This window comes from Methylovorus sp. SPW-M1, assembly GCF_053848825.1.
Map to the genome: position 1 here is coordinate 2071985 of NZ_CM132626.1, position 57671 is coordinate 2129655.

55 protein-coding genes (2 of these 55 running past the window's edge) are annotated in these 57671 nt (G+C 55.6%); 33 read left to right on the forward strand and 22 right to left on the reverse strand.

The genetic code is table 11. The annotated features are described in order from the left end of the window. From dksA to ACWWD9_RS09745, 4 genes are all read left to right on the forward strand, one after another. Positions 1–315: the 3' portion of an RNA polymerase-binding protein DksA gene (gene dksA / locus ACWWD9_RS09730; protein WP_455866917.1), read on the forward strand. It extends 99 nt beyond the left edge of the window; the window shows 315 of its 414 coding nt (coding positions 100–414); its start codon lies beyond the left edge, outside the window; its stop codon occupies positions 313–315. A 42-nt stretch (positions 316–357) separates the two neighbouring features. Continuing rightward, the gene (zigA, locus tag ACWWD9_RS09735) at positions 358–1575 is read left to right on the forward strand and encodes a zinc metallochaperone GTPase ZigA (protein WP_455866918.1); all 1218 of its coding nucleotides are present in this window, start codon (positions 358–360) and stop codon (positions 1573–1575) included. A gap of 149 nt (positions 1576–1724) precedes the next feature. After that, positions 1725–2747, forward strand: coding sequence for a CobW family GTP-binding protein (locus ACWWD9_RS09740; protein ID WP_455866919.1), 1023 nt, complete (start codon positions 1725–1727; stop codon positions 2745–2747). Between the two features lie 304 nt (positions 2748–3051). Next, a complete protein-coding gene (locus ACWWD9_RS09745) occupies positions 3052–5292 on the forward strand; it encodes an arginine/lysine/ornithine decarboxylase (protein WP_013441716.1) in 2241 nt (746 codons plus the stop codon). A gap of 52 nt (positions 5293–5344) precedes the next feature. Here the strand turns inward: ACWWD9_RS09745 and ACWWD9_RS09750 are convergent, their stop codons facing one another. Together ACWWD9_RS09750 and ACWWD9_RS09755 are read right to left on the reverse strand one after the other, a co-directional pair. Then, positions 5345–6748 carry a tetratricopeptide repeat-containing glycosyltransferase family protein gene (locus tag ACWWD9_RS09750; RefSeq protein ID WP_455866920.1) on the reverse strand — a complete coding sequence of 468 codons (1404 nt, stop codon included), beginning with the start codon at positions 6746–6748 and terminating at the stop codon, positions 5345–5347. A gap of 32 nt (positions 6749–6780) precedes the next feature. After that, a complete protein-coding gene (locus tag ACWWD9_RS09755; protein WP_013441714.1) occupies positions 6781–7269 on the reverse strand; it encodes a dihydrofolate reductase in 489 nt (162 codons plus the stop codon). A gap of 204 nt (positions 7270–7473) precedes the next feature. Here ACWWD9_RS09755 and ACWWD9_RS09760 point away from each other — a divergent pair, with 204 nt between their 5' ends. From ACWWD9_RS09760 to ACWWD9_RS09785, 6 genes are all read left to right on the forward strand, one after another. Further along, on the forward strand, positions 7474–8856 hold the full coding sequence (locus ACWWD9_RS09760) for a sensor histidine kinase (protein ID WP_455866921.1): 1383 nt from the start codon (positions 7474–7476) through the stop codon (positions 8854–8856). Between the two features lie 110 nt (positions 8857–8966). After that, positions 8967–9566, forward strand: a complete 600-nt coding sequence (locus ACWWD9_RS09765) for a hypothetical protein (RefSeq protein ID WP_455866922.1) — start codon at positions 8967–8969, stop codon at positions 9564–9566. After that, positions 9563–10957, forward strand: a complete 1395-nt coding sequence (locus tag ACWWD9_RS09770) for a sigma 54-interacting transcriptional regulator (protein WP_013441711.1) — start codon at positions 9563–9565, stop codon at positions 10955–10957. Before ACWWD9_RS09765 ends, ACWWD9_RS09770 begins: the two co-directional genes overlap by 4 nt. Before the next feature lie 190 nt (positions 10958–11147). Continuing rightward, positions 11148–11666 carry a BON domain-containing protein gene (locus ACWWD9_RS09775; protein ID WP_455866923.1) on the forward strand — a complete coding sequence of 173 codons (519 nt, stop codon included), beginning with the start codon at positions 11148–11150 and terminating at the stop codon, positions 11664–11666. A 5-nt stretch (positions 11667–11671) separates the two neighbouring features. After that, positions 11672–12103 (forward strand): glycine zipper domain-containing protein, encoded by a 432-nt coding sequence (locus ACWWD9_RS09780; RefSeq protein WP_455866924.1) that lies wholly within the window; start codon positions 11672–11674, stop codon positions 12101–12103. A 14-nt stretch (positions 12104–12117) separates the two neighbouring features. Next, complete coding sequence (locus ACWWD9_RS09785) at positions 12118–12573, forward strand: hypothetical protein (RefSeq protein WP_013441708.1); 456 nt, start codon at positions 12118–12120, stop codon at positions 12571–12573. Positions 12574–12903: 330 nt separating this feature from the next. Here the strand turns inward: ACWWD9_RS09785 and ACWWD9_RS09790 are convergent, their stop codons facing one another. From ACWWD9_RS09790 to ACWWD9_RS09820, 7 genes are all read right to left on the reverse strand, one after another. After that, complete coding sequence (locus ACWWD9_RS09790; protein WP_455866925.1) at positions 12904–13422, reverse strand: hypothetical protein; 519 nt, start codon at positions 13420–13422, stop codon at positions 12904–12906. A 42-nt stretch (positions 13423–13464) separates the two neighbouring features. After that, positions 13465–14070: an energy transducer TonB gene (locus ACWWD9_RS09795; RefSeq protein ID WP_455866926.1), complete on the reverse strand. Its 606-nt coding sequence runs from the start codon at positions 14068–14070 to the stop codon at positions 13465–13467. A 550-nt stretch (positions 14071–14620) separates the two neighbouring features. Then, positions 14621–15148 carry a PepSY domain-containing protein gene (locus ACWWD9_RS09800; RefSeq protein ID WP_013441707.1) on the reverse strand — a complete coding sequence of 176 codons (528 nt, stop codon included), beginning with the start codon at positions 15146–15148 and terminating at the stop codon, positions 14621–14623. A gap of 150 nt (positions 15149–15298) precedes the next feature. Further along, positions 15299–16093 (reverse strand): thymidylate synthase, encoded by a 795-nt coding sequence (locus ACWWD9_RS09805; RefSeq protein WP_013441706.1) that lies wholly within the window; start codon positions 16091–16093, stop codon positions 15299–15301. 29 nt (positions 16094–16122) lie between these two features. Further along, positions 16123–17556 (reverse strand): threonine synthase, encoded by a 1434-nt coding sequence (gene thrC / locus ACWWD9_RS09810; protein ID WP_455866927.1) that lies wholly within the window; start codon positions 17554–17556, stop codon positions 16123–16125. Beyond that, a complete protein-coding gene (locus ACWWD9_RS09815; RefSeq protein ID WP_015829678.1) occupies positions 17556–18869 on the reverse strand; it encodes a homoserine dehydrogenase in 1314 nt (437 codons plus the stop codon). The genes thrC and ACWWD9_RS09815 overlap by 1 nt, the downstream gene beginning before the upstream one ends. Positions 18870–18941: 72 nt before the next feature. Further along, complete coding sequence (locus ACWWD9_RS09820) at positions 18942–20183, reverse strand: pyridoxal phosphate-dependent aminotransferase (RefSeq protein ID WP_013441703.1); 1242 nt, start codon at positions 20181–20183, stop codon at positions 18942–18944. Positions 20184–20265: 82 nt separating this feature from the next. Here ACWWD9_RS09820 and ACWWD9_RS09825 point away from each other — a divergent pair, with 82 nt between their 5' ends. Next, on the forward strand, positions 20266–20649 hold the full coding sequence (locus ACWWD9_RS09825) for an Mth938-like domain-containing protein (RefSeq protein ID WP_455866928.1): 384 nt from the start codon (positions 20266–20268) through the stop codon (positions 20647–20649). Between the two features lie 108 nt (positions 20650–20757). Here the strand turns inward: ACWWD9_RS09825 and fabB are convergent, their stop codons facing one another. Next, positions 20758–21978, reverse strand: a complete 1221-nt coding sequence (fabB, locus tag ACWWD9_RS09830) for a beta-ketoacyl-ACP synthase I (RefSeq protein WP_013441701.1) — start codon at positions 21976–21978, stop codon at positions 20758–20760. A 165-nt stretch (positions 21979–22143) separates the two neighbouring features. Then, positions 22144–22659, reverse strand: coding sequence for a 3-hydroxyacyl-[acyl-carrier-protein] dehydratase FabA (gene fabA / locus ACWWD9_RS09835; protein ID WP_013441700.1), 516 nt, complete (start codon positions 22657–22659; stop codon positions 22144–22146). A 192-nt stretch (positions 22660–22851) separates the two neighbouring features. On the opposite strand from fabA, the gene ACWWD9_RS09840 reads away from it, so the two are divergent. From ACWWD9_RS09840 to ACWWD9_RS09865, 6 genes are all read left to right on the forward strand, one after another. Continuing rightward, entirely contained in the window at positions 22852–23868 is a 1017-nt protein-coding gene (locus tag ACWWD9_RS09840) for an AAA family ATPase (protein ID WP_455866929.1), read from the forward strand. Positions 23869–23970: 102 nt separating this feature from the next. Beyond that, positions 23971–24834 carry a DUF58 domain-containing protein gene (locus tag ACWWD9_RS09845; protein WP_015829673.1) on the forward strand — a complete coding sequence of 288 codons (864 nt, stop codon included), beginning with the start codon at positions 23971–23973 and terminating at the stop codon, positions 24832–24834. Beyond that, on the forward strand, positions 24834–25778 hold the full coding sequence (locus ACWWD9_RS09850; RefSeq protein WP_455866930.1) for a hypothetical protein: 945 nt from the start codon (positions 24834–24836) through the stop codon (positions 25776–25778). Before ACWWD9_RS09845 ends, ACWWD9_RS09850 begins: the two co-directional genes overlap by 1 nt. Further along, entirely contained in the window at positions 25775–26755 is a 981-nt protein-coding gene (locus tag ACWWD9_RS09855) for a vWA domain-containing protein (protein WP_041362038.1), read from the forward strand. Before ACWWD9_RS09850 ends, ACWWD9_RS09855 begins: the two co-directional genes overlap by 4 nt. Then, positions 26746–27282, forward strand: coding sequence for a hypothetical protein (locus tag ACWWD9_RS09860; protein ID WP_230345499.1), 537 nt, complete (start codon positions 26746–26748; stop codon positions 27280–27282). The genes ACWWD9_RS09855 and ACWWD9_RS09860 overlap by 10 nt, the downstream gene beginning before the upstream one ends. A 2-nt stretch (positions 27283–27284) precedes the next feature. Further along, complete coding sequence (locus tag ACWWD9_RS09865) at positions 27285–28310, forward strand: VWA domain-containing protein (RefSeq protein ID WP_455866931.1); 1026 nt, start codon at positions 27285–27287, stop codon at positions 28308–28310. Here the strand turns inward: ACWWD9_RS09865 and ACWWD9_RS09870 are convergent. Next, the gene (locus ACWWD9_RS09870) at positions 28274–28726 is read right to left on the reverse strand and encodes a protein YgfX (protein ID WP_455866932.1); all 453 of its coding nucleotides are present in this window, start codon (positions 28724–28726) and stop codon (positions 28274–28276) included. The genes ACWWD9_RS09865 and ACWWD9_RS09870 overlap by 37 nt on opposite strands. Positions 28727–28764: 38 nt before the next feature. On the opposite strand from ACWWD9_RS09870, the gene ygfZ reads away from it, so the two are divergent. Next, on the forward strand, positions 28765–29799 hold the full coding sequence (ygfZ, locus tag ACWWD9_RS09875) for a CAF17-like 4Fe-4S cluster assembly/insertion protein YgfZ (RefSeq protein WP_455866933.1): 1035 nt from the start codon (positions 28765–28767) through the stop codon (positions 29797–29799). A gap of 74 nt (positions 29800–29873) precedes the next feature. Here the strand turns inward: ygfZ and ACWWD9_RS09880 are convergent, their stop codons facing one another. From ACWWD9_RS09880 to mtnA, 8 genes are all read right to left on the reverse strand, one after another. Beyond that, complete coding sequence (locus ACWWD9_RS09880; RefSeq protein ID WP_455866934.1) at positions 29874–31322, reverse strand: sensor domain-containing diguanylate cyclase; 1449 nt, start codon at positions 31320–31322, stop codon at positions 29874–29876. Positions 31323–31349: 27 nt separating this feature from the next. Next, on the reverse strand, positions 31350–31664 hold the full coding sequence (gene ftsB, locus ACWWD9_RS09885) for a cell division protein FtsB (RefSeq protein WP_455866935.1): 315 nt from the start codon (positions 31662–31664) through the stop codon (positions 31350–31352). A 70-nt stretch (positions 31665–31734) separates the two neighbouring features. After that, entirely contained in the window at positions 31735–33021 is a 1287-nt protein-coding gene (gene eno / locus ACWWD9_RS09890) for a phosphopyruvate hydratase (RefSeq protein WP_013441689.1), read from the reverse strand. Positions 33022–33172: 151 nt separating this feature from the next. After that, on the reverse strand, positions 33173–34012 hold the full coding sequence (gene kdsA, locus ACWWD9_RS09895) for a 3-deoxy-8-phosphooctulonate synthase (RefSeq protein ID WP_013441688.1): 840 nt from the start codon (positions 34010–34012) through the stop codon (positions 33173–33175). A gap of 103 nt (positions 34013–34115) precedes the next feature. Continuing rightward, positions 34116–35744, reverse strand: coding sequence for a CTP synthase (locus tag ACWWD9_RS09900; protein WP_455866936.1), 1629 nt, complete (start codon positions 35742–35744; stop codon positions 34116–34118). 106 nt (positions 35745–35850) lie between these two features. Beyond that, complete coding sequence (locus ACWWD9_RS09905) at positions 35851–37311, reverse strand: NAD(P)H-hydrate dehydratase (protein WP_455866937.1); 1461 nt, start codon at positions 37309–37311, stop codon at positions 35851–35853. 45 nt (positions 37312–37356) lie between these two features. Then, positions 37357–38013 carry a class II aldolase/adducin family protein gene (locus tag ACWWD9_RS09910; protein WP_013441685.1) on the reverse strand — a complete coding sequence of 219 codons (657 nt, stop codon included), beginning with the start codon at positions 38011–38013 and terminating at the stop codon, positions 37357–37359. Between the two features lie 86 nt (positions 38014–38099). Next, the gene (mtnA, locus tag ACWWD9_RS09915) at positions 38100–39197 is read right to left on the reverse strand and encodes an S-methyl-5-thioribose-1-phosphate isomerase (protein ID WP_455866938.1); all 1098 of its coding nucleotides are present in this window, start codon (positions 39195–39197) and stop codon (positions 38100–38102) included. Positions 39198–39871: 674 nt separating this feature from the next. On the opposite strand from mtnA, the gene ACWWD9_RS09920 reads away from it, so the two are divergent. From ACWWD9_RS09920 to ACWWD9_RS09990, 15 genes are all read left to right on the forward strand, one after another. Beyond that, the gene (locus ACWWD9_RS09920; RefSeq protein ID WP_013441682.1) at positions 39872–43627 is read left to right on the forward strand and encodes a TonB-dependent receptor domain-containing protein; all 3756 of its coding nucleotides are present in this window, start codon (positions 39872–39874) and stop codon (positions 43625–43627) included. A 161-nt stretch (positions 43628–43788) separates the two neighbouring features. Further along, entirely contained in the window at positions 43789–44739 is a 951-nt protein-coding gene (locus tag ACWWD9_RS09925) for a hypothetical protein (RefSeq protein WP_013441681.1), read from the forward strand. Positions 44740–44820: 81 nt separating this feature from the next. After that, complete coding sequence (locus tag ACWWD9_RS09930) at positions 44821–45777, forward strand: hypothetical protein (RefSeq protein WP_013441680.1); 957 nt, start codon at positions 44821–44823, stop codon at positions 45775–45777. Positions 45778–46008: 231 nt separating this feature from the next. Beyond that, positions 46009–46722, forward strand: a complete 714-nt coding sequence (locus tag ACWWD9_RS09935) for a hypothetical protein (protein ID WP_455866939.1) — start codon at positions 46009–46011, stop codon at positions 46720–46722. A gap of 15 nt (positions 46723–46737) precedes the next feature. After that, the gene (gene gspG, locus ACWWD9_RS09940) at positions 46738–47163 is read left to right on the forward strand and encodes a type II secretion system major pseudopilin GspG (protein WP_013441678.1); all 426 of its coding nucleotides are present in this window, start codon (positions 46738–46740) and stop codon (positions 47161–47163) included. 137 nt (positions 47164–47300) lie between these two features. Then, the gene (locus ACWWD9_RS09945; RefSeq protein WP_013441677.1) at positions 47301–48488 is read left to right on the forward strand and encodes a type II secretion system F family protein; all 1188 of its coding nucleotides are present in this window, start codon (positions 47301–47303) and stop codon (positions 48486–48488) included. After that, a complete protein-coding gene (locus ACWWD9_RS09950; RefSeq protein ID WP_013441676.1) occupies positions 48485–50236 on the forward strand; it encodes a GspE/PulE family protein in 1752 nt (583 codons plus the stop codon). Before ACWWD9_RS09945 ends, ACWWD9_RS09950 begins: the two co-directional genes overlap by 4 nt. Next, positions 50217–51161, forward strand: a complete 945-nt coding sequence (locus ACWWD9_RS09955) for a hypothetical protein (RefSeq protein WP_013441675.1) — start codon at positions 50217–50219, stop codon at positions 51159–51161. Before ACWWD9_RS09950 ends, ACWWD9_RS09955 begins: the two co-directional genes overlap by 20 nt. Beyond that, on the forward strand, positions 51158–51682 hold the full coding sequence (locus ACWWD9_RS09960; protein ID WP_013441674.1) for a hypothetical protein: 525 nt from the start codon (positions 51158–51160) through the stop codon (positions 51680–51682). The genes ACWWD9_RS09955 and ACWWD9_RS09960 overlap by 4 nt, the downstream gene beginning before the upstream one ends. Beyond that, positions 51670–52233 (forward strand): type 4a pilus biogenesis protein PilO, encoded by a 564-nt coding sequence (gene pilO, locus ACWWD9_RS09965; RefSeq protein ID WP_013441673.1) that lies wholly within the window; start codon positions 51670–51672, stop codon positions 52231–52233. The genes ACWWD9_RS09960 and pilO overlap by 13 nt, the downstream gene beginning before the upstream one ends. After that, positions 52230–52778, forward strand: a complete 549-nt coding sequence (locus ACWWD9_RS09970; protein WP_013441672.1) for a hypothetical protein — start codon at positions 52230–52232, stop codon at positions 52776–52778. Before pilO ends, ACWWD9_RS09970 begins: the two co-directional genes overlap by 4 nt. 38 nt (positions 52779–52816) lie before the next feature. After that, a complete protein-coding gene (locus ACWWD9_RS09975) occupies positions 52817–54712 on the forward strand; it encodes a secretin N-terminal domain-containing protein (RefSeq protein WP_455868153.1) in 1896 nt (631 codons plus the stop codon). Between the two features lie 8 nt (positions 54713–54720). After that, the gene (locus ACWWD9_RS09980) at positions 54721–55194 is read left to right on the forward strand and encodes a prepilin-type N-terminal cleavage/methylation domain-containing protein (RefSeq protein WP_041362580.1); all 474 of its coding nucleotides are present in this window, start codon (positions 54721–54723) and stop codon (positions 55192–55194) included. Next, complete coding sequence (locus tag ACWWD9_RS09985) at positions 55194–55571, forward strand: type II secretion system protein (protein WP_013441669.1); 378 nt, start codon at positions 55194–55196, stop codon at positions 55569–55571. Before ACWWD9_RS09980 ends, ACWWD9_RS09985 begins: the two co-directional genes overlap by 1 nt. Beyond that, positions 55546–56040, forward strand: a complete 495-nt coding sequence (locus ACWWD9_RS09990) for a hypothetical protein (protein ID WP_013441668.1) — start codon at positions 55546–55548, stop codon at positions 56038–56040. The genes ACWWD9_RS09985 and ACWWD9_RS09990 overlap by 26 nt, the downstream gene beginning before the upstream one ends. 225 nt (positions 56041–56265) lie before the next feature. On the opposite strand, the gene ACWWD9_RS09995 is transcribed toward ACWWD9_RS09990, so the two are convergent. Together ACWWD9_RS09995 and ribD are read right to left on the reverse strand one after the other, a co-directional pair. Further along, entirely contained in the window at positions 56266–57033 is a 768-nt protein-coding gene (locus ACWWD9_RS09995; RefSeq protein WP_455866940.1) for a TatD family hydrolase, read from the reverse strand. Between the two features lie 48 nt (positions 57034–57081). After that, a protein-coding gene (ribD, locus tag ACWWD9_RS10000; protein WP_455866941.1) for a bifunctional diaminohydroxyphosphoribosylaminopyrimidine deaminase/5-amino-6-(5-phosphoribosylamino)uracil reductase RibD crosses the window boundary here: on the reverse strand, positions 57082–57671 show its 3' portion. It continues 517 nt past the right edge of the window; the window shows 590 of its 1107 coding nt (coding positions 518–1107); its start codon lies off the right edge, out of view — the gene reads right to left on this strand; it ends in the stop codon at positions 57082–57084.

Below are 57671 nucleotides of genomic sequence, written 5' to 3' on the forward strand. Positions count from 1 at the left end.
CTCAGGGCCGAAATCAGCAATAACGCTGCGCATACCGGCGAGCATCTGCGCGAAACCGAAGATGCGGCTGATCCGGCCGACCGGGCGACGCAGGAAGAAGTCCGCACGCTGGAGCTGCGGGCGCGGGATCGCGAGCGCAAATTACTGAAGAAGGTCAATGCCGTCCTGCGCCGGATTGAAGACGGCAGCTATGGCTACTGCGAAGAAACCGGCGAAGCCATCGGCCTGGCACGCCTGCTGGCACGCCCCACCGCCACGCTGTGCGTGGAAGCCCAGGAAAGACACGAGCGTCGCGAGCGCCAGTTCGGGCATTGACCGCCACCGACACCAGCCACATTCCCTAGCGAAGGACATCCCATGAAAAAACTCCCTGTCACCGTGCTCTCCGGCTTTCTCGGCGCCGGCAAAACCACGCTGCTCAACCATATTCTCAATAATCGCGAAGGTCGCCGCGTCGCAGTGATCGTCAACGACATGTCCGAGGTCAACATTGATGCCCGCCTGGTACGTGAAGGCGGCGCGGCACTATCGCGCGCCGAAGAAAAGCTGGTGGAGATGAGCAATGGCTGCATCTGCTGCACCCTGCGCGAAGACCTGCTGGTAGAAATCCGCCGCCTGGCCGCCGAGGGCCGCTTTGATTACCTGCTGATCGAATCCACCGGCATCTCGGAACCATTGCCAGTGGCGGAGACCTTTACCTTCCGCGACGAAAACGATGTCAGCCTGTCGGATGTCTCGCACCTGGACACCATGGTCACCGTGGTCGATGGCTACCATTTCCTGCGCGACTACAGCTCGCGTGACTTTCTGGCAGATCGCGGCGAAACCATGGGGGAAGAAGACACGCGCACCGTGGTCGACCTTCTGGTCGAGCAGGTGGAATTCTGTGATGTAATCGTCCTCAATAAAACCGATCTCATGACGCCTTCCGAGGTCGGCCAGCTGGAAGGCATACTCAAGACACTGAATCCGCGTGCCGACATCGTACACAGCAGTTTCGGCAAGGTGCCGCTGGACCGCTTGCTGAATACCGGCCGCTTTGACTTTGAAGCGGCGCAGGACGCCCCTGGCTGGCTGAAAGAGCTGCGCGGCGAACACGTGCCAGAAACCGAAGAGTACGGCATCAGCAGCTTTGTCTACCGGGCGCGCAAGCCTTTCCACCCGGAGCGCCTGTGGGCATGGCTGGGGCAGGAATGGCCAGGCGTGGTCAGGTCCAAAGGCCATTTCTGGCTGGCCAGCCGTCCTGATTTCTGCGCCAACTGGTCACAAGCGGGGGCCATCTCGCGCAATGAGCTGGCGGGCATGTGGTGGGCGGCTACCCCCTCTGACTACTGGCCGCAGGACGAAGAGTCCCTCGCCATGATCAAGCAACGCTGGCTGGAACCCTGGGGCGACCGCCAGCAGGAACTGGTACTGATAGGCATGAACATGGACGAATCCGCGATACGGGCAGGCTTCGATGCCTGCCTGCTAAGCGATGAGGAAATGGCCAGCGGCGTATCCGGCTGGCGCAAACTGCCCGACCCCTTCCCGGCGTGGCATGCGGCGCATGAAGAGGAACAAGACGCGGCATGAGCGGTTTTCCAAGCTGAAGATTCTGCGGCTACAATAGAACTTGAGCGATGTAGCCGGGTCAGGCAAGAGTCTGGTCTGGCGCATTCCTGGCAACGACACATCACCAACCTTTTAAACTCTGCCTTTTGGCCCCAAGCAACAGGTTATCCATGAGCCACGATCCCCGCATTCCCGTCACCCTGCTCACCGGCTTTCTCGGTAGCGGCAAAACCACGCTGCTGAACAAGCTGCTCAACAACCCCGGCATGAAAGATACGGCGGTGGTGATCAACGAGCTGGGTGAGGCCGGGCTGGACCATATACTGGCCCGCACCGTAGAAAGCGAGCATGTCGCTGACAACACCGTGTTACTTAGCTCGGGCTGCCTGTGCTGCACGCTGACCAATGAGCTGGCGGATACCCTGCGCGATCTGTTCTTCAAGCGCGCTTTATCGGCGATTCCCGAATTCAAGCGCCTGGTGATCGAAACCACCGGCATGGCCGATCCCGGCCCCATCCTCGCCAACCTGATGAATGAACCGGTAATCAGCTCAACTTACAGACTCGATGCCGTGGTAGTCACTATCGACAGTCAATATGGCATTCAGCAGATCGAAAAACACGGCGAAGCACGCAAGCAGGCCGCCGTGGCCGATGTGCTGCTGCTGACCAAGTCCGACCTGGCCACGCCCGAACAGCAGGAAGCGCTGGCAGCGACGCTCACTGAGCTCAACCCCGGCGCCACGCAACACATGATCCGCCATGGCGAGATTGAGCCCGAACACCTGATTGATGTGGGCCTGTTCAGTCAGGATGGCAAGCAGGCGCAACCACAACGCTGGTTGCGCGCCCCCACCCGCTCCAAGGCGGGCCGCGGCATGTTGCCCAAGGCCGTGCACGATGACGAGATTGTCAGCTTCACCGTCACCCTGCCCAAACCGCTGACCTGGGATCAACTGGAGCCGGTGCTGAAATGGCTATGCGCGACCTTTGGCGAGCAATTGCTGCGGCTCAAGGGCATTATTCACGCCGAAGACCAGCCTGCGCCGATTGCCGTGCATGCCGTGCAACATACCCTCTACCCCCCCACCCTGCTGGAAGGCTGGGATGAAGACGAGCCGCTGACCCGCATTGTCTTTATTGGCAAAGGCGTCGACGAGGTGCGCGTGCGCGATGCGCTGATGCAGCTCTAGGAGCGCTGCGCAGAAAATATGCCGGAAAATATGGTTGCCCAGGCGTTGATTTCGTCTGGGCTGCTTCAGGTATAACCAGACCGCCAGAAATACAGGTACGAAACCTCGCGATTTTGCCCCCGGCAGCCCCCAGAAAATGCATGCGCCAATATGACATTTTTATGAACGTTCGGCCGCCAAGCCGCTCCAATCCGCATATTCGATTCCACACGGACAAAGCTTTACTGCTCAAAGGCTTGTCACGTCACGAAAACGTGCTATATTCCGCTCCTTTCGCCATTTCGGGCAGCCTTCGGAGGCCTATATGAAGTTCAGATTTCCTGTCGTCATCATTGATGAAGACTTTCGCTCGGAGAACTCCTCCGGTCTCGGCATACGCGTGCTGGCCAAAGCCATCGAAGAAGAAGGCTTTGAAGTGCTGGGCGTGACCAGTTATGGTGACCTGACCTCCTTTGCACAGCAGCAAAGTCGCGCCTCGGCCTTCATCCTGTCGATTGACGATGAAGAGTTCGTCGAAGAGAAGCCGGAAGCGCTGGATAACCTGCGCAAATTCGTTGACGAAATCCGCTACCGCAATGAGGAAATCCCGATTTTCCTGCATGGTGAAACCCGCACCAGCCGCCATATCCCGAATGAGATCCTGCGCGAACTGAACGGCTTCATCCACATGTTTGAAGATACGCCGGAATTCGTGGCCCGCTACATCGTGCGTGAAGCGCGTACCTATCTGGACAGCCTGCCGCCACCATTCTTCCGCGCGCTGACCCATTACGCAGCCGATGGCTCCTATTCCTGGCACTGCCCCGGCCACTCAGGTGGCGTGGCCTTCCTGAAATCCCCCGTTGGCCAGATGTTCCACCAGTTTTTTGGTGAAAACATGCTGCGCGCCGACGTCTGCAACGCCGTAGACGAACTGGGCCAGCTGCTGGACCATACCGGCCCGGTGGCTGCTTCCGAGCGCAATGCAGCACGCATTTTCAACTGCGACCATTTGTATTTCGTGACCAATGGCACCTCGACCTCGAACAAGATCGTGTGGAATTCCACCGTCGCCCCGGGCGATATCGTGGTAGTGGACCGCAATTGCCACAAGTCGGTGCTGCACTCCATCATCATGACCGGCGCCGTGCCGGTGTTCCTGATGCCAACGCGCAATCACTTCGGCATTATCGGGCCGATTCCCAAAGAAGAATTCGCCTGGGAAAACATCCAGAAGAAGATTGAAGCCAATCCGTTTGCCACCGACAAAAATGCCAAGCCACGGGTACTGACGATTACGCAGTCTACCTACGACGGCGTGCTCTACAACGTGGAAGAAATCAAGGAAATGCTGGATGGCAAGATCGACACCCTGCATTTTGATGAAGCCTGGCTGCCACACGCCACCTTCCATGACTTTTACGGTGACTACCACGCCATTGGCGCTGACCGCCCACGCTGCAAGGACTCCATGGTGTTCTCCACCCAGTCCACGCACAAGCTGCTGGCCGGCCTGAGCCAGGCATCGCAGATTCTGGTGCAGGATGCAGAAGACAACCGCCTGGACCGCGATGTATTCAATGAAGCCTATCTGATGCACACCTCCACCAGCCCGCAATATTCGATTATTGCCAGCTGCGATGTAGCTGCCGCCATGATGGAAGCCCCGGGCGGCAAAGCCCTGGTGGAAGAATCCATCATGGAAGCCCTGGATTTCCGCCGCGCCATGCGCAAGGTGGATGAAGAATGGGGCAGCGACTGGTGGTTCAAAGTCTGGGGCCCGGACGATTTGTCCGAAGAAGGCATTGAAGAACGCGAAGCCTGGATGCTGAAAGCCGGCGAACGCTGGCACGGTTTCGGCAATCTGGCCGAAGGCTTCAACATGCTGGACCCGATCAAGGCCACCATCATCACGCCTGGGCTGGATGTGGATGGCTCGTTCTCGGACGAGTTTGGCATCCCCGCCGCCATCGTCACCAAGTATTTGGCCGAGCACGGCGTTATCGTGGAAAAGACCGGTCTTTATTCGTTCTTCATCATGTTCACCATCGGCATTACCAAGGGCCGTTGGAACACCATGGTCGCCGCCTTGCAGCAGTTCAAGGATGATTACGACAAGAACCAGCCGCTGTGGAAAGTATTACCGGAGTTTGTCGCCAAGCAGCCACGCTATGAGCGCATTGGCCTCAAGGATTTGTGTACACAGATTCACGAAGTGTATCGCGCCAACGATGTGGCACGCCTGACCACCGAAATGTATCTGTCCAACATGATTCCGGCCATGAAGCCGACCGATGCATTTGCGCGCATGGCGCACCGCAAGATTGACCGCGTGCAGATCGACGAACTGGAAGGTCGTATCACTGCCGTGCTGCTGACGCCTTACCCGCCTGGCATTCCATTGCTGATTCCGGGTGAGCAGTTCAATGCGATCATCGTGAATTACCTGCGCTTTGCCCGCGATTTCAATGAGCGCTTCCCTGGCTTTGAAACCGATGTGCACGGCCTGGTAAAACAAGTGGTGGATGGCAAGGCGTATTACTATGTGGATTGCGTGGCGGCCTGATTAATCGCGTGCGCTGGCCCTGAGGGTCGGCGCATTTCACCGCGGGCAAGCGCTATTCGTGCAAGGAGAACATACCACCGACGGCGGTGGCGGCTTGCAAGGTGTGAGCCATGTCATTCATCACGTCAAGCCACATCCCTCGTTCCGTTTGACGGAACAAGCGCATGCTAGGGTACCAGGGGCTGTCGTCGCGCACGGTCATCCAGCGCCAGTCTGTCATGTACGTCGGCAGCATGAGCCAGCAAGGCTTGTCCATCGCACCCGCCAGATGAGCGGCGGCCGTATCCACCGATATCACCAGGTCCAACCCCGAGATCACAGCGGCCATATCTGCAAAGTCCACCATGGCTTCAGGTAAATCGTGCAAGCCCACGGCAGCGGCACCAACCTCACTTGCCGGCTCCTGCTGCAGCCGGATCAGATTAACTCCGGGGATATTTCTTAGCAGCATGAAGCAGCCGGCGCTAGGCAGCGAACGGTCGACATCATTCTCGAATTTAGGATTGCCCTTCCACACCAGCCCCACATTCACGCCCTCGGCAGGCAGCAGGGCCTGCCATTCCTGCTGGTGCTCGGAAGAGACGCTCAAATAGGGAGTTTGTGCCGGGATATTGTCGATGCGGGTCTCCATAAGCCCGGGCAGGCTTAGGAGCGGGCACCAGTAATCACACTGAGCTTGCCCCGCATTGGTCAATATCTCATCAAACATGGGCTGCATGGAAAACAGCCGCTGCAAGGCCAAGGGGCATACGATCTGCAGGCGCACAGACCACTGTTGTTGCAGCATCAATGCATAGCGACAGAATTGGATCGCATCGCCATGGCCACCTTCACAAATGATGAGCAGGGTTTTCCCGCTGAGAGGCTCGCCATTCCAGCGAGGGGCATTCACAATAGAGGCATGTGGCGTAAGAGTTCGCGCTTCCAGGCAGCGCCATCCTTCTTCGAAACGCCCCTGCCGCAGGAGCAGGTAACTAAGGTTGAACCGCGCCTTTCGATAGTCCGGTGCCATGTTCAGCGCATGGCGGTGAGCGCGCTCCGCCTCGTGTTCCCGCTGCAGCGCCGTGTAAAGAATGCCAAGGTTGGTCCACAAGGCAGGTTGTTCAGAATGATGACGCATGGCCTGCTGATAGATGCTCTCCGCCTCATCAAACCTGCTCATGCGTTGCAGCAGCACGCCAAGATTAAGTGCAGCATTGAGCAAGGCAGGCGCCTGCTGGAAGGAGCTGCGATAGGCATTTTCTGCCGCATCCCAATGGCCGCACTGCTCAAGCACGTAACCAAGATTGCAATGGGCTTCCGCATAATCCGGCGCCAGCTGCAGCGCTTGCCGCAGTGCCTTTTCAGCTTCTGCCCATTGTTCAATTCGCATATAGGCCAGCGCCTGCGAGAACCACGCCTCGGGTTCGACCTCAGGCTTTATATCAGTCGATGTCTGGTCGTTTGAATCGATCATAGTGCGAACCCCTGCCTTGATAATGCTGCTTGTTAGGCTGCGTTGCGTCTGTAAGTCAGATAGCGGAATGGCAAGCCTTGTTCACTGACATGGCGCTCCTCTTCGATGAGCTGCCATTGCCCCCTATCCATCTGCGGAAAAAAAGCATCGCCTTCAAAGTGGGCATCAATTTCCGTAATGTAGAGCTGATCCGCTTTGGCAAGACCTTCACGGTAAAGTTCTGCACCACCGATGAGGAACACCTCATCATCGCCTGCCGACTGTGCAAGGGCATCTTCCAGCGAGCTGGACACCAGTGCGCCTTCAACCCGATAGTCCGCATTGCGCGTGACAATGACGGTGGTGCGGCCCGGCAACAGGCGGTTCAGTGACTCATAGGTTTTTCGGCCCATGATGATATGATGGCCCATGGTCAAGGCGCGAAAGCGCTTGAGGTCTTCGGGCAAATGCCAAGGCAGGGTATTATTGACCCCGATAACGCCATCATGCGCGATGGCTACGATAAGAGAGAGTTTGGGCATGGCGGTATTATACTGCCCGGCCCCTGAATCCCGAATGGCAACGGACACGCCGGGTCACATTCGCCCATTCATGAAAAATCGCCGGTCCATATGGCGGCAAGCTCAGGCAAGCCAGGCATGGCCTGAACATTGGAGATTGATTAGTTGCGCATTGCTTATCCTCGATCATTTTTAAAGCTATTGCTGTTTGGTTTTGCACTCACCATGCTCCCATTGCTATTTGCCTTCGGCAATGCGGCGGTTTACCTGGACAGACTCGCCGATAAAAGTCGCACGACCGTAGCGCAATCGGTGCAGGCCACCCGCGCCAGCCGGGCGATTGCGGAACAACTCATGCTGATGGAGCGCAGTGCCCGCCAGTATTTTGTGCTGCATGACGTGCAATTGCTGGTGAACTTCACGCGTGCACACGAGCAGTTTGCCGATGCGATTGATGAGCTGAGCGGCCTCAGCATTACGGCGAGCCAGGCCGAGGCGCTGAAAGCGATCAACCAGCAGGAAGACAAGCTCTACGACACGGTGGTGCAATTGCAGCCCACCCCGGAAACCGCCAAGGCAGCCATTGCCGAATTCCTGGATTTATCGGATCAGGCGCAGAATATCCTGCGTGAAAACAATCGCCTGATCGACCGCGAGTCGGCGATTCTGGCGCGCACGGCCGAGCAAACCCAGGAAATGCTGATCAGCCAGACCATGACGCTTATCCCGGTAGCGCTACTGGTTGCCGCCGTGATCACATTCCTGGTCGCACAACCCATCAAGCGCATGGATGCGGCCATCCGGCGGCTGGGCGAAGGCAAGTACGATGAACCCATCAGCATTGATGGCCCGGGCGACCTGCATAACCTGGGCATACGCCTGGACTGGCTGCGGGCGCAGCTGGATGAGCTCAATCAGCAAAAACAACGCTTCTTGCGCCACGTATCGCACGAGCTGAAAACGCCCCTCACCGCCATCCGCGAAGGCAGCGAACTGCTGAGCGATGAAATCGGTGGCGCCCTGAGTCCGCAGCAGAAAGAGATCGCGAACATCCTGCGCGAAAGCAGTATGCGCCTGCAAAAAATGATAGAAAACCTGCTGAATTATTCCGCCGTGCAATATCAGAAACCGCAGCTGGAATTAAGCGGATTTGACTTCCCCACCCTGCTGGAAAATGTGTTGAATTCGTATGCGCTGACCATGAGCAGCAAGCAGATTACTATTGAGCGGGACTGCGAAACCGTGCACCTCAAGGCTGATGCAGAAAAAGTCGCCACCATCGTCGACAACCTGATTTCCAATGCCATCAAGTACACGCCAAAATCCGGCACCATCCGCTTGCGCACCCGGCAAACTAATGACAGTCTGGTGTTTGAAGTCCATGATGGCGGCCCGGGCGTCATGGCGGCGGACAAGGCAAAACTGTTTGATCCTTTTTACAAAGGGAACGGTGTCTATGAAAGTCTGGTCAGTGGAAGCGGGCTAGGCTTGTCGATTGCCAAAGAATATGTAGATGCGCACGGTGGCGAGATCATGCTGCTGCCATCGGAACATGGCGCCCACTTCCAGGTGCGCCTGCCGTTGCATCCGATCAGTAAAGCCGCCTAGTCCACTCAAGCCTTGCCCTTATTGCCGTCCTTCATGGCATGTCAGCAATATGCCTCACCCCGCGTGGTCAGGCATATCGGCATTAATACGAATTTTTAGGAGAATATTCCATGAAGACTACCGCCCTTTATCCGGGCCTGACCCGAGCAGCATTGCCGCTATTCACCGCGCTGCTGTTAAATGCCTGCGCGCCGGTCTCGACCAAACCACAGGCTCCGGTTACCGAGTCTGCGACCACGCACCACGAACATAGCGCCAAAACCGAGGTCAAATCGGAAACCCCCGTGGTCAACAACAATGCCTTGCTGGAGTACGCGCAGTATTTCACCGACCTGCCCGCCGATACCCAGAAAAAGGAGGTCGCCATCCTGAGCACAAGCAATGGCAAGGAAAAACTGCCACTGCTCACGCGCAGCAAGCTGGCGATTGCTTATGCACTGCCCTCCAGTAAAACGCGTGATTCGCAGAAGGCCCAAATCTTGCTGGATGAATTACTGACAGAGAAAACGCTGTCTGCCGACGAAAAGAATCTGTTTGGCCTGTTGCGCGACTTCGTCGGCGAAAACCTGCGATTGGTAAGCCGCGTGCGCGATGAGCAAAAGCGCGCGGATACGGCCCAGACCGGCATGATGAACCTGCAGAAAAAACTGGATGACCTCAAGGATATTGAAAAAACCATGATAGATCGTGACCAAGGACCCAAGAAATGAGTGTTTTGGCTTTATCGCCCGTCACTGGCCGCAAGATTCTGGCTGTAGACGACGATCCCGACATTCTTAAACTGCTGGAAATGCGGCTGGTGGCCGCTGGCTACCAGGTTGTCACCGCGGCCAATGGCGAAGAAGCGCTGGCGCATATCGGGGTGAGTCGCCCCGCACTGGTGATCAGCGATCTGCGCATGCCGCGCATGGACGGCCTGGCGCTGTTTGACGCCATCCATCAGGCGGACCCCGCCCTGCCCGTCATCCTGCTCACCGCGCACGGCTCGATTCCGGAAGCGGTGGATGCCACCCGGCGTGGCGTGTTTGGCTTTTTGACCAAACCATTTGACAGCAAATCCCTGTTGCAACAGGTGGAAGCGGCATTGCGGCTCACCGCAGGCGCGCATGTCACGGCAGACAGCACGGAAGATCAAAGCTGGCGCGAAGCCATCATCACGCGCAGTCCGCACATGGAAAACCTGCTGAGCCAGGCCAAATTGATGGCCATGTCAGACGCCAGTGTGTTTATTCAAGGCGACAGTGGTACCGGCAAGGAACTGCTGGCGCGTGCCATACATAAAGCCAGTCCACGCAATCGCCGCCCGTTTGTGGCGATCAACTGTGGCGCGATCCCCGAAGCCCTGCTTGAATCCGAGCTGTTTGGTCATACCAAAGGCGCCTTTACCGGCGCCGTCAGGGATAACAAAGGCCTGTTCCAGAGCGCGGAAGGCGGCACGATTTTTCTCGATGAAATCGGCGACATGCCCATGCCCTTGCAGGTCAAGCTGCTACGGGCGTTACAAGAGCGCGTGATACGGCCTGTCGGCTCCAACACCTCGATTGCGGTGGATGTACGGATTATTTCAGCCACGCATAAAAACCTGGCCGAAGAAATGAAAGCCGGGCGCTTCCGTGAGGATTTGTATTACCGCATCAACGTGGTATCGCTGGATATCCCTTCCCTGGCAGGCAGGCGCGAGGACATCCCCCTCTTGGCTAATAACTTCCTCCATGCCTTGAGCACCAAATACGGCAAAAACCTCAATGGCTTTTCACCCGACGCCATGGAGTTGCTGATTGCAGCGCCGTGGCCGGGCAATGTCCGGCAATTGCAAAACATCGTGGAACAGACGGTGGTGTTATCGACCACACCGCTGGTATCCACATCCCTGGTACAAAAGGCCCTGCAGGACGATATCGGCGGCATTGTGCCATTTGAGATTGCGCGCAAAAACTTTGAGCGGGACTACCTGATCAAGCTGCTCAAGGCCACCAATGGCGGCGTCACGCAAGCTGCCAGACTGGCTCAACGTAATCGCACCGAGTTCTACAAGCTGCTGCAACGGCATCAATTGACCCCGGCGTTGTTCAAAGACGACACCAGCGGCCAAGCTGCCTAGTTTTCGCGACACCCATTCCTATTTAAATTCAACGCCTTACAAAACACCCCCTGTGGAACGTCGCCATTCAGCGACGATTCCACCGGGGGTTCAAAATCCTAAATTTCAATTAATCACTTGATTTAAAACAACATTTTCATGTTGGCACGCTACTTGCCATATCTCTTGTGAGCAATGTAAGCAAACCAACATGAAAAACAAGCCATCTACATTTAATCTTAAAACCACTGCCCTGACGCTGAGCCTGGCTCTGTGCGCCTACAGCGCATCCGGGATTGCGGCTAACGTTGATCGTCCACTGGTGCAGCCTTTTGCCAGCGCTTTCAGCAAGCTGGACAGCAATCAGGATCATCGTCTGAACCACGATGAGGCGGTTCAGGATCAAGACCTCGCACAGCATTTCGAAAACGCCGATATCGACCGCAATGGCAGTTTGAGCGAGCAGGAATTTGAGCAGTTCAAGCTAGCTGCCCAGCAAGCCCGCATGGAAGCATTTCTGGACGATACCGAAGTCACCGAAAAGATTCGCGATGAACTGGTGCATGACAGCCACACCAAATCGCTCAACATCAGTGTGGAAACCTATAAAGGTGAAGTGATATTGAGCGGCTTTGTCGATACGGATCAGCAAGCGCATCGCGCTGTGGAAATTGCATCCTCCGTGCAGGGTGTGCAAACGGTTAAAAACAGTTTGGTTGTTAAGGGGTAAATCACATGCTTAAGAACAGGATGAATACGAAAATTACCCACGCCTGCGCAGCCTTGGCGCTGGTTTGTGCCTTCAGCACCTCGGCGCAGGCCGAAGGCTTTATGGAGGTGAATGGACCCTCGATTCTCGGTGGCGCACTGGGCGGCGGTGCCGGCGCCATAGTCGGCTCCTCCATCGGTGGCCGTGATGGCGCGATCATCGGCGGTGCCATTGGTGCGGCCGCAGGTGTGGCTATTGCGTCGCAGACACCACGCTATCAGGCAGAGCCTCGCTATCGCCCCGCCCCACGGGTGTATTACCAACCTGCACCGCGCGTCTACTACCAGCCAGCCCCACGCGGCTACATGGTGTATGAGCGCGACTGGCGCGGTCCACGTCATCACGACCACGGCCATGGTCACGACAGATACTACCGTTATCAAGGTTACGGATACTAAGGGAGGTTATTACCATGAAAAATCCTAATCCACGCAAAACGCATCCACTGGTTCTGGTTGCCGCCGTCGCACTGACAATCTTCAGTCTGCTTGGCAGCGCGGCAATTACCGGTCTGATTCCAGTGCATTCCGAAAAACAGGATGCGGCGCAAAGCCTGACTGATGGCCGTCACCGTGACGCCGCCATTGCCAAGCCCCAGGCCGCTGCTGCGCCGGTTCCCGATCAGCATTCGTCAGCTTGCAGCAGCTGCGGCACGATTATTTCGATACGCACGGTAGAGGGCGAAGCCCTGCAACATCCACTGCAACAACCCGCCCTGCAGGCGCGTGATGGCGAAAAACTGACCGCCTACATCATCCAGGTGCGCATGGCAGATGGCGTGACGCATACCATTACGCAACTTGACCGTCCCCGACTCGCCGTGGGTGAGCAAGTCCGGCTTAGCATAGGGCGCCAGCTTAACGCTTAACGTTTCCCCGTGGCGGGCCTCTAATCCCCGAGGAGGTCCGCCTTTTTTCTTCCCCCGCTGCCTGGAAGCAGGCAATAAAAAACGCCCTCACGGGCGTTTTTTATTTTGCGAAGTCGCACTGTTTTCCGTTAGTTGCACTGAAGGAAGTGGGATTAGCTCTTCGAGTGTACTTCAGGCCGATGGCCCTTTCGCCCTGCCCAAATAATGGGATCATCTCAGCCGACAGAGAACAAGGCGTCCAGGACTTATCTGGGTCTAGATTAGGATCGGGCAGCTTATAGCTAAGAGTGGACTCTTAGTCTTTCATGGTCATTACGAAATTTGACAAAACTACTCCGTTGAATCCTTATCGACTTTACCGTCCAAACTTAATAAATACTTAGAAATTGAACGAGATTTAAATGTGAGAATTATTGCAACAAAAAATTCGATAACGAATGGCGCAATTTTCATAAAATGAAACTGCTCATAATCCAGAGTTGACTGATGTTGGCGTGAAATAAAAAATAGCAGTGGCAAGTAAGTGGCAAGTGCAGGTAAAAGTTTAACTATGAAAAGCCATAAGGCGAATATTATACAAGCCACATGCACAGCGTTCTGAGACTGAATATTTAGAATATCTTCGTGTTTTGTTTTTGGAATAAGCTTATGAGCTACTGCCATTGGAAAATACCACAAAATCAAGGAAGTAACAAAAATAAGCGCCACCAATGGATATTGAAATGGAATGGATTCGCTCCCTGATTGATTGCTTAGAGAGCTAATATAACCATTGATTTCAAATGAAAAAATAAACAACCAAATTGAAAATAGACGAACGGCCAAACCAACGATTTGCTGTGGGGTCATTTTTTCTCTAACTTTAAAAATTAAAAACCTTTTTAATGAAAATTACTGCCATTTCATATTGTCTTTAAGAGTCGTCATAAACATCTGATCACGATTATCATAGCAATCTGCATACGTTTTTTGATAAATTCGAGTATAGCTTTTACTCAATCTCAACAAATCATCGACATTTGCCATTCGCACAGTAAGTAATCCAAGCGTCAACTTATAAAGCCTCATATCTGAGAGTTTAGATTCTGGAAATGTCTGCGTGAACCATTGATAGTCAGCGACGTAATCGGCGCAGGTTTTTATATTCAAGTTTGCTGAAGAGTCTTTATTGAACTCCACGGGAACGACAACGACGAGGTCAGCAGGTTTTCCATCCTTGTCGGAGCCATGCAAAAACTTACTTTGCTCTACTAAGGTAATGGCAGCTTTATCCAAAATTTCCGACCGGGAGCTTTTCTTTATGGTTGGAGTTTCAATCGTATCGTTTGCCAATATCCTCACCTCAACCAAAACCAGGCCTTGATGTCCAGCCTGATATGCTTCGACGGGGTATATAAACGGTGGACTTTCTACCATTTCTGGCTTTTTGATCTCGGCAGCATAAGACTGTGTTGCATTTAATAAGATAAGAAGTAAACAAAAGCTTTTTTTATTCATTATTCGCCTTAGATAATTATTCCCTGGTGTCTAATTTCGCATACATTGAAAAATAGTATCGATTTACAGCTCATTATGGATGAATTAGGTTTTCCTAACTAGTCATATACTGCTCACCAAGCGCAGGCTCAGCTGGTCTACCTGATGGCAGACAGGGGAGTGTTTGCGCGCCAGACCACATACTCAGATCAGTTGCCACTAAGGCATGGAACCGTATGCGCCTTGCTGACCTATATTGTCATGAGATGGGGTCAACGAGGTGGATGCCTACCAGGAAAAAAGGCGGATCGACTCCTGCCAGCTTTGCGGATCAGAACCACATTGGCCTTGAATTCCGCGGAGGCCTCACAAGCAAATATACGCTCAGCGACAAAACCTCTCTACTGGCTCATGCCGAAGTGGCACACCACTTTAATCAGGCCCCAATCCGGGAAATCAAAACCCGAAGAGAGCCTTAAAAAAAGCCCTGTGATAAGACAGGGCTTTTTTCATGTTGTCAGGAGATCAGCCTGAGTAACGGGATGACCTCACGCACAGTCCAGACAGAAGATTACTCTTTGCCGATCTGGTAGATCTCGCTGTGCGATTCCACGATCTTGCCGGAAGTGGCATCAACCTCAACCTTGATTTCCTTGCCATCCTTACCCACGATGTCGAACTCGTAAGTGGCAGCGCCGTCTTCTTCGATTTCGTATTCGACTTCGGTGATTTCACCTGGATGAGCTTCCAATGCCGTCTTGCGTGCATCGGCTTCGCTAACCTTCATCTTGGCTTTGAACAGTGGGTCTTCAGCAGACTTCACTTCTTGCTCGATTTCAGTCACTTTGCCGCTCAGCGCGTTGCACTCAACATCCCAAGCCTTGCCATCAGCGGCTTCAATGTCGAACTCATAAACTGGAACCTTTTTCTCCAGCTTCATTTCCACTTTTACCACGGTACCAGGCTTGGCCTTGGTTGCAGCAACCAGGCACTTTTCCAGGCTAACCTTGGTCTTGGGGATCACCAGATCGGCAGCAACCGCGCTATTGGCAGCAAATGCCAGGGCGATCAGTGCAGCACCAACAGATAATTTTTTCATAGTAACAACTCCATAGTGATTAAAAAAACAAGTCAGCAAAAATTTGCAAGCAAAACCAATGCCGACAAGAGCTTACAGCCAGATTATGGCATTTATTGTAGTTATTGAAATGTGACGCTTGTGCGGGAAAAATGAAGCTTCCCGCCAAGCTTAAACAGCGACAGGTGCCTTGATGGGCGGATATGGATCGTAATTCTGCAAACTGAAATCTTCGTAGCGGAATGCGAAAATATCACGCACGTCTGGGTTGATTTGCATGGTGGGCAAGCTGCGGGGCGTGCGCGACAACTGCTCTTTCACCTGCTCCATATGGTTAAGATAAATGTGCGCATCGCCCAATGTATGCACAAAATCGCCCAGTTTAAGCCCACACACCTGCGCCACCATCATGGTCAGCAAAGCGTAGGAAGCGATGTTGAACGGGACGCCAAGGAAGATATCCGCACTGCGCTGATAGAGCTGGCAGCTGAGCTTGCCATCCGCCACATAAAACTGGAAGAAGGCATGGCAAGGCGGCAGCTTCATCTGGTCAACATCGGCCACGTTCCAGGCCGAGACAATCAGTCGACGCGAATCCGGATTGCGCTTGATGGCGTCCACCACCTGGGTGATCTGATCGATATGGCTGCCATCCGGCTTGGGCCAGTTGCGCCATTGATAACCATACACCGGGCCCAGATTGCCCTCGGCATCGGCCCATTCGTCCCAGATGGTGACGCCGTTTTCCTTGAGATAGGCAATATTGGTACTGCCTTGCAGGAACCACAGCAACTCGTGGATGATGGATTTCAGATGCACCTTTTTGGTGGTGAGCAGCGGAAAACCAGCCGCCAGATCAAACCGCATCTGGTAACCAAATACGGACAGAGTGCCGGTGCCGGTTCTGTCTTCTTTCTTGTGGCCATGCTCAAGCACATGGCGCATCAGATCATGATAGGTTTGCATAAAGTGACGGCTTTCCGCGTAAATCCAGCCTAATCGGCGGTGTGGTCGACAATGAATTGCTTGATGGCCTGCACATCGGCATCCATCACTTCAAAGCGCTGCGGCAGATCTTCCAGGCCTTGCAGGCTGTCCGGGCGTTCCGGCTTGTGGCCCAGGGCTTCCTGAATCGCATCTTCAAACTTGACCGGCAAGGCCGTTTCCAGCACCAGCATGGGGGTGGCAGGGTCGCGCACTTGCAACGCGACTTTCAGACCATCAGCGGTGTGGGTATCAATGGTGACACCATACTTGGCCTGCGTCTCGCGTATCGTCTGCATGCGGGCTGCATGGTTGCTGCTGCCCGAGACAAAGCCGTAATCGGCCACCTGGGCAAACAGGCCGTCTTCATTCAGATCAAAGGCACCGCCCTGATCTACCTTGCTCCACAGGGCACGCACCTTGGCGGCATCGCGCCCGGTCAGATCAAACACAAAACGCTCAAAGTTGGAGGCCTTGCTGATGTCCATGGAAGGACTGGAGGTGTGGTAGGTATTGGCCGAGCCACGCGGACGGTACACGCCAGTCTTGAAGAACTCGTCCAGCACATCGTTTTCATTGGTGGCGACCACCAGCTTATCGATAGGCAAGCCCATCATGCGCGCCACATGGCCGGCACACACGTTGCCAAAATTGCCGGAAGGCACGGCAAAGCTGACTTTTTCCGTGTTGTTGCGGGTCACGGCAAAGTAGCCCTTGAAGTAATACACCACCTGCGCCGCGACGCGTGCCCAGTTGATGGAATTCACCGCGCCTATCTTGTTCCTGGCCTTGAACGCGGCGTCATTGGACACGGCCTTGACGATATCCTGCGCGTCATCAAACACGCCGTTGACGGCGATATTGAAAATGTTCTCATCCTGCAGGCTGAACATCTGGGCGGTCTGGAAGCGGCTCATTTTCTTGTGCGGTGACAACATGAACACCTTGACGCCTTTTTTGCCGCGCATGGCGTATTCAGCCGCGGAGCCGGTGTCGCCGGAGGTGGCACCCAGAATATTGGTGGTCTCGCCTTTTTTCGCCAGCACATATTCAAACAGATTGCCCAGCAACTGCATGGCCATATCCTTGAAGGCCAGGGTCGGGCCGTTGGATAAGGACAGCAGATAGAGATTGTCTTCCAGCTTCAGCGTCGGGGTAATGTCCTCGGCATTTTGCTCAGGCCGCGCATAGGCATACACATCCGCGCGGTAGGTCTTGTCGACAATCGCGCGCAGATCCGCTGGCGGAATATCGTCCGCCAGCAGTGAAAGAATGCTGAATGCCAGATCGCGATAATTCATGCCGCGCAGGCGTGTCAGGTCCGCATCGCTCAGCTGTGGATATTGCTCGGGCAAATACAGGCCGCCGTCCGGCGCCAGACCACCCAGCAGGATTTCGGTAAACGAGAGTGCAGGCGACTGCCCGCGGGTACTGATGTACTTCATTATCGGCCCAGTTCTTCCATACGCAATTTGGTGATCTTGCCGGCAATGGCAGGCAAGGCTTCAATCGCAGCAATCGCGCTATCCATGTTTTTCTCGACGGTCACATGGGTGAGGATGATGATATCGGCCTGATCCTCGCCCTCTTCCGGCTCTTTCTGGATCATGGCATCAATCGAAATATCGCGGTCACCCAGGATGCGGGTCACTTCAGCCAGCACGCCAGGCTTGTCCATGGCACGCAGGCGCAGGTAGTAGGCGCTGCTGATGTCGCTGATAGGCAATACCGGCAGGTCCTGCAGCTGCTCATCCTGGAAAGCGAGATAAGGCACGCGCTGGTCAACGGCTGCATCCATCATGCGCGCCACATCCACCAGATCAGCCACCACGGCACTGGCGGTAGGCTCGGCACCGGCACCGGCGCCGTAATACAAGGTAGGACCCACGGCATCGCCCTTCACCACCACGGCGTTCATGGCGCCATTCACATTAGCGATCAGGCGCTTTTCCGGAATCAGGGTCGGGTGCACGCGCAACTCCACCCCGGCTTCACTGCGTTTGGTAATGCCCAGCAGTTTGATGCGATAACCGAGTTCCTCGGCATATTTGATATCAACCGCATCCAGGCGGGTAATGCCTTCGGTATAGGCTTTATCAAACTGCGGATGCGTACCGAAACCAATGGCAGACAGAATCGCCAGCTTGTGGGCAGCATCAATGCCTTCGACGTCGAAGGTCGGGTCGGCTTCGGCATAGCCCAGGCGCTGCGCTTCTTTCAGCACATCGGCAAAGGTCAGGCCTTTTTCACGCATCTCGGAAAGAATGAAGTTGGTGGTGCCATTAATAATGCCGGCAATCCACTCAATGCGGTTGGCACTCAGGCCCTCACGCAGCGCCTTGATGATGGGAATGCCACCAGCCACCGCCGCCTCAAAGGCCACGATCACGCCCTTGGCGCGCGCGGCCGCAAAAATCTCTTTGCCGTGCAGGGCAATCAGCGCCTTGTTGGCAGTGACCACGTGCTTGCCATTGGCAATCGCCTGCAACACCAGTTCGCGGGCAATGGTATAGCCACCAATCAGTTCCACCACCACATCAATGGCGGGGTCACTCACCACGGCAAACGCGTCATCGGTAACGTCCGCCTTGCCCTGGGTCACTTGACGAGCCAGTTCCAGATTGCGGTCAGCCACCCGGGTAATGCGAATGTCACGGCCGGAACGCCGTGCAATTTCATCATGGTTACGGGTCAGCACGGTGTAAGTGCCGCCGCCCACCGTACCAATACCCAACAAGCCTACATTGATTGATTTCATATTCACGCTGATCTTTTTAAAGTAAACAATGGCAACTACTCGCGGCTATCCCAAGCTGCGGCAGATGGCGCGTTATGCGCTGATTTTGTCTGTGCCGTGCTTCTTGCGGTAGCCTTCGAGGAAGCGGGCAATACGCTTGATCGCTTCGGTCAGGTCATCCACATTGGGCAGGAACACCACGCGGAAATGATCCGGTTTTTTCCAGTTGAACCCACTGCCCTGCACCAGCAGGACTTTTTCTTCCAACAACAGGTCAAGAATGAACTGCTGGTCATCCTTGATCGGGTAAATCTTGGGGTCCAGCCGCGGGAACAGGTACATGGCAGCCGCTGGTTTTTCACAGGTGACGCCAGGAATCGCCGTCAGCAACTCATACGCGAGGTCACGCTGCTTGCAGAGCCGTCCGCCCGGGGCCACCAGATCGTTGATGCTCTGATAGCCGCCCAGCGCGGTCTGGATGGCCAATTGCCCCGGCACATTGGCACAGAGGCGCATGGAGGCCAGCATGTTCAGGCCTTCAATATAATCACCAGCATGCCGTTTTTCACCGGACACCACCAGCCAGCCAGCACGGTAGCCGCAGGTACGGTAATTCTTGGACAAGCCGTTGAAAGTCACAAACAGCACATCATCGGCCAGTGAGGCGATGGAGGTGTGCGTGTTGCCGTCATACAGCACCTTGTCGTAAATCTCGTCTGCAAAAATCACCAGGCCGTGATGGCGGGCGATTTCGATAATGCCTTCCAGCGTTTCACGCGGATAAAGCGCACCAGTCGGGTTGTTCGGGTTGATGATGACAATGCCGCGCGTGTTGGCGGTGATCTTGGACTCAATATCCTTGAGATCAGGCAACCAGCCGGTGTTTTCATCGCACAGGTAGTGGCGGGCAGTACCGCCAGCCAGGGTGACAGCCGCGGTCCACAAGGGATAGTCGGGCATTGGTACCAGTACCTGGTCGCCATTATTAAGCAGTGCCTGCATTGCCATGACGATGAGCTCGGACACGCCATTGCCGATGATGATGTCATCGATGGTGACACCCGCAATATTCTTCTGCTGGGTGTAGTGCATGATGGCTTTGCGGGCGGCAAACAGGCCCTTGGAATCGGTGTAACCGGACGCCTGATCCATATTGTGGATCACGTCCTGCAGAATCTCTTCGGGTGCTTCAAAACCAAACGGCGCAGGGTTGCCGATATTCAGTTTGATGATGCGGTGGCCGTCTTCTTCCATTTCGCGCGCGCGCGCCAATACCGGGCCGCGAATGTCGTAGCACACGTTATTGAGCTTGGAAGACTTGAGTAATGGATCCACGGCGGAAAACCTGACGAAAAAAATGTGTTATCTTACATTGTCATAGCCTTATCAGGCAATTTAAAGCCAGGACTGACAACCAATGAAACTGCATTTAACCCAGGCGGCTGGCAACCAGCTGATTACCGGACATGCGCCCGAGTGGGTAGAGGTGAATGCCCAGCGCTATAACGGCAGCCTGCTGGTGCTCCCCAACCTGCTGGTGACCGATTGGCAGGTAGCCGATTTTGATGCGCTGACGGTAGCGGATTTTGAACGCATCGCCGAGCTGGCACCCGAGGTGGTATTGCTGGGCACTGGCGACAAGCACCGGTTTATCCATCCCCGTCTCACGGCATCACTCACTGCACGCGGCATCCCGGTGGAATGCATGACCACGGCCGCCGCCTGTCGCACTTACAACATCCTCATGGCAGAAGACCGTCACGTCGCCGCTGCCCTGCTGGTCAACCCGGCTGCCAGCTGACTGAACGACTGAATCTTTGTCAGCGCAGCTTGGCTGCGCTTTCATTTTGCTTGGAATTTACCCGGCCGCGCACCCTCCGAACTTCAGAGGCACACAGCCGGGAAGAAGTTACAGACCGCGACGCGAGAAGGTCAGCGTGGCGTTGGTGCCGCCGAAACCAAAGCTGTTGGACAATGCGGTCTGGATATTGGCGTTATCAATACGCTGGCGCACGATGTTCAGGCCTTCGGCAGCCGGGTCCAGCGTTTCAATATTGGCGGAAGCTGCAATGAAATTGTTTTCCATCATCAGCAGCGTGTAGATCGCTTCATTCACACCCGCAGCACCCAGCGCATGACCGGACAATGACTTGGTGGAAGCAATGGCGGTATTGCTATCGCCAAACACGGCGCGGATAGCTTCCAGTTCCTTCAGATCGCCCACGGGTGTGCTGGTACCGTGGGTGTTGATGTAATCCACACCACCTTCCACGCCCTGCAGCGCCAGGCGCATGCAGCGCTCGGCACCTTCACCGCTTGGGGCTACCATGTCGTAGCCATCAGAAGTGGCACCGTAACCAACCACTTCGGCATAAATCTTGGCACCGCGTGCCTTGGCATGCTCATACTCTTCCAGCACCACGATACCGCCGCCGCCAGAGATGACGAAACCATCGCGATTGGCATCATAGGTACGCGATGCCTTTTCAGGCGTGTCGTTGTACTTGCTCGAAAGTGCGCCCATGCCATCGAACATGAAAGACAGCGTCCAGTGCTCTTCCTCGCCACCGCCGGCAAACACGATGTCCTGTTTGCCCAGCTGAATCTGCTCAAGCCCGGCGCCTATGCAATGCGCACTGGTGGCGCAGGCGGAGCTGATGGCGTAATTGATACCCTTGATCTCGGCACCGGTTGCCAGGCAGGCGGAAACACCGCTGGCCATGGCCTTGGTCACCATGTATGGGCCTACGCGACGCACGCCCTTTTCACGCAGGGTATCAATGCCGTTCATGATGCTTTCATGCGAAGCACCGCCCTGGCCCACGATCAGGCCAGTACGGATGTTGGACACCAGTTCCTTGGGCAGGCCAGCATCGGCAATCGCCTCCTGCATGGCCAGCCAGGCATAGGCGTGACCTTTGGCCATGAAGCGCATCAGCTTGCGATCAATTAATTCTTCCACGTTCAGGTTTTTGATTGACCCGGCGACGTGCGAACGCAAGCCCTGGTCAGCATATTCCTGCTGAAAGGTAATACCGGAACGGCCTGCATGCAGGCTGTCCAGCACTTCGGATTTGTTGTTGCCTAGGCTGGAGACGATCCCCATGCCAGTTACTACTACACGACGCATCTCGTGATTCCTCACATTATTGAGTTCAACTTGCCAGATGAACCTTTGAGTCTAGGGTAACCGTGTGACAAAGTCGTTTTTGCGTATGTCATCATGAACATCGCCAACTGCATTGCACCCGATGATACCGTTACCCTGCTTTGCTCTGTTAATTTAAAACCTTGCTTAGAAATTGTCGGTGCGGGTAAACAGGCCCACACGCAGATCTTGCGCATTGTAGATTTCACGCCCATCAATTTCCATATGGGCATCGGCAATCCCCATGACCAGCTTGCGCATGATGACGCGTTTCAGATCAATGCGATAGGTGACAAGTTTGGCGGTAGGCAATACCTGGCCGGTGAATTTCACCTCGCCAGCGCCCAGCGCACGGCCACGGCCCGCGCCACCCATCCAGCCCAGATAGAAGCCCACCAGTTGCCACATGGCATCCAGACCCAGGCAACCAGGCATGACAGGATCACCTTCAAAGTGGCAATTAAAAAACCAGAGATCAGGCTTGATATCCAGTTCGGCCACAATCTGGCCATGACCATATTTGCCGCCATCTTCGGTAATCGACACAATGCGATCGAACATCAGCATGGGGGGCAAGGGAAGTTGCGCATTGCCAGCGCCGAACATTTCGCCCCGGCCACAGGCCAGAAGCTCTTCAAAAGTGAAACTGTTTTGTTTTTGCATGTAATTCTGCTTGTAGGATGCTGATCGGTAAAAAACAGTATTTTCGCCGGAAACGCTTCGAAACGAAAGCCCTTTGAAAATAAACTATATTTTGCAAGGGGTATACCGATCGGTTTACACCCACCGGGAATCTGGCTAAGATGCCGTAACATTTTTTTACATTCACCCTTATCTACCATCAGGATCAAGTCAATGAGTGACCGTCTTTTAGCTGACTGGCAAGCACATGCGTTAAACCTGGAATCCGAAATCAATAAAGTCGTCGTCGGCCAGGAATCGCCGGTGCGGCTGATTACCACCGCCATTTTTGCGCGTGGGCACGTATTGCTTGAAGGCGATGTTGGCGTGGGCAAAACCACCCTGCTGCGCGCCTTTACCCGCGGCATCGGCGGCGGCTACCAGCGTATTGAAGGCACGATAGACCTGATGCCCAACGATCTGGTGTACCACACCTATCTGGGCGAAGATGGGCGCCCGCACGTGAGCCCTGGCCCATTGCTATCCGAAGGTGAAAACCTGGCCGTGTTCTTCTTCAACGAAATCAATCGTGCCCGCCCGCAAGTGCACTCGCTGCTGCTGCGCGTCATGGCCGAGCGCACCCTGTCCGCCTTCAACAAGGAACACCAGTTCCCGCACATGCTGGTATTCGCTGACCGCAACCAGGTGGAAAAAGAAGAAACCTTTGAAATCCCGTCCGCCGCCCGCGATCGCTTCATGATGGAAATTCCTATCGTGGTCCCTAGCGATGCCGATGTCATGGAATCGCTGATGTTCGATACGCGCTTCCATAATGTGGATGCGCTGGTCGAACGCGTTCCCGCAGGTATTCTGCAGTTTGATCAATTGAATGAATTTGCGGCCCTGGTGCAGGACAAGGTGCAAGCCAGCGCTGCCCTGCGCCGCTATGCCCTCAATCTGTGGCTGGCCACCAAGACACCGGGGCAATACGGCATACAGATCAGTGGCGTCGACATCAACCGCCTGGTCATCGCTGGCGCCAGCCCGCGCGGCATGGCCATGATGCTGCGCGCTGCGCGCGTCAATGCATGGCTCAATGGGCGCGATGCCGTATTGCCGGAAGACATACACGCCGTGTTCCACGAAACCGTGGCGCACCGCCTGGTATTCAGCCCGGTTTATGAAATGCGCCGTACCGAAATTGCGCGTGAATTGCTGTCCGGCATTATCAATGCCATCAGCGTTCCTTGATTTGACAGGTGCTGAAACCTCGCATGGCCCTGACCTTCATGCTGAACACCGGCGAAACGCCAGGAATTAAGGCCGTTGATTTTACGGAATAGTTGACCGCACATGACCCACGCACTTGCCAAGGAATTCACTTACCAGATCGGCTGGCGCTCCCGCGGCCGCCACGCTGGCCGCCACGCCAGCGTACAGCGCGGGCTGGGCATGGACTTCGTCGGCCATGCACCGCTGATTTCCTATCCCGACCCGCGTCGTATCGACTTGCGGCTGACGCTGCGCGACCCTGCCGAACAGGTGTTTGTGCGCATTTTCAACCAGCGCAGTGCCACCCCCATTTACGTGGTGTGTGATCTGTCAGGCTCCATGGGCTTCAGCGGCGAACACCACAAGCTGCAAATTGCCGCGGAGATTACCGCCTCGGCGGCGTATTCAGCCTCGCGCGTCAACGACCCATTCACCTTTATCGGCTTTGATCAGCAGGTGCGCGAGGACTGGATGTCACACCCCAGCACCCGCCTGCAAGGTGCATATCAGATGGCCGAACGCCTGCGCGATTACCAGCCGCCGCAAGTCGGGGGCGATGGTCTGGCGCAGGTGGTGCCCTACCTCTCCCGCGAGCGGGCGCTGATTTTCCTGGTATCCGACTTTCACATGCCATTGCCAGTGCTGGAAGAAGCCCTGGTCGGCATGCAACGCCATCACGTGGTGCCCATGGTGCTGTGGGATGCGGCGGAGTATCGCAAGCTGCCGGAGTTTGGCGTAACGCACATTACCGATAGTGAAACCGGCGAGCGCCGCACGGTGTTTTTGCGCGGCGACATGCATGCCCGCATACAGGCGGCCTTTGCTGAGCGCCGCGCCGCCCTTAGCGCGCTATTCATGCGTTACGACCTGCCCCCATTTTTCATGGAAGACGGCTTCAAGCCCGACGCCTTAACCGAGTATTTTTACCAGTTTGTGGCTGCTTAATGATGATCAACTCCCGGATACTCTCCCTGATATTGGTAGTGCTCAGCGTGCATGGCATCCCCGCCGCGCTCGCTGACAACAAACCCAACCCGCAAGTGCTGGTCACTGAGATCAACCCGGCGCGGGATGTCGGCTACCATGTGGGCGATATCCTGCATCGCACCATCATCCTGAAAGCGCCCGCCAGCTACAAGTTGCTGGACACTTCACTGCCGCTCAAGGGCACGGAGAAAAAATACCGCGGACAGAATCAGGGCGTGGAAGTGCGCTCGGTGGATATCAGCGAAAAACAGCAAGGTGCCTTCAATATTTACACGCTCAAGCTGCAATACCAGGTATTTACCAACAATGTGGTGGTGAAGCCCAGCCAACTGCCGGCGGAATACGTCAAGTTTGGTGGCGAAGGCCGTGTATTTCAGGTGCGGATTCCTTACTGGAGCTTCCGCATTTCCCCGCTGGCGGTATATGGCTCGGTCAAGATCGAAAACGACATGAGCCAGTTGCGCGGCCCCTTGCTACTGGATGACAGCCAGCAAAAACTGGCGCTGTGGGTTGCGCTAGTCACGCTGGCACTCTCACTGCTGGGGCTGCTTTATATTCTGGGCAACCGCCGCTGGCTGCCGCGCATGGGGGGTGAATTCGCGCGCGCTTATCGCGACATCAAGAAAATCCGCAAACAGAAGCTGGGCCTGCAAACCGGCATGACGCGCATGCACCATGCCCTGAACCAGAGTAGCGGCGGCAGCGTATTCAGCGCCGATGACATCATTGCCCGCAAACCAGGCTTTGCCAGCATGCGCGATGAGCTGAACCAGTTCTTCCGCCTGTCGCGTAGCGTATTTTTTGATGCCACGGCCAAGCACCAGGTGCAGGGTGACCCCGAACAATGGCTGCAACAATTTTGCCGCCACTGCCGCGATTGCGAACGAGGGCTGAACAAGTGAATTTCGTCACACCCTGGGTCCTGCTTTTGTTACCGCTGGCGCTGGTGCCACTGCTGCTGGATCGTCAGCACAGCAAGAGTTACTCATGGATGCAGCTGATCCCGCGCGATGGCTTGTCCGACCTGCTGGGGCTCTTGCTCAAGATACTGGCTGCGCTGGCGCTGATGTTCATTATCCTGGGCGTTGCCGGACCGGCTACGCCCTCGCAACCCATTGAGCGCACCGGCATTGGCGCGCAGCTGGTACTGATCATAGACCGCAGTGCCAGTATGGATGACCCCTTTTCTGGCGCGATTGCCAGCGGACGTGCCGGTGAATCCAAAGCCGCCGCCGCCGAACGCCTGATTACCCGCTTCGTCAATGAGCGCAAGAACGATATGTTTGGCATGGTGACCTTCAGCAACTCCGCCATGCATGTGTTGCCGCTAACCGAGAGCAAGGAAGCGATTCTGGCGGCCATCCGCGCGGCTGGCGGCTCGGCGCTGTTCCAGACCAATATCGGCAGCGGCCTGACAACCGGCCTAGCCCAGTTCGACAAGACGCCGGACTCGGGTTCCCGCGCCATTATCCTGCTGTCAGATGGCGGTGGTCGCATAGGCGCAGCCACGCAGGAGAAAATCCGCGACTGGCTGGACCGCATGCACGTGACGCTGTACTGGATCGTGCTGCGCCAGCCGGGCTCCATCAGTATTTTTGATGAGACCTACAAAACCCCGGATGACCGGCCACCACCACCGGCGATTGAGCTCAACGATTACTTCAAGACCCTGCGCTCGGGCTACCAGCCCTATGAAGCGGAAGATCCGCAATCGCTGGCAGCGGCGATTCAGGACATCAATCGCAAAGAGAAAAAGCCGATCAAGTACATTGAAGAGATTCCTGGCAAGGATTACGCGCCGTGGTGCTACAGCATCGCCGCCGTTCTGATTGCCTTGCTGCTTGCCGTTAAATTCATTGAGGTCCGAACATGGCATTAAGTGCTAAAAAATGGACGCTGATCCTCGGCGTCATTGCCATCGCCAGCGCCGCTGTTGCTGCCGGCGAAGCCTACCGCATCCAGCAGATCAAGGCGTTCAACGCTGCCATCAGCAAGGGTGATCCCCCGCAAACTGACAAGCAGTCTTACGAAGCCAAGTTTGCCGTGGCCTACTGGCAGGCCAAAAATGGCAGGCTGCAGGAAGCCACGCTCTTGTTCAGCCAGCTCAATGACCAGGGCACGGATACGCAACGCTCGGCGGTGCAATTCAACATGGGCAATATCTTCTTTCTGCGCGGACTTGCCATCAATGGCACCAACATGACGGTGCGCGACCAGACCGAGTATCTGCTGACCCAGGCAAAAACCGCCTACCAGCAATCCCTGCGGCTGGATAACCACTTCTGGGATGCCCGCCACAATCTGGATCGCGTGCTGACCATGCTGCCCGCCCACCCTACCCCGGGCGTGGGCGATTCTGATTCGCCCGGCCTGATCATGGGCAATATACCGGTCGGGCTGCCTTGATCATGTGGCGCACTGAGCTGCTTAAACGCTTTGGGCATTACCTGTGGCATCGCCGCGATGCCGCCATGCTGGCAACAGCGTTTGTGCTGGTGCTGGCAGCGGCATTCAAACCCACCGTGCCCATCCCCCGCAATATATACAGCTATGTGTTTGTGGTGGATATCAGCCAGAGCATGAACGTGAAGGGCATGTACTGGCATGGCAAGGAAGTCTCGCGCCTGGATTACACCAAGAGCATGCTGCACGACATTATCGGACGCTTGCCCTGCGGCAGCCGGGTCAGCATCTCGCTGTTTGCGGGGGTCAGTGTGGCCGCGCTTTACACGCCGATTGAGGTCTGTGCCAACTACTCGGCGATTCAGGACACCATCGACCATATGGAGTGGCGCATGGCCTGGTCTGGCAACAGCCGCCTGCGCGACAGCACCGAGTCATTGAGCCGCTTGTTGCGTGCCATGCCGGAAGCCTCCCAAGTGGTGTTTTTTACCGATGGTGAAGAAGCACCCAAGCTGCATGCCTTCAACACGCGCGACCTGAGCACCTTTCAGGGCGGTGGCTGGCTGATGGTGGGCATAGGCAGCATGGACCCGCACCCCATTCCCAAGATGGATGAGTCCAACAAGGTCATTGGCTACTGGTCAGCAGAAAATTTCACCATGCAGCCCGGTATCGCCCAGATTTCGCAGCAGAACTTTGGCAATCGCGACGACAACGTGGCGCCTTCAGAAAACGACCGTTACGCATCCCGGCTGGATGAGGAATACCTGATGCAACTGTCGAAAGAAATCCACGCGACCTATGTGCGTGGCGATAGCCTGCAAGCGGTACGTAGCGCCATGAGCGAACTCAAGCCTTCCCGCCGTGATTTTTCGCCCATGCAGATCGACTGGATACTCGCTACCCTGGCGGGCATCGCCATCATCGGCGCTTATACCCCGCAACGGCTGGTGCATCTGCTCAAGCGCCTGCGGGCAGCCAGAGCCGAACGTCGTCAGCGCGCGGCAGGTTCAGCCGACGTACGTTCATAAGCCCATCGCAACTGCACGCGCAAGCGGCGCAAGGATTCAGCATCCGCGCTGTCGGCCAGCAACACGAGGGCCTGCGGCCAACGCTGGTCCGCACTGCGAAATCGAATCACCGTAAGCGCGCTGGTCACCATGGAGTCCGGCAATATGGTGATCGTCATGGCCTCCCCCTGCTGACGCCAGGCTTGCCAGCCACTTTCAGTTGACCAGCGCAAGCCCACCCAAGCCTGCGGAACAGAACGCCAGGCATGGCGTCGCAGATGCCATACGCTGGCCACCACGATAGCGACGCCGCCCGCCAGCTTCACCCACCAGATCACAGGAACAACCAGCAACATAAGCACTGCGCCGACACTCGCCACCATGAGGATGGCCGCGAGCCGGGGCGATGGACGAAGGTCGACTTGCAGGGGCTTCACGCTATAATGTCCCATTCGATTATTGATGGCTTACTATCATGACGCAATGGCAAGAATTCTTACAGTCCCGCGGCGCCTCCATTGTCGATGGTCGCCTCCTTGATTTCGGCGCCCCCGCCAAAGAGCTGGCCGCCGCCCGGCACGATCATGTCATGGCTGATCTTTCCCATCTGGGTTTGCTGCAGGTAGATGGCGAAGATGCCATTACCTTCCTGCAGGGCCAGCTGACCAATGACATCAACCTGCTGAACGGCAGCAACAGCCACTATGCAGGCTATTGCACCGCCAAAGGCCGCCTGCTGGCCCTGTTTCTCGCCTTTGCCCATCAGGGCCATATCCACCTGCAACTGAATGGCAGCCTGCTGGAACCCATACTCAAACGTCTGAAAATGTACGTGCTGCGTTCCAAGGTGGTGATTCAGGATGTGTCAGCCAACATCGTGCGCATCGGCGTAGCAGGCAGCAATAGCGAGGCGATTCTGGGGGCCATGTTTGAGTTTGTACCTGCAGAAATCCACGGTATCAGCACGCAGGAAAATGCCACACTGATCCGTTTGCCTGGCGCGCTGCCGCGCTTTGAGATTTTCACCGCGCAGGAAAACGCGCAAGAACTCTGGCAAGAACTGGAACAGCACTTTGACCCGGTCGGCCAGACCGGCTGGGACTGGCTGGAAATCGAAGCCGGTGTTCCCGAGATATTCCCCGCCACGCAGGAAGCCTTTGTGCCGCAGATGGTGAATCTGGATGCGCTAGGCGGCATCAACTTCAAGAAAGGCTGCTACACCGGCCAGGAAATCGTCGCCCGCACCCATTATCTGGGCAAGGTAAAGCGCCGGTCGCTGATTGGCAGCCTGACAGCGACTGACCAGATACCCGCGCCAGGCGATGAAGTATTTGCAGGCGAAGGCGAGGCCGTAGGCCAGATAGTTCGCAGCAGCGGTATTGCCGGAGCCGAGGGCCGGGTGCTGGTGGAACTGCGCCAGGAAGCCAGCGAGGGCAAAACCGTAAGCTGGCATCAGCAAGCGATCACCTGGTTACCCATGCCCTACCCTTTTCCCCCAGACAGAAAATAAACCAACAAAAAAGCCCGCTAAATGCGGGCTTTTTTATGCGAGACGACGCAGCATCAATACGCTAGCAAGCCAGCTCAACCATTCTTGAAGTTACTGAAAATCACCTGATTACGGCCCAGCGCCTTGGCCTGATACATGGCGTAATCGGCCCGCTCCAGCACCTGCTCGATGCGTTCCCCATTCTGTACCATGGCTACGCCCAGGCTGGCGGTAAGGTGTATAGGCACATTCTTGTGGTCCACCGGACGTGTTTCCAGCGTCTCGCGGATTTTTTCTGCCAGCAGGCGGGCATTGCGTTCGCTGCAATCCTTGAGCAGGATGAGGAACTCTTCTCCGCCCCAGCGGCAAACAAAGTCTACCGAACGCAAACACGAACGTATGATGAGCGCGACCTCAGTCAGCACCTGGTCACCGGCAAAATGGCCATGGCGATCATTGATCTGCTTGAAATGGTCGATATCCAGCAGGATCACCGCCAGGTCTTTGCCATAGCGTATGCGCTCCTGCATGATGACATCGATGATGATCTCAAAGGCCTTGCGATTGGGCAGGTGCGTCAGCGAGTCCGTAGTCGCCATGGTTTCAATCTGGGTTTGATACCGCTTGAGCGCAAGGTTGGTGAGATAGACCGCCAGGGCCGTCAATAGCAGGCAAATCCCAAGATTGATATACAAGGTATTGCGGATGACTTGCGTGGCTTCACTCTCGTTTTTCTCCACGATCAGATACCACTTGAGCTCAGGAATGTAGCGGGTATTGATCAGGCGATCACTGCCTTTGTAGCGGTATTCAAATGAGCCGGTCTCCTGCGAAGTAATCTGCGGCAACAGGGCATGCAATTCAGGCAATTCGCGCACATGGCTGCCGGAGATATGCTGCTTGCTGCCGGACAGCATCACGGTACCTTCGGAGGTGATGAAATACACCGAGCGGCGGAATTTCTCCTGGTAGCCGTCAATCAAGCCTTTGACCGAATCCACCGTGAGGCCCACACCCACGGCGCCTATATAGTTTTTCGCATAATCGTAAACACGATAATTGACGAAAATCGTCAGCGCATCCTGATGCGCGAGGTCTTTGTCTACATTGATTTCATAAGGCTGATTGAGATCACGAACCCGGAAATACCACACATCTCGTGGTTCGGTCTTCTGCACTCTTTTCAGAACGCCGTTGCCGTAATAGTACTGGCGGGTTTTTTCCGAGACGAAAAAGCTGATGAAGGTACCGTAGGTACTCTGGATTTCCTGCAGGTATTTGCTGATGGATTCGACACGCCGTTCGCCATCCAGCACCCAGTCGCGCAGGAAGGTATCGGAAGCCATCATGGAGGAAATGAAAACTGGCCGAACCAGATCGCGCTGAATCTCGGAATAGACATTGTCTGCCGTGAGCGGCAACTCGTTATCGCTGATGGCGCGGTGAATAGAGGCTTTGGACACGGAGTAGCTCATCAGCGAAATGCTGATACCGCCCATCGCCAGGACAAGCGTCAATAAAAAAATGAGCTTGTGTCTATTCATGATGAATTTACCCATGAAGTCGAACTCTTATTTTTGTGGTGCAGCGGGCGGTGCAGGCGGTACAACGGGTGCTTTATCGATCACCTGATAAAACACCTCATCCTGCTTGATCATTCCCAGCTCACTGCGGGCGCGCTCTTCAATGGCAGCAAAGCCCTGTTTCAGATCACGCACTTCTGCGTCCAGTGTATCATTTCGCGCTTTTAACTGAGCGTTCTTGTCTTTCTGCTCGCTGATTTGCCGGTTCAAGTCCCACACCCGCAACCAGCTGCCTTTGCCCAGCCACAAGGGATACTGCAGCGTCGCAATCAGTATGACAAAAATAAGGGTTAAAAATCGCATGGATACGTTTTAAATAACAATGCGCAGTCTGCCAGGCAAACTGCGCATGTTGATTTAATCCGGCAAGTGCTTAGCGAGCCAGATGATAGAAGGCATCGATGCCAGCGTAGCTGGTTGCGTCGCCCAGCTCTTCTTCGATACGCAAGAGCTGGTTGTACTTGGCAATGCGCTCGGAACGGGACAGGGAGCCGGTCTTGATCTGCAAGGCATTGGTGGCTACCGAGATATCCGCAATCGTAGTGTCTTCGGTTTCACCGGAGCGATGCGAGATCACCGAGGTGTAACCCGCGCGCTTGGCGGTTTCAATGGTCTGGAAGGTTTCAGTCAGGGTACCGATCTGGTTGACCTTGATCAGCACGGAGTTGGCTACGCCCTTCTGGATGCCTTCACGCAGGATCTTGGCGTTGGTGACGAAAAGATCATCCCCTACCAGCTGCACGTTTTTGCCCATGCGGTCAGTCAGCAGCTTCCAGCCATCCCAGTCATGCTCGGACATGCCGTCTTCAATGCTGATGATGGGGTATTTGTCGACCCAGGTTGCCAGATAGTCAGAGAACTGGGCGGAGGTCAGTTGCAGGCCTTCGGATTCCAGGTGATACATGCCATTCTTGTAGAACTCGGAGCTGGCGCAGTCCAGGCCCAGCAGAATGTCGCGGCCTGGCTCGTAGCCAGCAGCGGAAATGGCTTCCAGAATCAGCTGAATGGCAGATTCGTTGGATGGCAGGTCAGGCGCAAAGCCGCCTTCATCGCCCACGGTGGTGGCCAGACCCTTTTTGTGCAGGGTCTTCTTCAGGGCGTGGAATACTTCAGCGCCTGCACGCAGGGCTTCGCGGAAGCTGGGCAGGCCAGCTGGAATAATCATGAATTCTTGCATGTCGACGCTGTTTTCAGCGTGCGCGCCACCATTGATAATGTTCATCATGGGGGTAGGCAGTTGCATGAAACCGGAACCACCCAGGTAACGGTACAGTGGCAGGCCGGATTCTTCGGCAGCGGCACGCGCACAGGCCATGGAAACCGCGAGGATGGCATTGGCACCCAAACGGCTCTTGTTTTCAGTGCCGTCGAGATCAATCAGGGTGGTGTCGATAAAGCTTTGCTCTTCCACATCCAGGCCCACAATCGCTTCAGCGATTTCGGTATTCACGTTTTCAACGGCTTGCAGTACACCCTTGCCCAGGTAGCGACCCGTATCACCGTCACGCAGCTCGACGGCTTCCTTGGTGCCAGTAGAAGCACCGGAAGGCACGGCAGCGCGGCCAATAATGCCGGACTCCAGCAACACATCCGCTTCTACCGTCGGGTTACCGCGGGAATCAATAATCTCGCGGGCAATGATGTCTACAATTGCGCTCATGCTTTTTCTTCCTTTATATAAAAACTTGAATGGTTCTGCCCCGGGGACAGGTACATGCCAATAAACAAACGGTACTTAATAAACGGTACTTATGGGTATGACGTATCGATCTGCGGCACTGCCTGCGGACCTCTCCGCCGACAGGCTCCTGTTATAGCGTATGCTCGATAAAACCGGCTTTTTTAACCACGCGATCCAGTTCCACCAGCACCTGCAGCAAGTCTTTCATTTTGGGCAAAGGCCAGGCATTCGGGCCATCTGACAGCGCCTTGCTGGGGTCAGGATGGGTCTCCATGAACAGACCGGCAATGCCACTAGCCACAGCCGCACGGGCCAGGACCGGCACAAACTCGCGCTGGCCGCCACTCTTGTCGCCCTGACCACCGGGCTGCTGCACCGAGTGGGTGGCATCAAACACCACCGGACATTGTGTCTCGCGCATGATAGCAAGTCCGCGCATATCCGACACCAGGGTGTTGTAACCAAACGAAGCACCGCGCTCGCAAACCATGATGGTATCGGCGCCGCCATTGGCTTCCTTGGCTTTCTGCACCACCTGTTTCATGTCGCCTGGCGCCAGGAACTGGCCTTTCTTGATATTCACCGGCTTGCCGCAGGTAGCGACGGCGGTAATGAAATCGGTCTGGCGGCACAGAAATGCGGGCGTTTGCAATACATCGACCACAGCCGCCACATGCGGCACCTGCTCTTCGGTATGCACATCGGTCAGGATAGGCACGCCGATCTGCGCACGCACATCGTCCAGAATACGCAGGCCCTCTTCCATGCCAAAGCCGCGAAAGGTCTTGGTGGAGCTGCGATTAGCCTTGTCGTAAGAAGACTTGTAGATGAAGGGAATACCGATGGCAGCGGCGATTTCCTTCAACTGCCCGGCGGTATCAATCGCCATTTGCTTGGACTCAATGACACATGGGCCAGCGATCAGAAAAATCGGATGCTCGATACCAACATCAAAACCACATAATTTCATACTTTTACGCCTTTAATAATTGCCCATGCTCACCAAGCAGATCGTCCATCAAGCTGTCTGCGACGGAAAACTCAGGGGAGACAGGCTCCCCTTTCAAACCAGCCTATTTGTTTTTTCTGGCTAATGCCGCCTGCACATAAGCCTTGAACAGCGGATGCCCGGTACGCGGATTGGAAGTGAATTCCGGGTGGAACTGACACGCCACAAACCAGGGGTGCACATCCTGCGGCAACTCGATCATTTCACAGAGATTTTCTGTGGGAGTGCGCGCCGAAATCACCAGGCCTGCCGCCTGCAATTGTTCAACATAATGATTGTTGACTTCATAGCGATGGCGATGGCGTTCGTTGACTTCGCTGCCATAAATAGCAGCCGCCATGGTGCCAGGCTCGATAGGACACTTCTGCGCACCCAGGCGCATGGTGCCGCCCAGGTCGGAGTCTTCGCTGCGCACTTCCACATTGCCGCTGGCGTCTTTCCACTCAGTGATCAGGCCAACCAATGGATGTGGCCCTTCAGGATTGAATTCGGTGCTATTGGCATCGGCAAGACCTGCCACATCACGGGCAAATTCAATCACCGCCAGCTGCATGCCGAGGCAGATGCCCAGATAAGGCACTTTGTTTTCACGGGCATAGCGGATAGCGGCAATCTTGCCTTCGGTGCCGCGCTTGCCAAAGCCACCGGGAACCAGAATGGCGTCCATGGCCTTCAATGCGCCAGTGCCGTTTTTCTCGATATCTTCGGAATCGATGTAGTGGATCTTGACCTTGGATTCGGTATGAATCCCCGCGTGTATCAGGGCTTCGGTCAGCGATTTATAGGATTCTGTCAGGTCTACATATTTGCCTACGAAGGCAATATTGACTTCATAGCGTGGGTTTGCCAGCGCATGCACGATCTTGTTCCAGCTGGAAAGATCGGCAGCACGTGCCAGGATATTCAGTTTGTGACAGACGATTTCGTCCAGCATCTGGTCATGCAGCAGGCCAGGAATCTGATAGATGGAGCTGGCATCAATTGCGGAAATAACCGCTTCCGGTGGCACATTGGTGAAAAGCGCGATCTTGCGGCGCTCATCATCAGGAATGGTACGGTCAGCACGGCACAGCAGGATATCGGGCTGAATACCGATTTCACGCAACTCTTTCACCGAGTGCTGGGTAGGCTTGGTCTTGAGCTCACCGGCGGTGGGAATCCAGGGCAATAGCGTCAGGTGGATATAACAGGCGTTGGACTTGCCTTCTTCTATCCCCATCTGGCGAATCGCCTCCAGGAATGGCAGGGACTCGATATCGCCTACCGTGCCGCCTACTTCAACGATGGCAACATCGGCACCTTCGGCGCCACGCTTGATGTGGGCCTTGATCTCGTCAGTGATGTGCGGAATGACTTGTACCGTCTTGCCCAGATATTCGCCGCGACGTTCTTTCTTGATGACGGTTTCGTAAATCTGGCCAGTGGTGAAATTATTGCGTTTGGCCATGCGGGCGCTGATAAAGCGCTCATAGTGGCCGAGGTCGAGGTCGGTTTCAGCGCCGTCGTCGGTGACAAACACTTCACCGTGCTGAAACGGGCTCATGGTGCCCGGGTCGACGTTAATGTAGGGATCTAGCTTGAGCATGGTAACTTTGATACCACGCGATTCGAGAATTGCGCCTAAGCTTGCGGCTGCAATGCCTTTACCAAGTGAGGAAACAACCCCGCCGGTAACGAATACGTATTTGGTCATGTGATGGAGCTTTTCGGACATTGCGGACGGAAGCGTATTTTACTGGAAACGGCCATTCGCCACAAATGACAATTGGCCTTATCGACCGCTTCTGTGCGTCCAGTCATCAAGCGTGGGCGGTACTCAGCCAGCGATTCAGCAAGCGCCTGGCAGAGAGCATGACCTCCGTTGCAGTAAGCCCGACCGGCCCTTGTCCATGGGCCACCGCCGCATCGGCTGCCGCCCCATGCAAGTACGCGGAGAGCAGGGTGGATTCCAGCAAAGGCAAGCCCTGCGCTGCCAGCGCGACGATGATACCGGTCAGGGTATCACCCATGCCAGCACTGCCCAGCCCGGGGTTGCCACTGGCATTAATCCACCAGCGCCCATCCGGCGTTGCCACCACCGTGCCGCAGCCCTTGAGCAGCGCAATTGCCTGATAACGCACCGCCAGGGTTCTGGCGGAAGCAATGCGGTCCGCCTGCAGGCTGGCCGTGTCCGTCGCCAGCAAGGTCGCCGCTTCTCCGGGGTGCGGCGTGATCACCACCGAACCAGGTGCCCGCTCAGCCAGGCGATGCTGCAAATCAGCATCTGCTGCCAGCAGATTAAGCGCGTCGGCGTCCAGGACAAGCGGCGCCGGGTTAGCCAGCGCCTGCTGCAAGGCCGCGTATGCCTGCGGCGAGCGGCCCATGCCTGGCCCCACTGCCAGGGCATGCACCGTGGGCAATTGGTCAGCATCGCGCAGCATCAATTCCGGATACTCCGCATCCAGCGCAGGTGCAGCCGGGTCCAGCAGACCGGCATAAACACGCCCAGCGCCGAGCAGCAACGCCGCACGGGCGGTCAGCAAGGCAGCGCCTGTCATGCTGGCCGCACCACCAATCACGCCTGCGCTGCCATTGCTGCCTTTGTGACTATTCAAGCGCCTGCGGGCAGGCAAGGCGAAAGGTGCATCCAGCAAGGTACCATCGGCTTCCGGCAAAGGCGGCAAGCCGAGCAAATCCACATGCACTTTCCCGGCATGGTCTGGGCCATCCAGCGTATAGAGCCCGGGTTTGCGGCCGAGAAAGGTAATGGTATGGGTCGCACGAACCGCCGTCCCCAGTATGACGCCGGTGTCAGCGGCCAGGCCACTGGGGATATCAATCGCCAGCACAGGCACGCTCAGGGCATTGATGCGTGCGACCAGGTCCGCCATCTCACCGGTCAGGGGCCGCTGCAAGCCTATGCCAAACAAGCCATCAATCGCCAGTTGCCAGGCTCCCGTTTCCGGCCAGGTGTTCAGCACCTCGCCCCCGCATTCCAGCCAGCCATCATAAGCATGCGCAGCATCCGGCGGCAGGCTGGCACGCTGCCCGGCAAATACCACCGTCACCTCGTGCCACCAGGCCTTGAGGTAGCGCGCGGCGACAAACGCATCACCGCCATTATTGCCGGGGCCGGCGACCACCAGAATACGGTTGTGTCCCTCCGCCAACAATGTGCGGGCCAAGGTCGCCACTGCGTGCCCTGCCCGCTCCATCAGCGGTTCTGACGCGTACTGTTGCTCAAGCTTGCGCAGGCTGGAGGTCAGATATAAGGCTTGCATGTCGATTCCTGAGTATTCATTTTCGCACTCGCATGTGTTGCCAGCTTATGCCGATGCCGCCTGGGAGGGCTCGGCCCATGCCCCATAGCCCTTGAACTGTTCAAAGACCTCCGCCATTTCGGCTTCAGTCAGCAACACGGGCTCCCCCACCTGCAAGGCACGCCAGTATTGCTCGCACAGGGTTTCCACCTCATGGGCAATATCCAGCGCCTGCTTAAGCGTGGCACCCAAGGCTATCATGCCGTGATTCGCCAGCAGGCAGGCGCGCCTACCCTGCAGGGCTTGTAAAGCCGCATCCGACAGGGCTTGCGACCCGAACAGCGCATAGGGCGCACAGCGAATATCGCTACCACCGGCTACGGCAATCATGTAATGAAAAGGTGGAATATCGCGACGCAGGCAAGCCAGGCTGGTGGCAAACGTGGAGTGCACATGGATAACGGCGCCAACCTCAGGCCGCGCCTGATAAATATCCCGGTGGAAACGCCATTCGCTGGAAGGCTTGCACCCCGCTTTGTGTTTGCCAGCCATATCCATCAGCACCATGTCATGCGGGGTCATGGCATCGACTTCCATGCCCGAGGGCGTAATGAAAAACCCTTTATCGCTGCGCACGCTGGCATTGCCGGAGGTGCCACGGTTAAGCCCCAACTCCACGAGCTTGCGACTGGTATTCAACAGGTTTTCGCGCTGGCTGAGCATGATGATGTTCACTCCCGGAACGTGAACTGCGATCTTACACGGATTGCTGTAGCCTGCGTATCGGTGCGGTGCCCACCCACATTCCATCAGTCTGAGGTATGAAAAAGCGCATGCAATGCAGCCGGGCTGGCAACGCCCCGCTCGGTGATAATCCCCGTCACCAGTCGCGCAGGTGTCACATCAAAGGCCGGGTTGGCGGCCGCACTCCCCGGCGGCGTGATGCGCAGCCGTTGCACTACCCCATCCGCCGTCACACCCTGCATATAGTGCACCTCATCGGCATCGCGCTCTTCTATGGGAATCTCCCGCCGTCCATCCTGCATGCTCCAGTCTATGGTGGGCGATGGCACAGCCGCATAAAACGGCACCTCATTGTCATGGGCTGCCAGCGCCTTTAGATAGGTGCCGATCTTGTTACAGACATCGCCTGTTGCCGTCACCCTGTCGGCCCCCACGATCACGCAATCCACCTTGCCATGCTGCATCAGGTGCCCACCCGCGTTGTCACTGATGATGGTATGCGGCACACCATGCTGCGCCAGCTCCCAGGCGGTCAATGCCGCGCCCTGGTTGCGCGGCCGGGTTTCGTCCACCCACACATGCACCGCCAGCCCAGCCTCGTGCGCGGCATAGATGGGTGCCAAAGCCGTGCCCCAATCCACCGTCGCCAGCCAGCCGGCATTGCAATGCGTGAGTATCTGCAAGGGTTGCGCCGCAGAGCCGCGACCATGCGCACTCGCCAACGCACGCAGCATGCTCAAACCATGCTGGCCTATGGCCTGATTCAGCGCGACATCTTCATCGCAAATCACCGCCGCCTCGCGCCAGGCCGCAACTGCACGTTCCTCCACCGGCAAGGCCAAAAGCACGCGCTGCATGCGCTGCACCGCCCAACGCAGGTTTACTGCGGTTGGCCTGCTCTGCAACAAGACTTCGCCAGTGCGCTCAACATCGCCATCCAGCGCGCCATCGACAATACCCAAGGCCATGCCATACGCCGCAGCAGCACCGATCAAAGGCGCCCCGCGCACCTGCATGTGCTTGATGGCATGCACCATCTCATCCACGGTTTCGATGCGGGCGATATGCAAGCGGTGCGGCAGCTGGGTCTGGTCGATAATCTCCACCGCCCCGCCTTCCACCACCGGCCAAATAGTACGAAAAAAAGCTTGATTTATTTTCATTTGAAAGGGTGCCAAATACGAAATATTCCTATCCACAAAATCTGTGGATAATTATGTGGATAGCTGTGACTTAAAAATGTAACCATTGCATTTATAAGGACTTTTTTAAATCGCTTATTTTTTGAACTTATTTGCAACTCGTTGTTTATTATAAATAAATTCGTATGTTATTGGATTTGTATCATTTTTTTACACGAGTTAATGTAACACTTTAGGTGGTGTGTATAAATGAATTCAAGAAGCACTGTTTTACCCGCATGGCAAGCGGTTTTTACACCAATTTCATAAAGCCTTGCTGCTTAACAGGCTTTTTACATTTGTGTTGCTATTTCCATCCGCAGACGTGATTTGACATCGCCTTTTTACACAGACCTCTCCCCCACGAACGCGCTGCCAGACTTACGCTCGCCCGCCTAGCTTTCATCGGGAAATTTTCCCGATCACTTGCACCGTTAGAACTTTTTCGCGTGCTGGTTACTATCAGCCAAATTGGCTGCATATCTTCAGCCAATTTGGCTACTACCAACCACCTTCGCAATTTTAGGCATTACAACTTTTTACAATCCATCGAAACATCAACCTTTTAATTTATATGATTTTTTCTATTATTTAGTTACATATTTTTACATTTGGCACATCTCTTGCCCCTTCATGATTATCGTGGAGGGATGTAAATGCAATTTCAAAAAACATATAACCAGACAATAAAAAAAGGCTCAAAACAAGGCCAAAAGCTTGCCCTATGGGGCAGCATGCAGCAAAAAAATCAGGATTTCCAATCACATTTTCCTCAAAAGAAAACCGGGAAAATTTCCCGAGCAATAGGGGCTTACTGTATCGCACTGTGTACCCAAGCTCACGCCGTGGATATTGAAGAGGAATATGCCAACGCAGCAAAAACCAACAAACAGGATGCGTTAGCGCAACTACCCGCGCAAGCGTCCAGCTTTAATGTATCCAAAGGCATCTTGCTGGCTGCAGGTACCGATGAGCAAAACGGGGTATCAACCCAACCAGAAAATAACCCGAATGCTCTACCCGGTGAAAGTTCAGCAATGAAACTCCAGGAGATTCAGGTGCGGGCAAAACGGCTGTATGAAGTGGGACCCCTGCCAGGGCTGGGACTCACCAAGGAAGAGATTCCCGGCAATGTGCAGAGCATCTCGGCCAAGGAAATCAAAGAAGCCAATGCCTTAAGTATCACTGATTTGATGAACACAAAATTGCAATCGGTCAATGTCAATGATTACCAGAGCAACCCCTTTCAAATGGATGTCACTTATCGCGGCTTTACTGCAAGCCCTCAAATCGGCACGGCACAGGGCTTATCCGTGTTTGTTGATGGCGTTCGGGTTAATGAACCATTTGGCGATGTCGTGAACTGGGACATGATCCCGCTTAACGCATTGAGCTCGATCGATGTGTTCCCCGGCGGTAACCCGGTATTTGGTCTGGGAACACTGGGTGGCGCCATCTCCATGCGAACCAAAAGTGGCTTTACTGATGTCGGCGGATCAACACAGATCCTGACCGGATCCTTTGGCCGCAAGCAATTACAGGCCTCATGGGGCGGAAATAACGGCGTGATTGCCGGTTTTTTATCGGCCAATCTATTCATGGAAGATGGCTGGCGCGACAACTCCCCTTCACGGGTGAATCAAGTGTTCGGCAAAGCGGAATGGCAGAATGAAAACCTGCGATTGAGCTTTGCCACCCTGCTAGCGCAAAACAAATTGGTGGGTAACGGCATGCTGCCGACCGAGATGGCAATGCAAGACAACTCTCAGGTATTTACCTCGCCGGATATCACCAGAAATACACTGGCGCAGTTTCAACTGAGCGGCATCTGGGATGTCAGCGACACCTTTAACGTCACGGCCCAGGTGTATCGACGTGACAGCAAACGCCACGGTAGCACTGGCGATGTCAATACCAATATCAGCGGAACAGTCACCCGTCGCGCGGAGGCTGGAGAAAAAGTATCAGCTGGCTTTACCGACTATGATCGTGATGGTCTGCCAGACCTTCAAGCCACAGTCTACAATGTGGCCGCGACAACGGAAGGTTACTTGCTTGATATCCATGGCAATCCCCAATTCCTGTCCGATGGCTCTGAAAACACAGCATTTGATCCTAACAATCTGGCCATAGGCACGGATGCAAACTCGCCAGCGGTCGCGGGGCAAGGTACGGTCGATGTTATCGACTCCGAAGGCAATGTGGTTCGTCAAGCACTTCAATGGGGGGCGAATCCGAACTCAACCTTAAACCCAACCCTGCCCTCTCAATATAACCAATATATAAAAGAGATGTGGGCTAATCGATCTTTTCCAAATAACTGGGATGGCATTTCGCAAAAATATGGTTTTACCAGTGTTATCAATAATCAGGGTGGGCAAGCTTATACCTACAGTGTAGGGGGTGTTTCAGAAGGCTATTTGAATGGCAACTATCTGGATAATAGTGGGTTCATTGTCTATGTTGGCGCAAATGCGATTAATCCGGACGACTATTTGATTTATGAGCGAGATCAGGATGGGAACATCATCGCTTCGGCGCCCAAGCTCGGTCAGTTCAACTCAGCCAACCCTGGGTTAGGAAAACCACTTGGACTCATCGTCAGAAATGACACTTCAGTAGGCAGCCGCGGCATTAACCGCGATGGAGCAGACGCGAACTCGGGAACAGGACGAGGCACAGGCCCAGGTTATGCCTGTGATGCCCAAGGCAATAATTGCACGCCCACAGCTGTCATCACCAACACCCAGATCGACCAGATTACTGATGGCGCTTCGCTGCAACTTAACTGGAATCTGGAAAAGCACAAGTTCATGGTGGGTGCCTCTATCGACAGCGCAGGGGCGGACTACAACAGCAAGCAGCAACTGGGGCTTCTGGATGCTAACCGCAACGCTTATCTGGCCGCAGACCGCATAGGCTATGAATACGCGGCAGCCTCTTATGGTCTGGGGCTGAATGACTTCAACGGCACCAGCATTACCAAGAGCCTGTATGCCAGCGAGACTTGGTCACCCACGAAAAACCTTAACTTCAATACTTCATTGCGCTACAACGCCACACGCGTACGCAATGTTCTGGCCACCAACAATATCCTTGGCCTGAATGGCCCGGCCTCGTTCCTTAACTTTTACAGTTTAGGCGTCTTATGTACGGATAATAACAATGACGGCACGATTACCGCAGATGAATGCCCTTCCGGAGAGATCAATTACTTCACACCCGAATATGCTGCGGGCAGAGGCCTGATTGGTTCAGCAGAAACGGAAAAGTTTAGCTACTACTCTTTAAATCCATCATTTGGCGGCACATGGCAAGTCAATGAAAAGTTGAATGTCTATGGCAACTGGAGTCAAGGAGCTCGCACCCCCTCGGTGATTGAACTAGGGTGCGCATACGACGACACCCCTGTCCCTAACTATGATACGGCGGGCAATGTGATTAGTACCATGCCGCGCTCTCTGGTCGAACGGCGCTTTTGCAGTTTGCCAAGCACGTTGTCGGGCGATCCATATTTAAAACAAGTCATCTCCAAGACTCTGGAGTTTGGTGCACGTGGCTATATCACCGAAGATATTCAGTGGAATGCCAGCGTGTACCAATCTAATCTGGAAGATGATATTTACTTTGTATCGTTCACGCCCGACCGCAGTTATTTCCAGAATGTAGGGGCTACTCGCAGGCAGGGGGTAGAAATGGGCCTGCAAGGCAAATCGGGGCGGGCTAGCTTCCGTGTTAATTACTCTTTGACTGATGCAACCTTTCAGGATGACTTCCTGACGGCAAGCCCCAACAACAGCAGTGCTGGCAATGTCATTCAACGAGATGGTCTGGCAAGTTCACTAACACCTACGGGCTATCAGCAAATTCATGTGCGTCCGGGAGACCGTATTCCCGGTGTGCCGTTGCATAACCTGAATGCAAGTTTCAGCTATGACATTACCGACAACTGGTCTATGGGCATCACTGCCGTGATGCACTCCGAAGCTTTTGTGCGCGGCAACGAAAATAACAAACACCGTGAAGGCGAATCCTTGCCTCTGGTGGGAGGGTGTGGAGATAGAGCCGTAAATGATTATGGGGTGCTATACGGCTCCAACGCGACCTGTAGTTACACTATCAACCGGCCCAATGTGCGCTTTCCAGGCAAAACACCAGGCTATGCCGTATTCAACTTCCATACCAGCTACAAACTGGACAAGAACCTGACCCTGCGTCTGCAGGTTAATAATCTGTTTGACCGGGAATACTACAGTGCGGGGCGTTTGGGCCTTAATCCGTTCTCCCCATCCACCAACGGTCTGATAGGCACCGGAGGCTTTAACTACAACTCCAGCGAATGGCGAAGCAGCACCTTCCTGGCGCCGGGTGCGCCTAGAGCTGCCTGGGTCAGCCTCACGTATGATTTTTAGGGAATTTTATGGTTTTAAAGGGGGAAAGGGGCATTGTGACTGCCCCCTGCAATATTCATCCGCAATCAACTTAGCGTTTTACAGGCCCTAATGCTGATTGAGGTGAATTGGTGAAGCGGGCAGCCACAAATGCCTGCCTATTGTAACTATAGGAGATAGTAATGAGAAACTTGTCTTTGCATGCCGCTATTGTTGCCGTTCTGGGTGTGGTCTCGGGCGCTGCCCAAGCTACCGGTCTGGTTGGTCTCCCATCTACAGGGTTTTCAACTGCCGGGGGCACTTCTGCCTACACACTGTGCAACCAGACTGGCAATTTTGGTTCGGATGACTTCACTGCACCAACAACAAGTGCAAACAACACTTGTGCTGTGTTCCCGTCCAATATCAACACTTCGCCTGTTTCTGGTTTTACGCTGGTTTCTGGCACTTCGGTAACCCGCACCATTACAGCCAATGGCCAGACTCTTGGCACCCTTGAAGAGCGCGTGTTCCGCAATTCCAACAACACGGAGTGTATCTACGGCAAGCGTCTGCGTATGAACACTGCCGCCAGCGCCAATTTCGATTACAACCCGCAGTTGACTGGCGCTCAAAAACTGGAAGTGAATGATGTAGCGCTTGCTGGGTTCAGCAGCACGACAACCCCTGAGGCAGGCTATTACTTCACCAACATTTCAGATTCGCCTGTCTTCCGTATCGGCCGGGCTCACACCTCCGTGCAAATGCAAGCAGATGGCAGCAATCCTGCCAATATTGCTTCAGGTTATCTGGCACAACCGCTCACCAGCGGCGCACCAGCAGCCAGCACTGAAATCAATGGTGTAGGCCAAACTTATCCAACCTTCCCAGGTAGCCCAACAGCTGCGCAGCAAACTGCCGCGATCAGCACCAACTGGGTTGATTTCACCATGGATATCACCGGCGGTGAGGATGAGGACGGTACCACCGAGCCAGACAGCTCCATGCTGTATGTGCGTGCTGCATGCACATCTGCAGCACCGGTTGCGCTGGCTAATAGCGTGAAAATTCGCCAAACCGGCCAAGAGACTCAACCATGGGTCACGATTAGCACAACTGGTTTTGCACGTTCAGGCGCTAACACCAGCTTCTAATGTAGTGAATTCTCGTTTCTGAGAACCACCTTCTGGCATTCGTGCCAGAAGGTTGGGTAACCAAATTTAAGGAGCGTAATAATGAAACGACTGAATGTTCACCCTGTCTTGTTCATAGCGCTGTATTTGATCCCCACCGCCAGCCACGCTACTGGGCTGGTCGCTCTACCCGCCACGGGTTTCGTAACCAGTGGTGGCACCTCTGCCTATACTTTATGCAACCAGACGGGCAATTTTGGTTCTGTCACCCACACTCCTCCAACTGCGGGTGCCAACAACACCTGCGCTGTATTCCCCAGCAATATCAACACTTCACCGGTAAGTGGCTTTACTCTGGTGTCCGGTACATCACTGACCCGCACGATCACGGCCAACGGCCAATCACTTGCATTCATGGATGAACGTGTATTCCGCAATGCCGCCAACACCGAATGCATCTTTGCCAAGCGTCTGCGCATGAACACCGTGGCGGCAGCCGACTTTGACTACCACCCGCAACGCACAGGATCACAAAAACTCGCCGTCAATGACATAGCATTTGCGGGTTTTAACAACTCCACCAGTCTGCAGGCCGGATATTACTTGCCTCCTAGTGTTGTTGAGTACTCACCTATCTTCCGTATCGGCCGCACCCACACCTCAGTACAAATGCAGGCAAATTATTTCAACCCAAACACTATTGCGACAGGCTATCTGGCTCAGCCACTCACCAGTGGTGCACCGGCAGCCAGCACCGAGATCAATGGCGTAGGCCAAACTTACCCAACCCCTCCTGGTAACCCAACAGCTGCACAGCAAACCGCTGCTATCAGCGCTAACTGGGTAGATTTCACCCTGGATATTTCCGGGGGTGCGGATGAAGATGGAGCATCCGCCTCGGATAGCTCCGTGATGTATGTCCGCAGTACATGCAGCTCAGCTCCTCCTGTCGCCCTGCCGAACAGCGTGAAAATTCGTCAGACCGGCCAGGAAACCCAGCCATGGGTCACCATCAGCACTATTGGTTTTGTTCCAGCGGGGGCAAATACCAGTTTTTAAACCTTTGTTGAATCACTGTTACGCAAGCCCCCTGGCGCGGATGCGTCAGGGTTTAGATGAAAAAAGGATGTTGTAGAGCAAATGAATACAAACCACTTGTTATTGTTAACCTCATTGATCATAACCAGTCATCAGGCACATGCAAAATTAGGATTTGTCGATATTCCGATAGCTGGATTTAGTGAATCTGCTTATCGCATCTGCAATACCACCGGGGACTTTGGCCTAGGCTTGAGTACACCTCCCTCAGCGTCTGAAGAAAACGAATGCGCGGTATACACCGAGGCCATGATGCGTGATGTGATGCGGGCCCCGCTCGCAGGATACAAACTCGTCGCCTATACCTCAAAATCTGCCCTGGTCCCTGAGAAATATGTTCAGGCCGATCCCGATGTAGCAACTGTCAGCGATACCCTCTGGCGCAATCCGGAGAATGGGTTCTGTTTGTATGGCACGCATGTCCAGCTAAAAAACATCACGCTGAAAAATGGCAAATCGTTTGAATTGAATGACGTTGTGCGCGGCGGCTTCGCCGGTAAATCCGTAGAAGCAGCCTATTTTTTCTCCAACCATCCGCGTGCTGCACGTGAAACCGAGGTGGTATTCCGCATTGGGCGCACGTTTACCTCTGTACGCCATATGCCTGGCGATAGCGCATTACCAAAACTGCCTTCCAAGGCCAATGAAAAACCCATTGCCATTCACGACCATGAAGCTGCCGTTAATGACAACTGGGTTGACTTCACAACCGATGTCAATCCCCAGGATCCTGACGGTACTAGCTACCCCTACACCTCAACCCTATACGTCAAAGCGGAATGTGCGACAGCAGAGCCGCGCGAGTATGAGGGAGCTATTCGCCTGCGCTCTACCGGACAGGGGCAGGATGCCATCGAAATCTCGCTACCGGGCTATGCTCCGCCGGGCGCCATCATCAGCCAGTAATTACAAGGAATTCGCATGAAATACCACTTAAGCCCACGCGCTAACGCTGGCTTCACCCTGCTGGAACTCCTCGTCGTCATGGTCATCATCGGCCTCCTGGCGGGTTATGTCGGGCCTAAATATTTTGCGCAGATTGGCAAGTCGGAAGTGAAAACGGCCAAGGCGCAGATTGATGCGCTGGGCAAGGCACTGGATCAATACCGGCTGGATACCGGGCATTACCCGACCACGGAGCAGGGGCTGGCAGCGCTGAATAGCGCGCCGTCTGATGAACCGAAATGGCAAGGGCCTTATCTGCAGAAAACCGTGCCGAATGACCCCTGGGGCAAGCCTTATCAATACAAATATCCGGGCGAGCATGGGGAATTTGACCTGTGGTCGTTTGGCAAGGATGGCCAGGCCGGCGGCAATGATGAGTTTGCCGATGTGGTGAACTGGTAGCGGCCAGGTGGCCTACCGCAGGTGTGGTAAAGCGACACAGAAATGCATGTGTGCAGTTAACGCGCTGACATGGGGCGCGATTTGTGGATATGCCTTTCAAGTATATGAAATTGAAGCGTGATGAGAGTTGAGCTGCCATGAAATTTGAACTGAAAGTAGCCCGCGGGCAGCAGATTCAATCGCTGGTGCTGGATGCGAGCGATGCGATACAAGCCCAGCTGCAGGCTGAGGCTCAAGGCTATAGCGTGCTGGCGACCAAGGCGCAGGGCAAGCTGGCGGTGGCGCGTGGCCTGGGCAAGCAGAAATTCAACCTGATGCTGTTCAGCCAGGAGTTATTGTCGCTGCTGGATTCGGGCCTGAGCCTGGTGGAGGCGATAGAGGCGCTGGCAGAAAAAGAAGCCAATGCCGACTCCAAAACCATCCTGACTCAAGTCATGGCCGCGCTGTATGAAGGCCTGCCGCTATCGAGCGCACTGGAGCGCTTTCCACAGGTATTCCCCGCGCTGTATGTGGCGCTGATCCGCAGCAGCGAACGCACGGGCGACATGGTGCAGGCACTGGGCCGCCATGTGACGTATCAGGGTCAGCTGGATGCCGTGCGCAAGAAGATCGTCACCGCCTCCATTTACCCGGTACTGCTGATTATTGTCGGCGGGCTGGTGATGCTGTTTTTGCTGGGTTATGTCGTGCCCAAGTTCAGCACGATTTATGAAAGCGCAGGCAATGACCTGCCGTGGATGTCACAAGTATTGTTGGCCTGGGGCCGTTTGCTGCAAGAGCACGGCCAGCAGGTGTTTCTCGGATTTATTGCCGTGGTGAGCGTGCTGGGCTATGTGCTGAGCCGCCAGGCCGTGCGGGCCGCCATCATGAATCAGGTGTGGAAGATCCCCGCGCTGGGCGAAACCATGCGCATTTATCAGCTGGCGCGTTTTTACCGCACGCTGGGCATGCTGCTGCGCGGCGGCATTCCGCTGGTCACCGCGATGCAGATGGTGTCTTCGCTGTTGCAACCAGCACTGCGCAATAGTCTGGCCCTGGTCGAGCGCGACATTCGCGAAGGCAAGCCACTCTCCAGCGCCATGGAAGAACATGGCATGACAACGTCCATCGCCATCCGCATGCTGCGCGTGGGTGAACGCACCGGCCGCATGGGCGAGATGATGGAACGCATAGGCGTGTTTTACGATGAAGAAATCGCCCGTGCTGTGGATTGGTTTACCCGCCTGCTGGAGCCCTTGCTGATGGTGGTGATCGGCCTGGTGATCGGCGTGGTGGTGGTGCTGATGTATATGCCGATTTTTGAACTGGCGGGGAATATTCAATGAACCAACCTCTGGACGCCATGTTATCGCCCGCGCTTGATCAGCTTGCCGCGCAAAGCACAGGTAACGACATCATGAGCCCGCCTGCCCAACTCACACTGGCACAGGTAGAGCAGGCACGCCAGCTTGCCAGCCAAAGCCAGCGCCATGTGCTGGATGTGCTGGAAGAACTCTCGGCGCTGGATGCCGATAGCTTTGCCCAGGCACTGGGCGCCCTGCTGCATTACCCCGTATTGCCCATGGCCGAGCTGCACTTGCTGACACCGGATTTTGCCCTGCTGCCCTATGCCGAAGCCAGCAAGCAGGAATGCGTTGCCCTGCGCGATGATGACGGCCAGCTGCATATGGTCTGCGCCAACCCGCTGGACCCTTACCTGCATGGCCGCATGGAGCTGCGCCTGGCGGAGCCCGCCCACTGGGCACTGGCGCACCGCAAGGATTTTGCCGCCTACCTCGCCCGCTTTGAAGAAAGCATGCGTGCCATGGATGGCATTCTGCCGGAGCATGGCGATGCCGAAAGCGGCAACAGCGGCATAGAAGATATTTCGCTACGCTCCATCTCGGAAGACACCAGCCCGGTGGTGAAGCTGGTGCGTTCGACGCTGTATGACGCGCTCAAGGCCGGTGCCAGCGATATCCACATGGAAACCGATCCCCACGGCCTCACCATCAAATACCGCATCGACGGGGTGCTGAACATGGTGGGCAGCGTGCAGGGGATAACGCAGGCCGAGCAGGCGATTTCACGCATCAAGGTCATGTCCGAGCTGGATATTGCCGAGCGCCGCGTGCCGCAGGATGGCCGCTTCAAGGTCATGGCCATGGGACGCGAAGTGGATTTGCGCGTGTCCATCATGCCCAGCGTGTTTGGCGAAGATGCCGTGTTGCGGATTCTGGACCGCAAGGCCGTCACCGATCAGGCCAAGGGCCTCAGCATGGAAGTGCTGGGCTTTGAAGAATCCATCATGGCGCGCTTCCGCCTGCTGGCCGAGGAGCCCTACGGCATGCTGCTGGTCACCGGCCCCACTGGCTCAGGCAAGACCACCACGCTGTACGGCATCATCTCCGAAATCAATAACGGCCAGGACAAGATCGTCACCATTGAAGACCCAGTGGAATATCAGCTGCCTGGCGTGCTGCAGATTCCCGTTAACGAGAAAAAAGGCCTGACCTTTGCCCGCGGCCTGCGCAGCATTTTGCGGCACGACCCGGACAAGATCATGGTGGGCGAAATCCGCGATTCCGAAACCGCGCAGATTGCCGTGCAGTCTGCCCTCACCGGCCACCTGGTACTGACCACGGTGCACGCCAACAATGTGTTTGACGTGATCGGCCGCTTTACCAACATGAACGTCGACCCCTACAGCTTTGTGTCTGCCATCAACGGCATCATGGCGCAGCGGCTGGTGCGCATCATCTGCCCGCACTGCGCGGTGGATGACATGCCGGACGACGAGCTGCTGGCCAAATCCGGCGTAACTGCTGACATGCTGCCCAGCTTTCACTTCCGCAGCGGGCAGGGCTGTGGCCATTGCCACGGCACTGGCTACAAGGGCCGCAAGGCGGTGGCCGAATTGCTGGTATTCAATGATTTGATCCGCGAATTGATCGTCACCCGCGAACCCGTGCGCAAGGTAAAGGAAGCCGCCCGCGCCAACGGTACCCGCACCATGCGCGAAGCCGCGCTGGATATGGTGCGGCGTGGCGAAACTACCTTACTGGAGATCAACCGTGTCACCTCGCTGGTCTAACATATCTTCTGGCCTTTACACAGGCGGCGCCTCTGGCCTGCTCTCGCGCCTGCCGCTCATAGGCAAGCTGGGGCGCGACGAATTGCGCGTGCTGGTACAGCCGCACCAGCTGGTGCTGACGCGCCTGGGTGGCTGGCGCAAACAGCGCGTGATATGCGAAGACGTGATCACCATTGCCCGCCCGTCCCCTGCCATGGCCGGTGATGCCGGCATACCCGCCCCTGCCATCTGGCAAGCCGCCCTCACCCAACTGGCTCTGGCGCTACGCGATCAGGCCTGGCAAGGCTGCCAGCCGCGTGTCGTGCTCTCCAATCATCTGGTGCGCTATGTGCTGATTCCCTGGAACGCCAGCCTCAGCCGGCCGGAAGAAAAACACGCCTTTGTGCGCCACTGCTTTACCCAGGCTTATGGCGAGCCTGCCCGGCAATGGGATCTGCGCGTCAGCCCGACGGGCTATGGACAGGCCGCCATCGCCAGTGGCGTCGACCCCGCCCTGCTGCAAGCCTTGCAGCACTGTTTCGCCGAAGCGGGCATGCGGCTGCAACACATACACCCACTATTGATGCAGGCCATTAACGAGACCGCTCGCCAGCGCAGCAAGCGTGCAGGCAAAGGCAAGCGCGGCAATACCAGCGCATCCGGCTTATGCCTCGCGGTGCTGGAGCAGGGGCGGATTGCCGTGCTGCTGCAACAGGACAAGCAATGGCGCAGCGTGCAGTGCCACAGTGCCCATGTTGACGCCCTGCCCGCCCTGATTCAGCGGGATGCGATATTGGCCGGGCTCGATAGCCAGCCATGGCCTGTGGTCGTCTACAGCGCTGAACCGGGTGCGCCGCGCGTGCATATCAGTGGCCGTGCGCTGCAGCAGTTCAGCCGTGAAATTCCTTTTGTACGCCAGCCTGGGCTGGCGGAGACCGCATCATGAAAACCCTGGTACTCAATCATGGGCGCCCTGCCCACGCGCAAACCTCGCTTGCCCGTCTGCTGTTGCTGATCGGCGGCGCGGCCGCTGTCGCCACCGGCATTGCCTGGCAACAACTTGACGAACAGCAGCGCAAGCTGGAACAGGATCTGCAGCAATGGCAGCAGCCACGCCGCAACACCAGCAGTCTCTCGCTGAGTGGCAAGGAAAACGCCGCCAAGCGCGATGAGATTGCCGCGGTAAAAACCGTGATGGCCGAGTTGGCACTGCCCTGGCGGCCGCTGTTTAAAACCCTGGAAGGCCTGAATACGCCCGAGGTCAAGCTGCTGGCGATTGAGCCCAATGCCAGGCTGCGAAAAATCCGCATTACCGCCGAGGCGATGGACGTGGAAGGCATGCTGAGCTACGTGCAAAAACTGGCAGCACAACCGGTATTGCAGGATGTGTTTTTACTGACCCATGAACGCAGCGAAGGCAGCCCCATGCCCGTGCATTTTGTTGTGGAGGCCGCATGGGTACAGTAAACCAGCATGCCATCATGGCCTGGCTGCAGTACCAGGCGCGCCAGCTGGGCTGGCAGGGGCTTCTCGGGCTGGTCCTGCTGGTGATCAGCGCGGCCCTGGTACTAGGCTGGCTGGTGCCAGGCAATACGCATCTGGCACAGCGTGAGCAGGAGCTGGACGTCTTGCGCGCCACCATGCCACAACATCAGGCCCGCTTTGTGGATCGCTCCCCACAGGCCACGCTCAATACCTTTTATGGCTTTTTGCCCGCGGAAAAAGAAGCCACCCGCCTGCTGGGCGTCATACTGACCACCGCCACCGAGCATCAACTGGTACCGGAAAAAGCCGACTACTCTCTGGCACGCAGCCCAGCCGCGGCCTTTACCCGTTATCAGATCACCCTGCCAGTGCGTGGAAACTATGTGCAGATACGCAGCTTTGCCAACCAGGTATTGCAGCGCATACCATCAGCGGCGCTCAACGAGATCACGCTGAAACGCCAGGATATCAATACCGAAGCACTGGAAGCCCGTCTGCGCTTTACCGTATTTTTGCAGCGGGGTCAGTCATGAGCGAACGCACGCCTGTTTCCCGATATGCGATCTGGCTGGGCCTGGCGCTGACACTGGGCGCCACCGTGTGGACATCCATCAACGAACCTGAAGCGGATGTTGCCGCGGCAAGGCCTAAGGTCAGCAAACCTGGCAAGCCCGCTACCGCAATAAAACCCGAACGCCAGGTATTCGCCTCCGGCTCGCGCGGTGAGGAAGCCGCGGATAACGACGAACTGGATATCCGCAAGCTGAGCCAACGCACCAGCGATGAGCCTATTCCCAACCTGTTCAATCTGGAAATGCCAGAGCCCCCTGAGTCTGCCCAGGCGCAGGAAGCTCCACCCGTGCCGCAAACGCCGGCCTTGCCATTCATCTATGCGGGCAAGCTGGTTAACAACGGCCAGCTGACGGTGTTTCTCAGCAAGGGCGCATTGAATTACACCGTGCGCGAAGGCGATGTCATCGGCAAATGGCAGGTAAAACGCATAGAGCCGCCGCAGATGATCATGAGCTACCGCCCATTGAATACCGAAGTTCCCATGATGATTGGAGATATCAATTGAAATTGCCCCGCCCTTATCGCGCTGTTGTTGTTGCATTGATGCTGGGGCTGGCCGCCTGTTCCGCGCAGGAAAAAAAGGTGCAGCAAGGCAATGCCGAATTTCAGGAAGCCCGCAAGCTGGTAAATGCCGGAGATATTGAAGGCGGCATCGCCCGCCTGCGCGAGCTGCTCCGCACCTTCCCCGACAATCCGCAGTACCGCGCCTACCTGAAACAGCAACAGGACATGCAGCTGACCCTGCTGCTGAAAGAAGCCGACCAGAACAAGCAGCAAGGCCGCATGACAGAAGCCGAGGCAGGCTATTACCGCGTATTGGCCCTGGACAATCAGAACCAGCGTGCGCAGGAAGGCTTGCGCCAGCTCAACAATGCGGCCCGTCACGATGCCATGCTGCAGCGCGCGCAGGCTTTGCTCAAGGCTGGCGATAGCGAGGGCGCGCAGAACATCACCCGCGCCGTGCTGGCGGAAGAAAGCAACCATGTGGCGGCGCGGGCCATGTTTGAAGATATCGAACAGAAACGCATCGACAAGATTGCCAACCCGCCACTGATCAAGTCGGCGTTCAAGCAGCCCATCACCCTGGAGTTCAAGGATGTGCCGATCAAGTCGGTGTTCGAGTTTATTTCCAAGGCGGCGGGCATCAACTTTACCTACGACCACGACATGCCGAATGACCAGCGCACCAGCCTGTTCCTGCGCAATACGCCCATTGAAGACGCCATCGAAGTAATCCTTACCAGCAACCAGCTGGCCAAGAAGGTGCTAAATGACAATACGCTGATGATCTACCCCCTGAGCCGCAGCCAGGAATACCAGGAAATGTATGTGCGCAGCTTTTACCTCGGCAATACCGAGGCCAAAAAAGCCATGAACATGATCAAGACCGTGGTGAAAAGCAAGGATGTTTACATCGATGAAAAGCTGAACACGCTGGTCATGCGCGATACGCCCGAGGCGATCCGCACCGCCGAAAAGCTGATCATGTCGCAGGACATGGCAGAGCCGGAAGTAGTGCTGGAGGTGGAAGTGCTGGAGATCAACCGCCGCAGCCTGGAAGCCATCGGCATCCGTTACCCCAGCGCCGTGAGTGTGGGCGTGCAGGGTCGCGATACGGTGAATGGCACCACGACCTTGAGCCCAGGTGAGCTGACTGTGCGTGAGCTTAAAAACTTCAACTCGGACCTTGGGGTATTCAGCATCAGCGACCCGGTATTGGCGCTGAATCTCTTGCAGCAGGATACCGACACCAACCTGCTGGCCAATCCGCGCATCCGTGTCAAAAATCGTGAAAAAGCCAAGATTCACGTGGGTGACCGTATCCCGGTGCTGACCAGCATCGCCAACTCCACCGGCTTTGTGTCGCAGTCGGTCAGTTATATCGAGGTGGGCATCAAGCTGGATGTGGAGCCTACCGTGCTGCTGAATGACGAAGTTTCGATCAAGGTGGGCCTCGAGGTCAGCAACCAGACCGACAAGATCACCTCCAGCTCAGGCACCGTGACCTATACCATAGGCACGCGTAACGCCAATACCATGCTTCGCCTCAAAAACGGCGAAACACAGGTATTGGCGGGCCTGCTGCGCGATGACGAACAGAAGATTTCCAACAAGGTACCGGGGCTGGCCAACCTGCCGCTGATCGGCAAACTGTTCACCGACCGCAACACCGATCGCACCAAAAAGGAAATCGCCCTGCTGATCACACCCCGCATCATCAGCAACATTACTCCGGCAGATGCCATGTACACCGCCTTCCCGGCAGGCGTGGACCGCGGCACAAGCAAGACAGGACGGGCTGCACAAGATCTTGGCTCTCAGACGCAAGTCATCGTTACGCCACAAGTTCAGGACAGCCAAGCAGGCAATGCACGGGACGAAAAAGCCGCTGCCGTGATGCGGCCAATTGACCAGATCAGTGCTCCTCCTGCTCCTTGATCATGAAAATGCCACGTATGCGGGGTTTCACCCTGATTGAACTGCTAGTCACACTGGTATTGCTCGCCCTCATTCTCAGTTCGGCAGCGCCCATGGTGCAAATGACCATGAAGCGCAGCAAAGAACAGGAATTGCGACGGGCGCTGTGGCAGATTCGCGATGCACTGGATGCTTACAAGAAAGCCGGGGACGAAGGATTAATCAAGAAAAATCCTGAGCAGTCCGGTTATCCGCCGAATTTGCAGACCCTGGTGAAAGGCGTAGAAAACCAGCGCGACCCTAAAAAGCGCAAGCTCTACTTTCTGCGTAGCATCCCGCGAGACCCTTTTGCCCCGGCGAGCGAAACAGACCCTGAAGCGACTTGGGGCAAGCGCAGTTATGCCAGCTCATTTGATGAACCGCAGCCTGGCGACGATGTATATGACGTCTACTCGCTTTCACGTGACAAGGGGCTGGACAAACGGCCTTACCGGGAGTGGTGATGCATAAACGCAAGGGATTTACGCTTATTGAGGTGTTGGTCGTGCTGGCGATCATCGCCACACTGCTCAGTCTGGTAGCGCCCCGTTACTTCGATACGATCAGCCGCGCTCAGGAAACCTCGCTCAAGCATGATCTGATCACCATGCGGGAGGCGATCGACAAGTACTACGCCGACAACGCCGCATATCCAGAAACGCTGGAAGACTTGGTCCAGGGAAAATACTTGCGCAGCATCCCGGAAGACCCCATCACCAAAAGCACGCAAACCTGGACTGTCGTTTCCCCTGCGGACCCGGAAACAAAAGGCTTAATTTACGATATACACAGCGGCTCAACTGATATTGCGGAGGATGGCAGTGCCTATTCGGACTGGTAAGAAGACGCTGGCAGGCTATGCCTTGCTATGGTTGCTGGTGTTGCTTGTACTGATAGGATTAATGTTGAGTCAGGCTGCGTTGGTCTATTCGCAAGACGCTCAGCGGCAACGAGAAAAAGAATTGCTGAAAACAGGCGACAAGCTAAGAGAAGCCATCGAACAATATTATGATCAATCCCCTGGCCTGGTAAAACAACACCCTGCTTCGTTGAGTGCCTTGTTAAACGATACACGCTTCCCCAACACAAAACGCCATCTTCGCAAAATACCTCGTGACCCCATGACCGGTGCCGAGGATTGGGGGCTAGTGCTTGATCAGTTCAATAACATCATGGGTGTCTATAGTCTTGGGGTACAGCGCCCGATAAAACGCTACGGTTTTCCAACACGATACAAAGATTTTGAAAAAAAACAGACGTACAGTGAATGGGTGTTTGCACATTCCCTGGTACCGCTCACCGATCAGTAGGAGTAAGGTTCACCCGCACTCAACTATCCATCCACAATTTCTGTGGATAAAACTGTGAACAGCTGTGACTTAAAAATGTAACTATGGCTGCCGTAAGGGATTTTTTAAAACGCCTAAAAAATAGTCTTATAAATAACCATTTAAAATCAATGACTTATGTTATGTCATTGGATTGTTAAGGTTTTTCGCTTCAAGTTAATGTAGCACATGAGCTCATGTGCATAACTAGGCTATCGCAGGCAAGGCTTCCAGGGCATTTTTGCCTGTCGCAGCAATGACTTCTGCCAACGGCAGGCCACGCAAATCCGCCAGTACCTGAGCAATGGCAGGCAACTCGTGCGGGTTGTTACGGCCACGATGTCCCAGCCATTCGGGCGCAATATCGGGGGCATCGGTTTCCAGCACGATGGCTTCCAGCGGCAGTTTCCGGGCCAGCTCGCGAATATGCAGGGCGCGGTCATAGGTCATGGCGCCGCCAAAGCCGAGCTTGAAGCCCATCTCCATAAAGCGCTCTGCCTGTTGAAAACTGCCATTGAAGGCATGGGCAATGCCGCCCTTTACGCCTATGCGGCGCAAGTGCTTGAGGATCAGATCGCTGGATTTGCGCACATGCAGAATGACCGGCAGATCAAAGTCACGCGCCAGTTTGAGCTGCGCCACGAAAAAAGCCTGCTGGCGTTCGATATCCGGGTTGGGGATGAAGAGATCGAGGCCGATTTCGCCAATGGCCACGGGCAGGCGTTGCTCCAGCTGCTGTTTCAGCGCATCGATATCCTCTTCTTTGGCGCGGGGAATAAACAGCGGGTGTATGCCCAGCGCGTAGCGGCACCAGGGAAATTCGGCGGCTAATGCCTGCACGATGGTGAAATTTGCCGCCTCTACCGCCGGCACCACGATGCGCGCAACGCCAGCATCCTGCGCGCGCACGGCGATGTCTGCCCGGTCGTCATCGAACTCTGACGCATCAAGATGGCAATGGGTATCGACAAGCACGCGCGGCTTCTCCCGGGGTGAGGTGTCCGTGTAGCGGACCTTGGTGATTCAGGGTTGTGGCGGGTGCGGCGTTGCCAGCAAACGGATGTCGCGGCCTATCTGCCGCATATCGGTAATATCCAGATCAATGCGGGCCGCCATGCTTTGCAACATGGGCAGTCCAAACATGCCACGGGCATCGGCGCCCAGCAGCTTGGGGGCGTAATACAGAATCAGTTGATCAATCAGTCCGCCATGCAGCAAGGCCCCATTCAGCGTGGCGCCTGCTTCCACCATCACTTCATTGATGCCCCGGCTCGCCAGGAGTTCCAGCAGGCTATCGAGGCTGACGCGCGACTGATGGTCGGGCAAATGCATCAACTCTACTCCATGCTGGCACAGGGCCGCGATACGGTCCGCGCTGGCGCTGCCGTAGACGATGAGGGCATTACCGCCTTGGAGAATGCGCGCCTGCGGTGAAATCTGCAGATGACTATCCACAATCACGCGCAGCGGCTGGCGGCCTTGCAGCTCTCCGGCTTCATCCCGCACGCTGAGTTGCGGGTCATCGGCCAGCACGGTGCCTATGCCAGTCAGCATGACGCAGGATTGCGCGCGCCAGTGTTGCACGTCCTTGCGGGCCTCAGGGCCGGTAATCC

Bases quoted from the DNA above. Each gene is read 5' to 3' on its own strand.
- ACWWD9_RS09910 (WP_013441685.1), bottom strand. From the start codon at position 38,013: ATGCTCAGCCAGCGCGAAAACCTGTTGAATACCAGTCGCAAGCTCGTG.
- ftsB (WP_455866935.1), bottom strand. From the start codon at position 31,664: ATGCGATTTTTAACCCTTATTTTTGTCATACTGATTGCGACGCTGCAG.
- ACWWD9_RS09795 (WP_455866926.1), bottom strand. From the start codon at position 14,070: ATGAATAAAAAAAGCTTTTGTTTACTTCTTATCTTATTAAATGCAACA.
- gspG (WP_013441678.1), top strand. From the start codon at position 46,738: ATGAAATACCACTTAAGCCCACGCGCTAACGCTGGCTTCACCCTGCTG.
- ACWWD9_RS09980 (WP_041362580.1), top strand. From the start codon at position 54,721: ATGCCACGTATGCGGGGTTTCACCCTGATTGAACTGCTAGTCACACTG.
- ACWWD9_RS09960 (WP_013441674.1), top strand. From the start codon at position 51,158: ATGAAAACCCTGGTACTCAATCATGGGCGCCCTGCCCACGCGCAAACC.
- ACWWD9_RS09920 (WP_013441682.1), top strand. From the start codon at position 39,872: ATGCAATTTCAAAAAACATATAACCAGACAATAAAAAAAGGCTCAAAA.
- ACWWD9_RS09755 (WP_013441714.1), bottom strand. From the start codon at position 7,269: ATGCCCAAACTCTCTCTTATCGTAGCCATCGCGCATGATGGCGTTATC.
- ACWWD9_RS09975 (WP_455868153.1), top strand. From the start codon at position 52,817: ATGCTGGGGCTGGCCGCCTGTTCCGCGCAGGAAAAAAAGGTGCAGCAA.
- ygfZ (WP_455866933.1), top strand. From the start codon at position 28,765: ATGACGCAATGGCAAGAATTCTTACAGTCCCGCGGCGCCTCCATTGTC.
- ACWWD9_RS09765 (WP_455866922.1), top strand. From the start codon at position 8,967: ATGAAGACTACCGCCCTTTATCCGGGCCTGACCCGAGCAGCATTGCCG.
- zigA (WP_455866918.1), top strand. From the start codon at position 358: ATGAAAAAACTCCCTGTCACCGTGCTCTCCGGCTTTCTCGGCGCCGGC.
- ACWWD9_RS09740 (WP_455866919.1), top strand. From the start codon at position 1,725: ATGAGCCACGATCCCCGCATTCCCGTCACCCTGCTCACCGGCTTTCTC.
- ACWWD9_RS09845 (WP_015829673.1), top strand. From the start codon at position 23,971: ATGACCCACGCACTTGCCAAGGAATTCACTTACCAGATCGGCTGGCGC.
- kdsA (WP_013441688.1), bottom strand. From the start codon at position 34,012: ATGAAATTATGTGGTTTTGATGTTGGTATCGAGCATCCGATTTTTCTG.
- ACWWD9_RS09775 (WP_455866923.1), top strand. From the start codon at position 11,148: ATGAAAAACAAGCCATCTACATTTAATCTTAAAACCACTGCCCTGACG.
- ACWWD9_RS09985 (WP_013441669.1), top strand. From the start codon at position 55,194: ATGCATAAACGCAAGGGATTTACGCTTATTGAGGTGTTGGTCGTGCTG.
- ACWWD9_RS09825 (WP_455866928.1), top strand. From the start codon at position 20,266: ATGAAACTGCATTTAACCCAGGCGGCTGGCAACCAGCTGATTACCGGA.
- ACWWD9_RS09790 (WP_455866925.1), bottom strand. From the start codon at position 13,422: ATGACCCCACAGCAAATCGTTGGTTTGGCCGTTCGTCTATTTTCAATT.
- ACWWD9_RS09800 (WP_013441707.1), bottom strand. From the start codon at position 15,148: ATGAAAAAATTATCTGTTGGTGCTGCACTGATCGCCCTGGCATTTGCT.
- ACWWD9_RS09840 (WP_455866929.1), top strand. From the start codon at position 22,852: ATGAGTGACCGTCTTTTAGCTGACTGGCAAGCACATGCGTTAAACCTG.
- ACWWD9_RS09750 (WP_455866920.1), bottom strand. From the start codon at position 6,748: ATGATCGATTCAAACGACCAGACATCGACTGATATAAAGCCTGAGGTC.
- ACWWD9_RS09990 (WP_013441668.1), top strand. From the start codon at position 55,546: ATGGCAGTGCCTATTCGGACTGGTAAGAAGACGCTGGCAGGCTATGCC.
- eno (WP_013441689.1), bottom strand. From the start codon at position 33,021: ATGAGCGCAATTGTAGACATCATTGCCCGCGAGATTATTGATTCCCGC.
- ACWWD9_RS09860 (WP_230345499.1), top strand. From the start codon at position 26,746: ATGGCATTAAGTGCTAAAAAATGGACGCTGATCCTCGGCGTCATTGCC.
- ACWWD9_RS09850 (WP_455866930.1), top strand. From the start codon at position 24,834: ATGATGATCAACTCCCGGATACTCTCCCTGATATTGGTAGTGCTCAGC.
- ACWWD9_RS09905 (WP_455866937.1), bottom strand. From the start codon at position 37,311: ATGCAAGCCTTATATCTGACCTCCAGCCTGCGCAAGCTTGAGCAACAG.
- ACWWD9_RS09970 (WP_013441672.1), top strand. From the start codon at position 52,230: ATGAGCGAACGCACGCCTGTTTCCCGATATGCGATCTGGCTGGGCCTG.
- ACWWD9_RS09925 (WP_013441681.1), top strand. From the start codon at position 43,789: ATGAGAAACTTGTCTTTGCATGCCGCTATTGTTGCCGTTCTGGGTGTG.
- ACWWD9_RS09930 (WP_013441680.1), top strand. From the start codon at position 44,821: ATGAAACGACTGAATGTTCACCCTGTCTTGTTCATAGCGCTGTATTTG.
- ACWWD9_RS09780 (WP_455866924.1), top strand. From the start codon at position 11,672: ATGCTTAAGAACAGGATGAATACGAAAATTACCCACGCCTGCGCAGCC.
- fabB (WP_013441701.1), bottom strand. From the start codon at position 21,978: ATGCGTCGTGTAGTAGTAACTGGCATGGGGATCGTCTCCAGCCTAGGC.
- ACWWD9_RS09785 (WP_013441708.1), top strand. From the start codon at position 12,118: ATGAAAAATCCTAATCCACGCAAAACGCATCCACTGGTTCTGGTTGCC.
- pilO (WP_013441673.1), top strand. From the start codon at position 51,670: ATGGGTACAGTAAACCAGCATGCCATCATGGCCTGGCTGCAGTACCAG.
- ACWWD9_RS09945 (WP_013441677.1), top strand. From the start codon at position 47,301: ATGAAATTTGAACTGAAAGTAGCCCGCGGGCAGCAGATTCAATCGCTG.
- ACWWD9_RS09900 (WP_455866936.1), bottom strand. From the start codon at position 35,744: ATGACCAAATACGTATTCGTTACCGGCGGGGTTGTTTCCTCACTTGGT.
- ACWWD9_RS09865 (WP_455866931.1), top strand. From the start codon at position 27,285: ATGTGGCGCACTGAGCTGCTTAAACGCTTTGGGCATTACCTGTGGCAT.
- thrC (WP_455866927.1), bottom strand. From the start codon at position 17,556: ATGAAGTACATCAGTACCCGCGGGCAGTCGCCTGCACTCTCGTTTACC.
- ACWWD9_RS09950 (WP_013441676.1), top strand. From the start codon at position 48,485: ATGAACCAACCTCTGGACGCCATGTTATCGCCCGCGCTTGATCAGCTT.
- ACWWD9_RS09760 (WP_455866921.1), top strand. From the start codon at position 7,474: ATGCTCCCATTGCTATTTGCCTTCGGCAATGCGGCGGTTTACCTGGAC.
- ACWWD9_RS09805 (WP_013441706.1), bottom strand. From the start codon at position 16,093: ATGCAAACCTATCATGATCTGATGCGCCATGTGCTTGAGCATGGCCAC.
- ACWWD9_RS09770 (WP_013441711.1), top strand. From the start codon at position 9,563: ATGAGTGTTTTGGCTTTATCGCCCGTCACTGGCCGCAAGATTCTGGCT.
- ACWWD9_RS09815 (WP_015829678.1), bottom strand. From the start codon at position 18,869: ATGAAATCAATCAATGTAGGCTTGTTGGGTATTGGTACGGTGGGCGGC.
- mtnA (WP_455866938.1), bottom strand. From the start codon at position 39,197: ATGAAAATAAATCAAGCTTTTTTTCGTACTATTTGGCCGGTGGTGGAA.
- fabA (WP_013441700.1), bottom strand. From the start codon at position 22,659: ATGCAAAAACAAAACAGTTTCACTTTTGAAGAGCTTCTGGCCTGTGGC.
- ACWWD9_RS09745 (WP_013441716.1), top strand. From the start codon at position 3,052: ATGAAGTTCAGATTTCCTGTCGTCATCATTGATGAAGACTTTCGCTCG.
- ACWWD9_RS09880 (WP_455866934.1), bottom strand. From the start codon at position 31,322: ATGAATAGACACAAGCTCATTTTTTTATTGACGCTTGTCCTGGCGATG.